The organism is Telluria sp. GW821-FHT07G12 (genome assembly GCF_059418525.1).
Genome location: NZ_JBWKQA010000005.1, coordinates 341,902 through 397,614, shown reverse-complemented (window position 1 = coordinate 397,614; position 55,713 = coordinate 341,902). Strand labels below are relative to the sequence as shown.

The window sequence follows — 55,713 nt, the reverse complement described above, 5'->3', positions numbered from 1 at the left end:
CGTGCAGCGGACGGAACTCGGACGTCGGGTCCCACCAGCGGTGGGCCAGTTCGCTGAACTTCTGGATTTCCAAGGGGTCGGCGTTAGCCGTCATCGGTGCTTGCATAGTCATAGGTCGCGAAGTAATAGTTCCGCATGATAGCGGAAATGCTGCAGCGCGCAGGTTGGGGTACAGAAAAAAATGGATCCCCGCTTTCGCGGGGACGACGTAGGGGCATAAAAAAACCCCGCCGAAGCGGGGTTCATGTGGCGCTCAGACCAGCTTACTGCTGCTGGGTGCTGCGGGTGCCGACCACTTCGATTTCCACGCGGCGGTTCTTGGCGCGGCCGGCGGCGGTCTTGTTGTCGGCCACAGGCTGCTTCTCGCCCTTGCCTTCGGTGTAGATGCGGTTCGATTCCACGCCCTTGCTCTGCAGATAGGCCTTGACGGCTTCAGCGCGGCGGACCGACAGCTTCTGGTTGTAGGCATCGGTGCCGATCGAGTCGGTGTGGCCGACGGCGATGATGACTTCCAGGTTGATGTCCTTCAGCTTCGAGGTCAGGTCATCCAGCGATGCCTTGCCGGCCGGCTTCAGCACAGCCTTGTCGAAGTCGAAGAAGGCGTCAGCCGAGTAGCTCACTTTTTCCGAGGTCGGGACCGGAGCCGGTGCCGGGGCAGGAGCCGGGGCAGGAGCCGGTGCTTCAACCGGAGCCGGCGGCGGCGGCGGAGCGACGCACTTGCCGTTTTCCAGTTTCTCAGGCGGGACGCACAGCGGCGCGTCGCAGCCCGGGACCGCGTCGGCCGGGGTCCAGTAGCCGGTACGCCAGCACAGGCCGAAAGGATTGCGCGCGATCACGCCGCGGGCATCCTGCACGTAGGCGCTGTAGGGCGTCGGCGCCATGATGTCGGTCGTCAGCGGCGCATACGGAGGTGCGCTCTGCGCGAAAGCGCTGCTGGCGGCCGAGGCTGCGAGCATGAGGAATGCCAGTTTTTTCATATTTTTTCTTCCTTTCGGTAAATTCTTTCCCGCTGCGAAACAGTGCGAAGCAGGTCTTTAAGCGAGCACATGGCAGAAGCATAACATTCCGCACAGACGTGCCTGTTTCGCATTGTGAAACATGCAATTAACTTCTCGGCCATTTTGCCACATACGCCACATCCGCACGACCGCAGCCAGCTCAATTGCGGCGCATGGGATTTGTCGCGTTGTTTCTGCGCAACAACGTGTTGTGAACAGTTCGCAAGATTGACGAATGTTTATGACAAGCATGTGTCAACTTGGCAATTGTGCACACTCTTGCCGTGCTGATCTTGCTTTCAAAATCGGGTGCTGATATATGGCGCGCGTGGTAAAATCATGAGCTTAGGAATTCAAATTTACCGCTGAAAAAAGCCGACCCGCCAATGGATCAATTCGCAAAAGAAACAATTCCAATTTCGCTGGAAGAAGAGATGCGCAAGAGCTACCTCGATTACGCCATGAGCGTGATCGTGGGCCGCGCTCTGCCGGATGCGCGTGACGGTCTCAAGCCGGTGCATCGCCGTGTGCTGTTCGCGATGCACGAGATGAACAACGTGTGGAACCGCCCTTACCTGAAGTGCGCCCGCGTGGTTGGCGAGACCATGGGTAAATTCCACCCGCACGGCGACGCCTCGATCTACGATACCCTGGTACGTATGGCGCAGGATTTCTCGCTGCGCTACACCCTGGTCGACGGCCAGGGTAACTTCGGTTCGATCGACGGCGACAGCGCCGCGGCAATGCGTTACACCGAGTGCCGCCTGGACAAGATCTCCCAGGAGCTGCTGGCCGACATCGACAAGGACACCGTCGACTTCCAGCCGAACTACGACGGCAAGGAAAAGGAACCGACGGTCCTGCCAACCCGCATCCCGAACCTGCTGGTGAACGGCTCATCGGGCATTGCGGTCGGCATGGCGACCAACATTCCGCCGCACAACCTGTCCGAAGTCATCAACGGCGCGCTGCACGTGCTGCGCAATCCGGACTGCACCATCGACGAACTGATCGAGCTGATCCCGGCGCCGGACTTCCCGACCGCCGGGATCATCTATGGCGTATCGGGCGTGCGTGACGGTTACCGCACCGGCCGCGGCCGCGTGGTGATGCGCGCCAAGACCCACTTCGAGGAATACGGCAAGGACGGCGGCCGCATCGCGATCATCGTCGACGAGCTGCCGTACCAGGTAAATAAGAAGTCGCTGCTCGAGCGTATTGCCGAGAACGTGCGCGACAAGAAGCTGGAAGGCATTTCCGACATCCGCGACGAGTCCGACAAGTCGGGCATGCGCGTGGTGATCGAGCTGAAGCGCGGCGAAGTGCCGGAAGTGGTGCTGAACAACCTGTACAAGCAGACCCAGCTGCAGGACACCTTCGGCATGAACATGGTGGCGCTGGTCAACGGCCAGCCGAAGCTGCTGAACCTCAAGCAGATGCTCGAGAGCTTCCTGTCGCACCGCCGCGAAGTGGTTACCCGCCGCACCGTGTTCGAACTGCGCAAGGCGCGCGAGCGCGGCCACATGCTGGAAGGCCTGGCCGTCGCGCTGGCGAACATCGACGAGTTCATCGCCATCATCAAGGCCGCGCCGACCCCGCCGGTCGCGAAGGTCGAGCTGATGCAGCGTACCTGGGATTCGTCCCTGGTGCGCGAGATGCTGAACCGTACCGAAACCGGCGCCGCCGGCGGTATCGAAGCCTTCCGTCCTGAGCACCTGCCGAAGCACTACGGCATGCAGGCGGACGGCATGTACCGCCTGTCCGACGAGCAGACCCAGGAAATCCTGCAGATGCGCCTGCAGCGCCTGACCGGTCTCGAGCAGGACAAGATCGTCAACGAGTACAAGGAAGTGATGGCCCACATCGCCGACCTGCTCGACATCCTGGCCAAGCCGGAACGCGTCACCTCGATCATCGTCGACGAGATGGGCCAGATCAAGGCCGACTACACCGAGAACGGCAAGGACGTGCGCCGCTCGGCCATCGAGCACAACGCCAGCGACCTCGAAACCGAAGACCTGATCACCCCGCAGGACATGGTGGTGACCCTGTCGCACACCGGCTACATGAAGTCGCAGCCGATCTCGGAATACCGCGCCCAGAAGCGCGGCGGCCGCGGCAAGCAGGCGATGGCGACCAAGGACGAGGACTGGATCGACCAGCTGTTCATCGCCAACACCCACGACTACATGCTGTGCTTCAGCAACCGCGGCCGGATGTACTGGCTGAAGGTGTGGGAAGTGCCGCAGGGCTCGCGCAACTCGCGCGGCAAGCCGATCGTCAACATGTTCCCGCTGCAGGACGGCGAGAAGATCACGGTGATCCTGCCGCTGTCGGGCGAAAACTCGAGCTTCCCGGAAGACCATTACGTCTTCATGTCGACCAGCCTGGGTACCGTCAAGAAGACCCCGCTGCGCGACTTCAGCAACCCACGCAAGGCCGGCATCATCGCGGTCGACCTGGACGAGGGCGACTTCCTGATCGGCGCCGCGCTCACCGACGGCAAGCACGACGTGATGCTGTTCTCGGACGCCGGCAAGGCTGTGCGCTTCGACGAGAACGACGTGCGCCCGATGGGCCGTACCGCGCGCGGCGTGCGCGGCATGAACCTGGAAGAGGGCCAGAACGTGATCGCGCTGCTGGTGGCCGAGAACGAGCAGCAGTCGGTCCTGACGGCCACCGAGAACGGCTTCGGCAAGCGTACCCCGATCACGGAGTACACCCGCCACGGCCGCGGCACCAAGGGCATGATCGCGATCCAGACCTCCGAGCGTAACGGCAAGGTGGTGGCGGCGACCCTGGTCGACGCCAGCGACGAGATCATGCTGATCACGACCGGCGGCGTGCTGATCCGTACCCGCGTGTCCGAGATCCGCGAGATGGGCCGCGCGACCCAGGGCGTGACCCTGATCGCAGTGGAAGACGGCACCAAGCTGTCCGGCCTGCAGCGCGTGGTCGAGAGCGACGTCGACGAAGTGGAATTGGAGCCGGCGCCGGAATAATTTTCCGCGGCTCTGCTCGAAACGGCCCCTGCAGCGATGCACGGGCCGTTTTTATTTGGCCGCCCATGCTGCAATGCGGCGAAAAATCGGCCGGGCTGAGGATTTTTTGCAAGTTTCGTGCGAAAATCAGGGTCTCCGTCATCGATGCCATGACGTCAACAGGCTCGCCAAGCAGCCGTCCATCAAAGGGGTCATCATGAAAAAAGCCTTCGCCGCTATTGCTTCCGCCATCGTCCTGTGCAGCGCGCCCGCGTTCAGCCAGGCTGCGGCGCCCGTGGCTTCCGCCGATCCGGCCGTCGTCAAGGCGACCGAGCAGATGTTTGCGGCAATGAAGGTGCGCGAGATGATGACCAACATGATGGCGCAGATGGAGCGACAGATGCCGGCCCAGGCGCGCATGGCGGCCAGTGCTGCGATCAGCAATAATCCGAACCTGACGCCGCAGCAGAAGGAAGAGCAGCTGAAGAAAGCCGACGAGGCGTCCCGCGCCGCTGCCGCGCAGGCGCATGCCGTGTTCTCCGATCCGACCCTGGTCGACGACATGATGGCGGAGATGGTGCCGCTGTATGCCGAAACCTATACGCTGGACGAGATCCGCCAGCTGACGGCCTTCTACGCGTCGCCGCTGGGCCAGAAGATGCAGGCCAAGATGCCTGAGCTGATGAATCGCAGCCTGCAGATCAGCCAGCGCGTGATGATGCCGCGCATTCAGAAGGCGATGGCGCAAGCCCAGCAAGCCGCAGCCGGCAAGTGAGGCCAGAGGCACGATGACCCAGGTATTCAATTTCTCCGCCGGCCCGGCGGTCCTCCCGAAGGAAGTCCTGCAACAGGCCGCGAGCGAAATGCTCGACTGGCACGGCAGCGGCATGTCGGTGATGGAGGTGAGCCACCGCGGCCCCGAATTCATTTCGATCTACCAGCAGGCCGAAGCCGACCTGCGCGAACTGCTGAACGTTCCTTCGAACTACAAGATCCTGTTCATGCAGGGCGGGGGACTGGGCCAGAACTCCCTGATTCCGCTGAACCTGGCGGACCGCAAGGCCCAGCCGGCGACGATCGACTTCGTGCAGACCGGTTCCTGGTCCAGCAAGTCGATCAAGGAAGCGGCGCGTTATGCGAAGGTGAACGTGGCGGCGTCCGGCGCGGCGAGCGGCTTCACCACCGTGCCGCCGCAGGAGACGTGGGAGCTGAGCGGGAACGCCGCCTACCTGCACGTCTGCACCAACGAGACCATCGATGGCGTCGAGTTCAATTTCGTGCCGACCGTGCAGGGTGACACCCCGCTGGTGGCCGACATGTCCTCGCACATCCTGTCGCGCACCGTCGACGTCTCGAAGTACGGCGTGATCTTCGCCGGCGCCCAGAAGAACATCGGCCCGGCCGGCCTGACCCTGGTGATCGTGCGCGAAGACCTGCTGGACAACGCATTGCCGATCTGCCCGGGTGTCTTCAACTGGCGCGCAGTGGCGGAGGCCGACTCCATGCTGAACACCCCGCCGACCTACGCGATCTACATCGCCGGCCTGGTGTTCGCCCACCTGAAGCAGCTGGGCGGCGTGGCGGCGATGGAGCGGCGCAACATCGAAAAAGCGCGCCTGCTGTACGAGGCGCTGGATGCCGACGATTTCTACCGGAACCGCGTGGCGCCCGACTGCCGTTCGCGCATGAACATACCGTTCTACCTGCGCGACGAATCCCTGAACGACCAATTCCTGGCCGGCGCCAAGGCGCGCGGGCTGCTGCAACTGAAGGGCCACAAGTCCGTCGGCGGTATGCGGGCATCGATCTACAACGCGATGCCGATCGAGGGCGTGCAAGCCCTGGTCGATTATTTGAACGAGTTTGCGGGGCGTTGATTCGCTCATACCTCGTCGTTCCCGCGAAGGCGGGAACCCATGCTGAGCTTTCGAAGTCGCACACTCGGCATGGATTCCCGCTTTCGCGGGAATGACGGCAGCAAACCACAATCACGAGCAGACAATGACAGACAAACTACAACCCCTGCGCGAACAGATCGACGCGATCGACGCGCAAATCCTCGACCTCCTCAGCCGCCGCGGCAAGGTGGCGCAGGAAGTCGGCCACGTGAAGGCCGAGACCAATGCCCCTGTGTTCCGTCCCGAGCGCGAAGCCCAGGTCCTGCGCAAGGTCGCGGACAACAATCCCGGCCCGCTGAAGGACCAGGACATCCAGACCATCTTCCGCGAGATCATGTCGTCCTGCCGCGCGCTCGAAAAGCGCGTCACGGTTGCCTATCTCGGCCCCACCGGCACCTTCAGCGAGCAGGCCGTGTTCCAGCATTTCGGCAGCGCCGTCGAAGGCTTGCCCTGCGTGTCGATCGACGAGGTGTTCCGCGCCACCGAGGCCGGCACCGCCGACTACGGCGTGGTCCCGGTCGAGAACTCGTCGGAAGGCGCGATCAACCGCACCCTCGACCTGATGCTCGCCACCACCGCCATCATCAGCGGCGAAGTCTCGATCCCGGTCCACCACAGCCTCATGACCCGCACCGGCAGCATGGATGGCGTGACGGTCGTGTGCGCGCATTCGCAGGCGCTGGCGCAGTGCCAGGCCTGGCTGAACCTGCACCACCCGAACGTCGAGCGCCGCGCCGTCGCCTCGAATGCTGAAGCGGCCGTGCTGGCCAGCCAGGACCCGACCGTCGCTGCGATCGCCAGCGAGATGGCGGGCGAGCAGTACAAGCTCGGCGTCGTGCAGGCCCACATCCAGGACGATCCGCACAACCGCACCCGCTTCGCCGTCATCGGCCGCCAGGCCGCCGGCCCGTCCGGCACGGACCGCACCTCGCTGGTGCTGGCGGTGCCGAACACCGCGGGCGCCGTCTACAAGCTGCTGGCGCCGCTGGCCACGCATGGCGTGTCGATGACGCGCTTCGAATCGCGCCCGGCCCGCATCGGCACCTGGGAGTACTACTTCTACGTCGACGTCGAAGGCCATCAGCAGGATGCTGCGGTCAAGCGCGCGCTCGACGAGCTGAAGGCCAACGCCGCCTTCTTCAAGGTCTTGGGTAGTTACCCGGTCGGCCTGTAATCCATTCTTCAATTAGTCATCGAGAGTCCCCATGTCGCAATTCGGTCCAGAATACGTCCGCGCCATCGCCCCCTACCAGGCAGGCAAACCCATCTCCGAAGTCGCCCGCGAATTCGGCCTGGATGAGGCCAGCATCGTCAAGCTGGCGTCCAACGAGAACCCCTTCGGTGTGCCCGAATCGGCAAAACAGGCGATGGCCCAGGCTGCCGCGGAGCTGGGCCGCTACCCGGACGCCAACGGCTTCGAGCTGAAGGCCGCGCTGGCCAAGCGCTACGACGTGCCGGCCGACTGGATCACCCTCGGCAACGGCTCCAACGACATCCTCGAGATCGCCGCCCATGCCTTCGTGCAGAAGGGCCAGGCCGTGGTCTATGCGCAGTATTCCTTCGCCGTGTACGCGCTGGCCGCGCAGGGCGTGGGCGCGCGCGGCATCGTGGTGCCGGCCAAGGATTACGGACATGACCTCGATGCGATGGCGGCCGCCATCGACGCGGACACGAAGCTGGTCTTCATCGCCAATCCGAACAACCCGACCGGCACCTTCATCGCGGCCGCCGAGATCGAAGCCTTCCTGGCCAAGGTGCCGGCCAACGTCGTGGTCGTGCTGGACGAGGCCTACAACGAATACCTGGAGCAGAAGGACCAGTTCGAGTCGACCCAGTGGGTCCGCAAGTTCCCCAACCTGATCGTCTCGCGCACCTTCTCGAAAGCTTATGGCCTGGCCGGCCTGCGCGTCGGCTTCGCGATCGCCCAGCCGGCGGTGACGGACCTGATGAACCGCATCCGCCAGCCTTTCAACGTCAATTCGCTGGCCCAGGCTGCCGCCATCGCCGCGCTGAACGACAAGGACTTCCTGCAGAAGGGCTTTGAGAACAACCGCGCCGGCTACCGGCAGCTGACGGCCGCTTTTGAAGAGCTCAAGCTGGAGTACGTGCCCTCGCACGGCAACTTCGTGCTGGTGAAGGTCGGCGACGACGATGGCGCCGGCGCGCGCGTGAACATGGCCTTGCTGAAGCAGGGCGTGATCGTGCGCCCGGTCGGCGCTTACGGCCTGCCGCAGTGGCTGCGCATTTCGATCGGCCTGCCGGAAGAGAATGCACGCCTGATCGAAGCACTGCGCGAGGCGCTCAAGCAGGCGCTGAGCTGAATGTTCAATAAAGTCGTCATCGTCGGCGTCGGCTTGATCGGCGGCTCGTTCGCGCTGGGTCTGAAGGCGGCCGGCGCGGTCGGCACCGTCGTCGGGCTCGAACGCTCGGGTGAGGCCCTCGCGCGGGCGCTCCAGCTTGGCATCGTCGACCAGGCCTACACGACGCCGGAGCACGCGCTGCGCGGCGCGGACCTGGTCATGATCGCAGCGCCGGTCGCGCAGACGCCGGCCATCCTGCAGGGGCTGCTGCCCTGGCTGGAGCCGGACACCATCGTCACCGACGCCGGCAGCACCAAGTCGGACGTGGTCGCCAATGCGCGCCGCGTGATGGGGGAGCGCATCTTTCAATTCGTGCCGGGCCACCCGATCGCGGGTCGTGAGTCGAACGGTCCGGATGCCGCCATCCCCGATCTCTACCGCGGCAAGAAGGCCGTGCTGACGCCGCTGCCGGAAAATCCGCAAGCCAGCGTCGACCGGGTCGCGGCGGCCTGGCGCGCATGCGGCGCCATCATCCACGTCCTCGCGCCGGGCGAGCACGACAAGGTGTTCGCCGCCGTCAGCCATTTGCCGCACCTGCTGGCCTACGCGCTGGTGGATGACATCGCCAACAAGGCGCATGCCGATCTGCTTTTCCAGTATGCCGCGAGCGGCTTCCGCGACTTCACCCGCATCGCCGGCTCATCGCCCGAAATGTGGCGCGACATCAGCCTCGCCAACCGCGACGCGCTGCTCGGTGAGCTGGATGCCTATCTGGCACAATTACATGGCCTGCGCGCGTGCCTCGCGAACGCCGACGGCCCCGGGCTCGAGGCCGTCTACGGCAACGCCCAGCGTGCGCGGCGCGCCTGGATCGATGCGATCGAGGCCGCCGAAAAACCGCCTGCCCAGGAATCAGGAACAGAATGAGTCAAGCTAAACACTACCCCGAACACCTCGATCTCGAGCCCGTGATGCACGTCGAAGGCACGGTGCGCCTGCCTGGCTCGAAGAGCATCTCCAACCGCACGCTGCTGCTGGCGGCGCTCAGCGAGGGCACGACCACCATCCACGACCTGCTGGCCTCGGACGACACCCTGGTCATGCTCAGCGCCCTGCAAAAGCTGGGCATCCAGTGGGAGCAGATCGACGAGCGCACCCACGTCGTGCACGGCGCCGGCGGCGTTCTGCCGATGCATGAGGCGGATCTCTTCATGGGCAACGCCGGCACCGCGATCCGTCCGTTGACCGCGGCCCTGGCCGTGATCGGCGGCGACTACACGCTGCATGGCGTGCAGCGCATGCACGAGCGCCCGATCGGCGACCTGGTCGACGCCCTGAACGCGGTCGGCGCCCAGATCGAATACACCGGCAATGAAGGCTACCCGCCGCTGCGCATCCGCCGCGGCCACATCGTCGCCAACCGCATGTCGGTGCGCGGCAATGTGTCGAGCCAGTTCCTGACCGCGCTGCTGATGGCCGCGCCGCTGATGGCAAAAGGCCACCCGGTGACCATCGAGGTCGAGGGCGAGCTGATCTCGAAGCCGTACATCGAGATCACCCTGAACCTGATGCGCCGCTTCGGCGTGACGGTCGAGCAGGACGGCTGGAGCAGCTTCACGGTGCAGCCGGGGCAGAAGTACCAGTCGCCGGGCAGCATCCACGTGGAAGGCGACGCCTCGTCGGCCTCCTACTTCCTGGCGGCCGGCGCGATTGCCGGCGGACCGGTGCGGGTCGAGGGCGTGGGCCGCGACAGCATCCAGGGCGACGTGCGCTTTGCCGACGCGCTGGAGCAGATGGGCGTGACGATCGTGAAAGGCGACACCTGGATCGAGGCGCGTTCGAACGGCGTGCTGAAGGCCATCGACGCCGACTTCAACCACATTCCGGACGCCGCCATGACCATCGCCGTGGCCGCGTTGTATGCCGACGGCACCTCCACCTTGCGCAATATCGCCAGCTGGCGCGTGAAGGAAACCGACCGCCTGGCGGCCATGGCCACCGAGCTGCGCAAGGTCGGCGCCATCGTGGAGGAGGGCGCGGACTACCTGCGCGTGACGCCGCCGGCCGCGCTGCAGCCGGCCACCATCGACACCTACGACGACCACCGGATGGCGATGTGCTTCTCGCTGGCCTCGCTGGACGGCAAGGCGCGCCGCGGCAACGCCATGCGCATCAATGACCCGAAGTGCGTGGCCAAGACCTTCCCGGATTACTTCGAAACGTTTGCCGGGATCGCCAAAACCGATCTATTCTGACGGTTTCAATGTAGGGCGGGGTAATGCGCAGCATTACGAGCGTGCCCACGCGTGAGGTTCGCATCATGCCGACATCCGCGTGGGCACGGTGTGCCCACCCTACGTATTGGTAAACAAACAATATACGCATGCCACAATCTAATATCCCCGTCATCACCATCGACGGCCCGACCGCGTCCGGCAAGGGCACGGTGGCCCACCGCGTGGCTGACCACCTCGGCTTCCACCTGCTCGATTCCGGCGCCCTGTACCGCCTGACCGCGCTGTCGGCGCTGCGCCGCGGCACCGATTTGAAGGATGAGCACGCCATGGCCAAGGTGGCCGAGCACCTGCCGGCCCGCTTCAACGGCGGCCACATCTACCTGGGCACGGAAGACGTCAGCAATGCCATCCGCGCCGAGGACGTCGGCAACACGGCCTCGAAAATCGCCGCCTTGCCGGCGGTGCGCCAGGCCCTGTTCGGCCTGCAGCTGGGCTTTCGCGAAACCCCGGGCCTGGTGGCCGACGGGCGCGACATGGGCACCGTGATCTTTCCTGGCGCGAAGTGCAAGGTGTTCCTGACAGCAAGTGTTGAGGCACGTGCGCAACGCCGGTATAAGCAATTGATTGACAAAGGGTTTTCTGCTAATATGGACGATCTGCTGGCGGATTTGCAGTCCCGCGATGCGCGCGATACTCAGCGCGCCGTGGCGCCGCTGGTGCCGGCAGAGGGTGCGCATATCCTCGATACCTCGGACATGACCGTTGACGAAGCGGTCGCCAAAGTGCTCGATTGGTACGCGCACAGCTAGTGGTGCCTGGGGCTTGCCCCGGGTGTGTTTCAACCTGACCCAGTTCAGAAGGCATATCGCCGTTCTGCTGGCTAACCTTTCAAAAACTCATGGCTACTGCAGCAAATCAAGATACCGGTATGGAAAGCTTCGCAGCACTCTTCGAAGAGTCGCTGTCGCGTCAAGACATGCGTTCGGGCGAAGTCATCTCGGCCGAAGTCGTGCGTCTGGATCACAACTTCGTGATCGTCAACGCAGGCCTGAAGTCGGAAGCTTTCATCCCGGTCGAAGAATTCAAGAATGACCAGGGCGAACTGGAAGTCCAGATTGGCGACTTCGTTTCCGTGGCCATCGAATCGCTGGAAAACGGTTTCGGCGATACCATCCTGTCGCGCGACAAGGCCAAGCGCCTGGCATCGTGGCTGGCTCTGGAAAAAGCAATGGAGTCGGGCGAGATCGTCACCGGCACCGTGAACGGCAAAGTCAAGGGCGGCCTGACCGTTCTGACCAACGGCATCCGCGCCTTCCTGCCGGGTTCGCTGGTCGACACCCGTCCGGTCAAGGACACCACCCCGTTCGAAGGCAAGACCCTCGAATTCAAGGTTATCAAGCTGGACCGCAAGCGTAACAACGTCGTGCTGTCGCGTCGCGCCGTCATCGAAGCATCGATGGGCGAAGAGCGCGCGAAGCTGATGGAAACGCTGAAAGAAGGCACCGTGGTCACCGGCGTCGTCAAGAACATCACCGACTACGGTGCGTTCGTCGACCTGGGCGGCATCGACGGCCTGCTGCACATCACCGACCTGGCATGGCGTCGTGTGCGTCACCCGTCGGAAGTCCTGACCGTCGGCCAGGAAATCACCGCCAAGGTCCTGAAGTACGATCAGGAAAAGAACCGCGTTTCGCTGGGCGTGAAGCAGCTGGGCGACGATCCGTGGACCGGTCTGTCGCGTCGTTACCCGCAAGGCACCCGTCTGTTCGGTAAAGTCACCAACCTGACCGACTACGGCGCGTTCGTGGAAGTCGAGCAGGGCATCGAAGGCCTGGTGCACGTCTCCGAAATGGACTGGACCAACAAGAACGTGGCTCCGAACAAGGTTGTCCAGCTGGGCGACGAAGTCGAAGTCATGGTCCTGGAAATCGACGAAGAGCGTCGCCGTATCTCGCTGGGCATGAAGCAGTGCAAGGCGAATCCGTGGGACGACTTCGGCATGACCCACAAGAAGGGCGACAAGGTCAAGGGTTCGATCAAGTCGATCACCGACTTCGGCGTGTTCATCGGCCTGCCGGGCAACATCGACGGCCTGGTGCACCTGTCGGACCTGTCCTGGACCGAAGCCGGCGAAGAAGCCGTGCGCAAGTTCAAGAAGGGCGACGAGCTGGAAGCCGTTGTTCTGGCAATCGACGTCGAGCGCGAGCGTGTCTCGCTGGGCGTGAAGCAGCTGGAAGGCGACCCGTTCAACAACTACGCTTCGCTGAACGACAAGGGTACCCTGGTCACCGGCACCGTGAAGTCGGTTGAGCCGAAAGGCGCCGTGATCGCGCTGAACGAAGAAGTCGAAGGCTACCTGCGCGCTTCGGAAATCTCGCGTGACCGCGTGGAAGACGCCGGCACCCACCTGAAAGTGGGCGACAAGGTCGAAGCCCTGGTCATCAACGTCGACCGCAAGGCTCGCAGCATCCAGCTGTCGATCAAGGCGAAAGACAATGCCGACACCCAGGAAGCCATGCAGAAGCTGGCTTCGGACAACAGCGCTGCTTCCGGCACCACCTCGCTGGGCGCACTGCTGAAGGCCAAGTTCGACAACAAAGGCTAATAACCTGGAATAGCGCAGATGACCAAGTCCGAGCTGATCAACCGCCTGGCTGAGCGTTACTCTCAGCTGGTGGCAAAAGATGCGGAATACGCTGTCAAGACCATCCTCGATGCGATGACCAACGCCCTGGCGACCGGCCAGCGCATCGAGATCCGGGGTTTCGGCAGCTTCGCGCTGAACAGCCGGCCGCCCCGCATCGGACGCAATCCGAAGTCCGGCGACAAGGTGATGGTGCCCGAAAAGCGGGTGCCCCACTTCAAGCCGGGCAAGCAGTTGCGCGAGCGGGTCGACGCGATGGTCGGGCAACCGATCATCGAAGACTGAGTCGTCTGCCGTCCGGCAGGCAGAAACGGCGTCTCTTCGGAGATGCCGTTTTTTTTCGCCGTTTTGAAAACTCGATCCAAATATGCGACACTTCGCCTTTGACGTGTTTCCTGACAGGACCTAATGAGATGAAGATTGTTTCCACCATCCTCGGATGCATCCTGTTCGTCCTCTTTTTCGGCTTCGCTCTCAAGAACACCGATCCGGTGGACCTGCATTTCTTCCTGGGCTACGAATTGCGTGGCCCCCTGGTGCTGATGCTGCTGGCCTTCTTTATCGCCGGCGCCTTCCTCGGCATTCTCGCGGTCACGCCGACCGTGTTCCGTCACCGCCGCGAAAGCTCCCAGCACAAGAACACCATCCAGGCCCTGCAGAGCGCCGCCGGCACCGCCGCCAGCGCCCCGCAACCCGACAGCGTCACGCCGCGCTGAACTGTCCTCATAACAGAACAAGAATCACATGGAATTTGAAATCTGGTGGCTGCTCGGCATCCCCGTCTTTTTTGCCCTCGGCTGGATCGCCGCCCGCGTCGACATCAAGCAGCTGGTTTCCGAATCGCGCAGCCTGCCGCGCGGTTACTTCAAGGGCCTGAACTTCCTCCTCAACGAGCAGCCGGACAAGGCGATCGACGCCTTCATCGAAATCGTCAAGCTCGATCCGGAAACGGCCGAGATGCACTTCGCGCTGGGTAACCTGTTCCGCCGCCGCGGCGAGACCGAGCGCGCCATCCGCGTCCACCAGAACCTGCTGTCGCGTCCCGACCTGCCGATCGAGCAGCAGGTGCACGCCCAGTACGAACTCGGCATGGACTACCTGAAAGCCGGCCTGCTCGACCGCGCCGAGGAAACCTTCAACCTGCTGGTCGACACCCAGTACGGCGTACAGGCCCGGCGTGCGCTGCTCGAGATCTTCCAGCGCGAAAAGGAATGGCGCCGCGCGATCGCCGCCGCGGAAGGCCTGCAGGAATCCGGCGCCGGTGCCCAGCACAAGGAAATCGCCCAGTTCTATTGCGAGCTGGCCCAGGACGCGCTGGTCCACATGCAGCCCGCCGACGCCATGCAGCTGCTCGATAAAGCCCTGCAGGCCGACCGCAAGAGCGTGCGCGCGACCATGCTGTACGGCGACGCCCAGACCGCCCAGGGCGACATCGAAGGCGCGCTGAAGACCTGGCGCCGCGTCGAGCAGCAGAGCGTGCCGCACGTGGCCCTGGTGGCCGCCCGCCTCATGGATGGCTACAGAAAGGTCGGCCGGCCGCAGGAAGGCGTCAACCTGCTGCGCTCCTACCTGGCGGAAGCGTCGTCCATTGATCTGATCGAGGTGGTGTTCAAGGCCGTCATCGAACTGAACGGCGTGGAAGCTGCCAAACAACTGGTGGTCGAAGAATTGCGCCGCAATCCGACTTTGCTGGGCCTGGACAAACTGCTCGAAGCGCGGCTCATGGATGCGCCGGCAAACGTCTGGGAAGAACTCTCGATGGTGAAGAACCTCGTCCACGGCTATACGCAGAAGCTGGCGCGCTACCAGTGCAGCCACTGCGGTTTCAAGGCCCGCCAGTACTACTGGCAATGCCCGGGTTGCAGCAAGTGGGAAACCTACCCGCCGCGCCGCACCGAAGAATTGAATGTGATGAACTAAGGTCCTGAAAAGATGAAAATTACGATTATCGGCACCGGCTACGTCGGTCTCGTCACCGGCGCCTGCCTGGCGGAACTCGGCAACGATGTGTTCTGCCTCGACGTCGACCAGCGCAAGATCGACATGCTGAACGACGGCGGCATCCCCATCCACGAACCAGGCCTGGAGGAAGTTGTCGCGCGCAACCGCGCCGCCGGCCGCCTGCACTTCTCGACCGACGTCGCCGCCAGCGTGGCCCACGGCCAGCTGCAGTTCATCGCCGTCGGCACCCCGCCGGATGAAGACGGATCGGCCGACCTGCAGTACGTGCTGGCCGCGGCCCGCAACATCGGCCGCTACATGGACGGCTTCAAGGTCATCGTCGACAAGTCGACCGTGCCGGTGGGCACCGCCGACCGCGTCTCGGCAGCGATCAAGGAAGAGCTGAGCGCGCGCGGCGTGCAGACCGAATTCACCGTGGTCTCGAATCCGGAATTCCTGAAAGAGGGCGCCGCCGTCGAGGACTTCATGCGCCCGGACCGCATCGTCATCGGCCACGACAGCTCGGCCAACGGCCAGCGCGCGCGCGAGCTCATGAAGCTGCTGTACGCCCCGTTCAACCGCAACCACGAGCGCACCTACTGGATGGACGTGCGCTCGGCCGAGTTCACGAAGTACGCGGCGAACGCCATGCTGGCGACCCGCATCTCCTTCATGAACGAACTGGCCAACCTGGCCGACAAAGTGGGCGCCGACATCGAAGCGGTGCGCCACGGCATCGGTTCCGACCCGCGCATCGGCCACAGCTTCCTGTACGCCGGCGCCGGCTACGGCGGCTCCTGCTTCCCGAAGGACGTGCAGGCGATCGAGCGCACCGCGCGCCAGTATGGCCAGGACCTCTTGATCCTGAGCGCGGTGGAAGCCGTCAACGAGCGCCAGAAGCATGTGCTGGGCCGCAAGGTCGTGGCGCGCTTCGGCGAAGACCTGTCCGGCCAGCGTTTCGCGGTCTGGGGCCTGGCCTTCAAGCCGAACACCGACGACATGCGCGAAGCGCCGTCGCGCGTGCTGCTGCAGGAACTGATCGCGCGCGGCGCCAGCGTCTCGGTGTACGACCCAGTGGCGATGGAAGAAGCGCGGCGCGTGCTGGCCCTGGATCTTGGCGAGGACAAGCTGTCCCGCATCGACTTCAAGGATGCGCCGATGGACGCGCTGGACGGCGCCGAGGCGCTGGTGATCGTCACCGAATGGAAGGCCTTCCGCAGCCCCGACTTCGAGCAGGTCAAGGCGCGCCTGAAGCAGCCGGTGATCATCGACGGCCGCAACCTGTACGAGCCGTCCCAGATGACCGACCTGGGCGTCGAATACCACGGGATCGGCCGCTCGGTCCTGACCAGCAAGTGAGGTAGATGATGGGCAAGGATATCACCAGCCGCCTGCTGCCGACCGACAGCTACCGCCAGGCCGAAGCGCCGGACCTGGATGCCGTCCGCCTGCTGGTGGTCGGCGACGTCATGCTTGACCGCTACTGGTTCGGCGACGTCTCGCGCATCTCGCCGGAAGCCCCGGTGCCGGTGGTGCGCATCGAGAAGCGCGAAGCCCGTCTGGGCGGCGCCGCCAACGTGGCGCGCAACGCTGCCGCCCTCGGCGCCCATTGCGGCCTGCTGGGCGTGGTCGGCAACGACGAGGCCGGCGACGAGGTCGAGCAGATCCTGCGCGAGTCCAGCATAGCCACCTACCTGAAGCGCGACGAGCAGATTTCCACCATCGTCAAGCTGCGCGTGATCGGGCGCCAGCAGCAGATGGTGCGCATCGACTTCGAGGAAGCGCCCAGCGAGACCACGCTGCGCGACAAGCTGACCCAGTTCAAGGCTGTCCTGCCGGACTACGACGTGATCATCTTCTCGGACTACAACAAGGGCAGCCTGGTGAACGTGGCCGAGATGATCCGCATGGCGCGCGAGGCCGGCAAGACCGTGATGGTCGACCCGAAAGGCGACGATTTCACGCCTTACCGCGGCGCCACCATGCTGACCCCGAACAAGTCGGAGCTGAAGCGCATCGTCGGCACCTGGAAGACCGAAGAGCAACTGACCCAGAAGGCCCAGAACCTGCGCGAAGAGCTCGGCCTGACCGCGCTGCTGCTGACCCGTTCGGAAGAGGGCATGAGCCTCTACACGGCCGAGGAAGTGCTGCACGTGCAAGCCGATGCGCGCGAGGTGTTCGACGTCTCCGGCGCCGGCGACACCGTGATCGCGACCATGGCCGCGATGCTGGGCGCAGGCGCATCGCTGGAGGAAGCGCTGGCCACCGCCAACCGCGCCGGCGGCATCGTGGTCGGCAAGCTGGGTACGGCCACCGTCACCCGCGACGAGCTGTTCGCGCATCGCCGCCGCACCGACGACTCCCAGCCATAATTGAGCTGTCACAAGCGCCGGCGTCAACGCCCGGCGTTCTGGTCCGTTAACCAAGCCGGGCGGCGCCTGCCGTCCGCTTTCCAACCAACGGAGAAAACCAGATGATCAAGAAATTGTTCCTTGCAATCGCCGCACTGTCTGCATCGATGAGCATGGCGTTCGCCCAGGTCGACGTCAACAAGGCCGATGCCGCGGCGCTGGACTCGGTAAAGGGCGTCGGCCCGAGCATGTCGAAGGCCATCATCGACGAACGCGCCAAGGGTGAATTCAAGGACTGGGCGGACTTCCAGAAGCGCGTGAAAGGCGTGGGCGAAAAGCGCGCCGCCAAGCTGTCGGAAGCCGGCCTGCAGGTGAACGGCAAGGCGAAGGACGGCGCGCCGATGGGCAAGGTGGATGACAAGGCTGCGGCCAAGCCGGCGGCCAAGGCGTCGAAGTCGGCTGCCAAGCCCGAAGCTGCCGGCAAAGCGGCCAGCTGATACGTAGGGTGGGCACCCCGTGCCCACGCACACGTTTGCATGATGCCGGCGTGCGCGTGGGCGCGGGGCGCCCACCCTACATTGCTTTCCAGCCCCGCTCAATACGCCGCTGTTGATCTCGGATTAGAATGGCGTTTTGAGATCGCAAGAAAGCAGAAGCAACCCATGGCATACAAGACCATCCAGGACACGATCGGCAACACCCCGCTGGTACAGCTGGTCCGCATTCCCGGCGCTGACGCCGCGGCCCGCAACAACGTCATTCTCGGCAAACTCGAAGGCAACAACCCGGCAGGTTCGGTCAAGGACCGCGCCGCCATTTCCATGCTGCGCGGCGCCGAAGAGCGCGGCCAGATCAAGCCGGGCGACACCCTGATCGAGGCCACCAGCGGCAACACCGGTATCGCACTGGCGATGGCGGCGGCGATCAAGGGCTACAAGATGCTCCTGATCATGCCGGACAACCTGTCGATCGAACGCCGCCAGAGCATGGCCGCCTACGGCGCCCAGATCATCCTGACCCCGAAGACGGGCGGCATGGAGTATGCGCGCGACCTCGCCGAATCGATGCAGAAGGACGGCAAGGGCATCATCCTCGACCAGTTCGCCAACCAGGACAACCCGCGCGCCCACTACGAGACCACCGGTCCCGAAATCTGGCGCGACACCGAAGGCCGCGTCACGCACTTCGTCAGCGCGATGGGCACCACCGGCACCATCATGGGTGTGTCGCACTACCTGAAGGAAAAGAACGAGGCGATCCGTATCATCGGCGCCCAGCCGGAAGAGGGTTCGTCGATCCCGGGCATCCGCAAATGGCCGGAAGCCTACCTGCCGAAGATCTTCGACAGGGCGCGTGTCGACCAGGTCGAGAACGTGACGCAGGCTGCTGCGGAACAGATGGCGCGCCGTCTGGCGGCCGAAGAGGGGATCTTCTGCGGTATTTCCGCGGCCGGCGCCTGCGAAATCGCGTTGCGCATTTCGCAGACCGTGGAGAATGCGACGATCGTGTTCGTCGTCTGCGACCGCGGCGATCGTTATCTGTCGACGGGTGTGTTCCCCGCCTGATTGTGCTGGATTAGGTCCTGATGCCCGGCGCGAGGTTTTGGCGCTGGGTGTCTCCCCTCACGAGGAAGAATTGCTGCTGCTGACGGTGCGGCGACTTCGTTAAGCCGCCGTCCGTAGTCGCGCCCACGGTTTATTCCGCGCCGGCGCCGGCGTTGCTGTCCTTGTCTTTCGGCTTGAACTGCTTGTCGCTGATACGGAATTTTGCGCGACGGTCGCCCATCAGATAGCGCAGGTCGCGGATCGACAGGTCGCTGACTTCGTGCATGCGGATCAGCAGCGAAGCGCCGACCGGCAGGCGGTGGTGGCGGATCTTGGAGATGACCGGCGGTGCGACTTCCAGGGCGCGCGACAGGGCCGCATCGTTCTTCAGGCGCAGGTTCTCGATCAGGGTGTCGAGCAGGCGGTTCGGGTTGTACTGCAGCAGTTCGTCGTTCTCCGAATCGCTGTTCATATCAATGCCGACTTGGTTCGTCATGATGTCACTATTCCTATTTTTGGGTTGAAGGAGCTCGCTGGCGGCTGTTATTTCCCAACAAGGTTACGAGAATTTCTACTAAATTATACAACTAATTTCTAATTTAGTACTTAAGAGCAATAAGGAACCGTTGCATCTGCTCAGTCCGTTGTCTTGCTGAAACAATAGCCGCAATGCAATTCTCTCATAAACTCACTGAAAAATTAATTGCTTTTTATTTAAACTTAAGTGTAAAGCAATTCTCGATGCGCTGCCGCACGTTTCCAAACAGCATAATGAAATGCCAAGAATAGTGGGGGTATGAGGATGAAAGGTCTGTTTCCTAGGAGAACTAACATGAGGAAACATGGATACTCCTAGGGAGTATCCTGTTGTCAGTACTGCATTAACTCAGCAGTAACAGGTGTTGTATCGTTACAAAGAGATACAAAGTTTCTGGCCAGTTAACAGTCAAATGCCGCGTGCCAGACGCACAGCCCGGCCCAGTTCGACCACCGACATGGCATAGAAATAACTCCGATTATATTTTGTGATAGCAAAGAAGTTAGCATTTGCCACCCAGTACTCGGTCGGGTCGGCGCCGTTCTGCAGGTCGATCAGGCCATAGTTGCGCTGTTCCGGCAGGGCGGTGCGGGTGACGACGCCAGCGCCTCGCAGCTCGGCCGCCCCGTAGCGCGCCTCCAGGCCGCCCAGCAGCGGTTCCCAGGCCAGGTTGGGCGCCACGTCGGCCGCAAACACCGAGGGGCCCGTCGCGCTGCGGTCCCAGCCATGGGCGACCAGGAAATTGGCCACGCTGCCGATCGCATCGGCGGGCGAGTTGCGCAGGTCAACGATGCTGTCGCCGTCGTAGTCGACCCCATACTTCAGGATATTGCTCGGCATGAACTGCGGCATGCCGACTGCGCCGGCAAACGAACCCAGCAGCGAGAACGGATCGATGCCTTCCTTGCGCGCCAGCAGCATGGTCTGTTCGAGCTCGCTGCGGAAGAACTGCATGCGGTCGTTGCGGTTCGGCGATTCCGGATAGGCGAAGGCGAGGGTGGCCAGCACGTCCATCACGCGGAAGCGCCCGGTATCGCGGCCGTAGATGGTCTCGATACCGATGATCCCGGCGATGATCTCGGCCGGGACGCCGTACTGCGCTTCGGCGCGCGCCAGCTGGTCCGCGTTTTCGTTCCAGAAGCGCACGCCGGCATTGATGCGGATCGGCTCGATGAAGCGCTCGCTGTAGGCTTGCCAGTTCTTCGGCTTGCCCGGCGGCGCCGGTTTTACGAGCTGGACTGCGGAATCGATGAAGCGCAGCTTGGCCACCACGGCTTCCACCCCGGCGCGCTCGAAGCCGTTGCGGTTCACCATGTCGTCTTCGAAGTCGCGCACCGCCTGCCACTCGCCGAAGTTGACCTGCTCGCCGTCGTAGTCGATGGCAGGGCGCTTCGGCGCAGGCGCGGCCTTGGCGGTCTTGCCCTTGGCTTTTGCGGCGGCTTTGCCGGCCTTGGCCGATTTGGCCGTTTTGGCAAGCTTGGCGCTGGTATGGTGGATCGAGGAAGCGGCGATGGCGTGGGACGCCTGCCCGGCGCCAAGGGCGAAGGCAAGCAACAGCGGAGCAAAGGATTTCATCGAACTCGGGACAGCAACTGTTTCAAGGTGGTCAGCAGGCCGGCGCCCTGGGGCTGGGACTGCGGTGGCGGTGCGTAGCGCCAGGCACTGTAGCGGCGCAGGAATTCGGCCGCGGCGGCCTTCGGTTCGGGGGCCAGGGCGGCGCCGGCGACACGCGCGGCATAGGCCGTCGGTCCTTCGTCCGGCGCACGCGGCAGGCCCAGTTGGCCGAGGCGGTGGCACAAGGCCGAGTATAGCTTATCGACCGGGTCTTCCCGTCTTTGCCGTGAGAATTTTCCGGCGATCAGCAACAGCACCCAGGCCAGTGCCAAGAGGGCGAGGCTGCGCCAGCCGAGCAGATTTTCCTGCAGTGTTTCCATCAATGCATGCTGGCGCTGCGCCGTGTAGTTCAGCACCCACTGGTTCCAGCCATTGTTGGCGGCGCCGATCGCATAGCGGACCTTTGCCAGAAAGGAATCGGGCGCCGGCTGCATCAGCCGCCCCAGGCCCTCGAAGCCGAAGGGGGCTGGGGCCGGCAAGGCCTGCGCCAGGCTGCGCTGCACGCGCTCGGGCGCCACCGCCGCGGTCGGGTCGATCCGGACCCAGCCCAGGCGCGGCAGCCAGACTTCGCTCCAGGCATGGGCGTCGGACTGGCGCACCGTGAAGTAGCCGTCGATCGGATTCAGTTCGCCGCCCTGGTAGCCGGTAACCACGCGCGCCGGAATGCCGGCCGCGCGCATCAGGAACACGAAGGCGCCGGCGTAGTGCTCGCAGAAGCCGGCGCGGGTCTGGTACAGGAATTCGTCGACCGCGTCGCCGCCCAATAGCGGCGGCTGCAGCGTGTACGAATAGCCGCCCGTGGAAAACTGGCGCAGCACTGCTTCGACCCGCCGCATCGGCGCCGGATAGTCCTGGCGCAGGCGCTCGCCGGCCGCGAGGGCGCGCGGGTTGCGGCCATAGGGCAGCAGCAGCCACTGGTAGGCGTTTTCCAGCGTCTCGCCGGCCTGCAGCTTGAATTCCAGGTAGGAGCTCAGCTCGTAGCGGATGCGCTCGCGCACCGGGGCCGGGGCCTGCAGTTCGAGTTCGCCGGTGACGGTCGCAAGCCCGTTGGGCAGCTGCGGCAGTTCGCGCGGGAGCTCGAGCGCGAACAGCCAGCGCGTATCGGACGGCTCCAGCGTGACCTGGTAGTGCAACGCTGCGCCGCGCACGGCGATCGATACCGGCTGCGGCGTCTTTCGGCCGAGCTGGGGGCGCGGCAGCAGGCGGGTCCAGGTGCGGCCGTCGTAGGCGCCCAGCACCGGCCCGCGCCAGTACAGCTGCGGCTGGGCCGGCGGCGGGCCGTCGAACTTCACGCGGAAGGCCGGGTCGTCCGACTGCGCCAGGTTCGAGAACTGGCCCGGGGCCATGGTATCGGACAGGCCGACGCGGGCGCTGTGCGCATCGTCGGGCAGGCCCCACAGCGGTCCGTCGACGCGCGGGAACAGGATGAAGCCGAGCGCCGCCAGCGGCGCCGCCAGCGCCAGGATCTTCGCGCCCATCAGCAGGCGGGTACGCAGGGGCGGCACGGCGCCGGTCAGCTGGAACGACAGCTGTGTCGTCAGCAGCGCCAGGATCGAGGCGATCATCAAGACAGCTGTGCCGATGCTCTGCGAGTAGAAGAAGTTCGTCAGCACCAGGAAGAAGCACAGGAACACCACCACGAACAGGTCGCGCCGCGCGTGCATCTCCAGCATCTTGAAGGCCACCAGCAGCACCAGCATCGCGACTCCGGCGTCGCGCCCGAGCACCGTGTGGTAGGTGTAAAGCACGCCGCCCATCGCGGCGATCGCCAGCGGCACCAGCAGCAGGTTGGCCGGCATGCGCCTGCCCAGCATCGTCAGGACGGCGCGCCAGACCAGCGTGCCGCCGCACACCAGCGTCACCCAGGGCGGCAGGTGGGCCGTGTGCGGCAGCAGCACCAGCACGGTGCTGGCGAGCAGCAGCAGGGTGTCCTGTTTGTCCCGCGACAGCGGCACCGGCAAGCGCAGGATTCTCATCGGTCCCCGCCCGCGATGCCGTACAGGGCCAGCGCTTCCAGGCAGGCCGCCTGGTGGGCCGGGCCGAGCGCCGCCGCCATGCTTTGCCGGCCCAGGCGCAGCGCATAGGGTAGGGAACGTAGCTCCGCCTCGAGCACCCAGCGCGTCAGGCGCGAGAGCCTGTCTTCGAGGTCCAGCCACGGGTCGAGGGCGTCGAGGTCGAGCACCAGTTCGTCGAGCGAGCCGCCTTCGAACTGCTTGCTCACCAGTTGGCCGCCCAGCGAGGGATCGAGGCGGGCGATGTGGCGCCAGGCCAGCTGGCGCAGCGGGTCGCCCGGCTGGTAGCTGCGCACGCCGGCGAAATCGTCGCTGCCGGCGCTGCCGAAGCCGTCCGGGCTAGGGTGGCCGCTGACCGGTAGCGGCGGCGCATCCTGTTCGGGGAAAGGGTAGACCAGCGCGCGGCTGTCCGGCTGCCAGTAGCTCCAGGCATTGAACAGGCCGAGCGGAAAACGGGTCGACAGGCGCACGCGCGGCGCCTTCATCCAGCCGCGCTGTTTGCTGGTGCTGGAGAGGACCACGGTGGTGCCGGAGCCGGCCGCCACGTCGACGGCATGGCGCGGATCGCTGGCGGTATCGAGGTCGATCCAGACCGCGAAGCGGGCCAGGCGCGTGCGGTTGGACAGCTGCAGCTCGAAGGGCGCTTCCTCGCCCGCGAACACGGCGCCCGCGCGGCCGGGGCGCAGGTGCAGGTGGGCCAGGTTGCGGTAGGTGTAGATCATGTCGACCAGCCCGCAGGCGGCGGCGACGAAGGTGAGGCCGAAGCCGAGGCCCAGGCTGTAGTTGATCGAGCCGACCAGCAGCGCCAGCAGCAGCGCGCCGAAGCCGAGGCCGGCGCGGGTGGGCAGGATGTAGACGCGGCGCTGGTTCAGTTCCACCTCGCCGCGGTCGCGCGCGGTGGTGCGCTCGCGCCAGGTGCTGCGCCGGCCGCGCAGCCAGGCGAAGATGCGGGCGCCGAGCGGAAGTCTTGCCACAGCCGCCGTCGTCATCTCAGAGCGGTACCGATTTCTGCAGCTGCAGCACCAGGTCGCGGCTGGCGCTGCCGCCCCCGTGCGTGGCCTTCAGCGGCCGCAGGCGGTGCGCGCAGACCGGCACCAGCAGGGTCTGGATATCTTCCGGGATCACGTGGTCGCGTCCCTCCAGCGCGGCCCAGGCGCGCGCCGCCTGCAGCAGGGCCAGCACGGCGCGCGGCGACAGACCTTCGGCGAACAGCTTGCCCGAGCGCGATTCCTGAGCCAGGGCCTGCAGATAATCGATCAGCGAGCCGGAGGCGTGGATCGCGCGCAGCGAGCGCTGGGCATCCATCAGCTCTTCCGGGCGCATGACCGGCTGCAGCGTCTTCAGCATGGCGCGCCTATCCTCGCCCATCAGCAGGGCGCGCTCGGCGCTGGCGTCGGGGTAGCCCAGCGAGAGGCATATCAGGAAGCGGTCGAGCTGGGATTCCGGCAGCGGGAAGGTGCCGACCTGGTGCGCCGGGTTCTGCGTGGCGATCACGAAGAAGGGTTCCGGAAGTAGCCGCGTGACGCCGTCGGCCGTCACCTGGCGCTCCTCCATCGCCTCCAGCAAGCCGGACTGGGTCTTGGGCGTGGCGCGGTTGATCTCGTCGGCCAGCAGCACCTGGGTGAAGATCGGGCCGGGGTGGAATACGAAGCCGTTCTTTTCGCGCTCGTACACCGAGATGCCGGCGACGTCCGCCGGCAGCAGGTCGCTGGTGAACTGCACGCGGTTGAACTGCAGGCCGAGGGTCAGGGCGAGGGCATGCGCCAGCGTGGTCTTGCCGACCCCGGGCACGTCGTCGATCAGCAGGTGGCCGCCGGCCAGCAGGCAGGTGAGGGCAAGGCGGACCTGCTGGTCCTTGCCCACCACGATCTGGCCGACCTGGCGGGCGGCGGAGTGTAATTGTTTGAACATGGATGGCTTTTTCTCGTCGATCCCTTGTGCATGGTAGATTAACGCCATTGGCAATCTACCATGCGCAGCACATGAGCACAGCAATATACAGCCACCCGGACTGTTCCCTGCACGAGATGGGCGACTGGCACCCCGAAACACCGGCGCGCCTCCAGGCGATCGAGGACCAGCTGATCCTGGCGCGCCTGGACGGCCTGGTCGAGCGCCGCGGCGGTTCCCTGGCCGACGAGGCGGCGATCCTGCGCAACCACAGCCGGGGCGCGCTCGATCTGGTGCGCGAGAACCTGCCGGCCGCCGGCGAGCATTATCCGCTCGACGGCGACACCCTGCTGTGCAGGCACAGCTACCAGGCCGCCCTGCGCGCCGCCGGCCTGGCGCTGGCCGCCACCGACGACGTCATCGCCGGCACGGTCGACAACGCCTTCTGCGCGATCCGCCCGCCGGGCCACCATGCGCGTCCGGGCGAGCCGATGGGCTTCTGCCTGTTCAACAACGTCGCCATCGCCGCCCGCCACGCACTCGAGGTGCATGGGCTCGAGCGGGTCGCCATCGTCGACTTCGACGTCCACCACGGCAATGGCACCGACGAATCCTTCCGCGACGACCCGCGCGTGCTGATGGCTAGCTTTTTTCAGCATCCCTTCTATCCATACACCGAACCGGGCCCGGTGACGCCGACCAGCGTTAACATTCCGGTGCCGGCCTACAGCGGCGGCGAGGTGGTGCGCAAGCTGGTGCAGGAGCAGTGGCTGCCGGCTCTGCACGCCCACCGCCCGCAGATGATCTTCATTTCGGCCGGCTTCGACGCCCACAAGGAGGATGACCTGGGCGGCATGGCGCTGGTCGAGGCCGATTACGCCTGGATCACCCACCAACTGGTCGAGGTCGCGCGCCAGCATGCCAAAGGCCGCATCGTCAGCTGCCTGGAAGGCGGCTACAACCTATCAGCCCTGGGACGCAGCGTGGCGGTGCACGTCAAGGCATTGGCCGAGCTGGACTGAGAACCAAGGTAACGCAAGCATATCTAACCCTCCATAAAGACAAGCCTGGAGGGGAAGATGAAACTGCTGCGCACCTTCGTTGCGTTGTGCCTGCTCGCGGCCGCGGGAATGGCATCGGCAACCAATTACACCCTGTGGATCAACGGCCGCACCGGCGGCGGCGCCATCGGCAACTACAACAGCTGGAACTACTGGGGGCTCTCCACGGGGGAGGCCGGCGTCAACAAGAGGTCCGTCAACTGGGATGGCCGCAGCAGCATCGCCAGCCAGAGCATCCTGATCCGCAACGCGCTCGACTGCTTCTGCACCGGTAACAACTGGTGCTATATCGGGACCCACAGCGCGGGCGATCTGATGATCGGCTACACCCTGGCCAACTACGGCGGCTCGGCACGGCTGCGCAAGAACGCGGCGGCGAATGCATCCGGCGTATGCGGCAATGCCGGCGGTTCCCAGACAGGCTGGAACATCAAATGGGTACGCGCCGCGGCCGGCTCGGGTGGCGGCTCGGAATTGGCGGACATCGGCGCCTGGACCACCTCGGAACCGCTGGTGCAGGACGTGAAGACCAGCACCGCGCGCGCCATGTACAACCATAACGAGACACGCGGCATCTGGTTCTACATGTATGCCGGCGCCGCCGGCGGCTTCGGTTCGGCCTTCCTCCCGGGCCAGGACGACGGCGTCGAGGCCTACCACAGCGCGGGCGGGGTGTCCGGCAGTTCCGGCCGCTCCCTCTGCAATCCCGGTGACTGGTTCTGCAACGACCTCAGGCTGGGCACGGAGCCGAACCAGGGCGGCAGCACCAAGTGGGCTTACCATTCGGTCGCCTTCCGCGACGATAGCGAAACCTTCGGCCACTCTACCGAGAGCAACTGGAGCGGCATCGTGTCCCTCGTGCGGGTCGCGATGATCAACTACGCGCGCTGATTTGCCATTTCCGCCACACTCATCAAATTGGCTCGTGCGGTAATTGACTAGTACATATGTCCCATCTACATTCGACTCAGCTGTAGCACGGTCGTGCGGATTTTTTTTGCGTGCGCCCGTGCGTCGGCAAACACAATCAACGATAACGATACGAGTGGAGATACGATGAGACTACTGCGCTTGATGATCGCGCTGTGCCTGCTCGCGGTAAGCGGGCTGGCATCGGCAACCAATTACACTTTATGGATCAACGGCCGCACAGGAGGCGGCACGATCGGCGATTACAACAGCTTCACCTACTGGGGCCCGTCGTCGACCGCGGCCGGCGTCAACAAGAAGGCCGTCAATTGGGACGGCTACAACAGCATCTCCTCGCAAAGCGGCCACATCCGCGATGCACTCGACTGCTTCTGCACCGGTAACAACTGGTGCTACATCGCGACCCACAGCGCCGGCGACCTGATGATCGGCTATGTGCTCGCCAACTACGGTGGCTCGGCGCGCGTGAAGAAGAACGCCACGCCGAATTCGTCCGGCGTCTGCGGCAATTCGGACGGCACTTCGCAAACCGGCTGGAACATCAAGTGGGTGCGCGCCGCCTCGGGCGCCGGCGGCGGCTCCGAGCTGGCCGATTACGGCTCCTGGGCAGTGGGCGACCCGCTCACCCAGGACCTGAAGACGGCCACCGCACGCGCCATGTACAACCACAACACCACGCGCAATATCTGGTTCTACATGTACGCCGGCGCCAAGGGCACGGCCTATTCCGGCATCCTGCCGGGCCAGGACGACGAGGCAGTGGCTTACCACAGCTCCGGCGGCGTTTCGGGCAGCTCCGGAGGCTCCTACTGCAACCCCAGCGACTGGCTGTGCAACGACCTGACCCTCGGCACCGCCGCCAACGAAGGCGGCTCGACCAAGTGGAGCTATCACTCGGTATCCTTCCGGGATGACAGCGAAGCCTATAACCATTACGCGAACGGGAACTGGCAGGGCATCGTTTCCGTCGTCCGAAGTGCGATGGTGAGCAGTGCCCTCTAAGAAATCACCGCAACAGCCGCGCCGCCCGGTGCAGCCCAGGTCCGCCCCGCGGCCCTGGCTGCGCCGGCTGGCGCTGCCCATCTTTGCGCTGGCGATGCTGGCCGCCCTGGTCTGGAGCCTGCTGCCCCATCCCGGCCCGGCCCCTGCCGCCACCGCAGCCGCAGCCCCGGCGCCGCAAGGCCAGCCATTCTTTCATCCGGTAGGGGAGAGCAGCCTGCCGGCCGTCGACGAACGCGGCCAGCGCCGCCAGCAACTGGTCAGCAACTACCAGCTGGCCGACCACACCCTCTGCAGCTACCGCGAGGGCAGCCAGTACCCGGTCGGATCGCGCCCGATGGCGGAGAACGCCGACCAGAACTACCCGAACAATCCGGTCACCGACGTGCAGCCGATGCACCTGCAGGGAGGCGGCGTGGAGGGCAGCGTGCAGCTGCAGACTTCGCAGTCGCGGGTCTACATGGCGTCCAACGAGGCGGTCGCCTTCTCGCTGCGCGCCGTGAACGCCGCCGGCCAGGTGCAGCCGCTGGTCATTACCCGCGCCGTCTCGCAAGGCATCACTTACAAGGGCAGCCGCCAGACCCCGCAGGTGAGCGTACCCTTCCTGGACGATGGCAGCGGCGCCGACCCGGTCCCGAACGACGGCGCCTTCGCCGGCGTGCTGGCGCCCGCGCAAACCGGCCTGGCCGGCTTCAACGGCACCATCCGCACCCAGGTCAGCTACAACGTCAACGGCAAGAACGGCATGGTGGTGTTCGACGTGATCTACACGCCCGAGCTGCCGGCGGTCTGGGCCGGCCAGGTCCGCGAGGCGGTCGAGAACGGCTCGCTGGTCTTCATCCTGCCGATCGAGGTGCGCATGCCCGGGCGCTACGTCATCAGCGGCCGCGTCGACGATGCGCGCGGCAAGCCCTTCGCCCTGCTGACCTTCAACGACCTGCTCGGTCCCGGCCCGAACCTCGTCAAGCTGACCATGTTCGGCAAGCTGATGCGCGACCAGGAAGCGGCGCTGCCGCTCACCCTGCGCGACGTCGACGGCTACCTGCTGAAGGAAAACACCGACCCCGACCGCGCCCTGATGCCGCGCCTGGAAGGGAAGGTCTTCACCGGCAAGAACCATCCATTGAAGGGATTTTCCGATGCCGAATGGCAGAGCGAGGAGCGGACCCGCTACCTGACCGAATTCGGGAAAGATGTCACGCTGGCGAAGAACGAGCTGCAGGCCTTCGACCCCAACCAGCCGCTGCCGCCGAGCGAGTGCGCACCAAAGGAGGGAGCGCGTTAGAATAAGGACAATGACCGCATCCCTATTCACTTACGACAAGCCGCGCTTGCTCCAGGCGCTGGCGGCAATGAGCTCGCCGGCGCGGCTGGCTTGCGCCACCGCGGCCGCGACGCGGCTGATGCCGGTCTGCGAGCGTTTCGCGGTTGTGCAGGCAACCGGCAAGCAGGACAGGGCGCGCGAGATCGTCGCCGAGCTGTGGCAGTGCATCCTGGCGGACGACGCCGGCCAGCAGCCGTGGACGGCGCTGCTGGACGAGGTGATGGCCATGATCCCGGGCCAGGAGGTGGATGGCGGCCTGTTGACGATGATGGCCGAGGATGCGCTGGCCTCGCTGGCCTATGCGGTGCGGTGCCTGCTGGTCGACGAAGCCCAGGAAGCCGAGTGGGCGGTCGGGCGCGAGTACGACGCCACCGATCAGGCTGCCATCAAGCTGACAGGCGTGGTCCCGAATACCCCGAAAAAGGAAGCCCGGCTGCTGGCCCACCCCCTGATCCAGCGCACGCTCGGACGCCAGCATGACGACCTCGTTTTGCTGCGGCGCGGCGATTTTGCGGAGCTGCTGCGCCAGGCCGTGGCGAACCCGACCTTTACCGAACAGGAGCTTACAGGCTTTGCCAGCGTAAAATAGCGTCTTGTACGCACAATATTGAGAGTAAGCATGTCGATTCAATGGTTCCCGGGCCACATGGCCGCCGCCCGCAAGGCGGCTGCGGAGCAGATGGAAAACACGGACGTGGTCATCGAAGTCCTGGATGCGCGCCTGCCCGAGGCGAGCAGCAACCCGATGGTCGAAGAGCTGCGCAAGTTTCGCCAGCGCCCCTGCCTGAAGGTCCTGAACAAGACCGACCTGGCCGACCCCGCCGCCACCGCCGCCTGGGCCGCCTGGTACGACGCCCAGGACGGCGTCACGGCCTATCCGATGACGACCAAGAAGCCGTCCGACGTCGCCCGCATCCCCGATCTGTGCAAGGCGCTGGCGCCGCACCGTGGCGTGCCGACCAAGCCGCTGCGCATCATGATCATGGGTATCCCGAACGTCGGCAAGTCGACCCTGATGAACGCACTGCTGAAAAAGCGCGTAGCCAAGGTCGGCGACGAGCCGGCCGTCACCAAGGCTCAGCAGAAGATCTACCTGGACAAGTTCACGGTGCTGGTCGACACCCCCGGCATGCTGTGGCCGAAGATCGCCATGGAAAGCGACGGCCTGATGCTGGCCGCCAGCCACGCGGTCGGCACCAATGCCGTGATCGAGGAAGAAGTGGCCGAATTCCTGGGCGCGCTGCTGCTGCAGCGCTACCCGCAGCTGCTGACCGAGCGCTACGGCGTGAAGACCGAGGGCATGGACGGCTTCGGCGTGATCGAGGCCGTGGCTGCACGCCGCGGCTTCCGCGTGCGCGGCGGCGACTACGACTACGAAAAGGCGGCCCACGTGCTGCTGCAGGACTACCGCCAGGGCGCGCTGGGCCGCATCAGCCTGGAGACGCCGGCGACCCGTGCCGAGGCGCTGGAAAAGCACCGGATCGAGATGGAAGAGAAGGCGCGCATCGCTGCCGAAAAGGCGGCGAAAAAGGCCGAGGAAGCGGCGCGCGGCAAGCGCGGCACTTAAGGCTGATCGCAAGCCCAGGGACGGGCGCCCAGCGACTGCTTGAGCAGGTCGAGGAAGCGCATGGTCCTGGCCGAGCGCTGCCTTTGCTCCGACCCAAGCAGGGCGACGATGTCGGCGCCGGGCAAATCGTGGTCCGGGAGTATCCGCACCAGCGTCCCATGACGCAGTTCCTGCGCCACGTCCCACTCGGAGCGCAGCATGATGCCGTGCCCCTTGAGCGCCCACTGCTTGACGACCCGGCCATCGTTGCTCGTGAGCCGGGGCCGTATCCTGATCGACGCATCGCTGTCCGAGCCCGGCGCCCGCAAACGCCACATCGTCACGTCTTCCGCATTCTCCTGCAGCGAAATGCAGGCGTGATGGCGCAGGTCCGCGATGCTGGCCGGCTGGCCGCAGCGCGCCACATAATCCTTCGATGCGCACAGGAAGCGGCGGTTCTTCGCCAGGACCGTCTGCAGCATCGACGAATCCGGCAAGGCGCCGATATGAATCACGATGTCCCAGGCCTCCGGGGTCTGGCGATTCGGGCTGTCCGACAGCACCAGCTCCACCGACACGTTCTTGTGCTGCGCCTGGAATTGCGCGGCAAGCTCGGCGACGTACTCGTTGCCAAAGCCGAGCGGCGCCAGTATGCGCAGGCGCCCGACCAGCTCATTCTTGCGGTCGTGGAGGGACTCCTGCAGCTCATCCATTTCAGCCAGGATCAGGCGCGCCCGCTCGGCCAGCAGTTGCCCCTCGTCGGTCAGGCTGGTCGTCCTGCCTTGGCGGTTGAGCAGTTTCAGCTTCAGCTTGTCCTCGATCGCCTGCAATCGCTGGGTGATGGAGGAGGGCGTCACATTGAGCACCCTCGCGGTCTGGGCGAGCGAGGGCTGGCTGGCCAGGATGCAGAAGAATCGCAGGTCTTCGCTATTGATCATTAAGGCTGGGCTTAATTAATGAGTTAGAAACATTAATCATAATCCGTCTGATGGATTGCTAGAATGCATCGCATGCAAACTTATTGAACAGCCATGCCGATGCCTGGAAAACTGAACGTGCTTGTCTTCATGTTGTGCCTGCTGAGCGGCGCGCCGGCGCCCGCGCAAACGGCGTCCTCCGAACCGGTGTATTCCCCGCAAGCGCTGCAACAGGACTTGCGCTTCCTGCGCGAGGAGATCGACAGGATCCATCCCGAGCCCGGCCTGTTCTCGAGCCGCGAAACCTTGCGCAAGGCTTATGGCAGGGTCGAAGAGAGCCTGCGGCAGCCCTTGACGCGCGACCAGGCCTGGCAGGCGTTCGCGGCGCTCAATCCGGTATTCGCCGATGCCCACATGTTCGTGGTCGATCCCGCGTGGAAAGCGCGCACCGGGGCGCATCTGGCGGCGGGCGGCAGGCTCTTTCCCTACGAGGTGCAGGTCTCGACCGATGGCGAGATCTTCATTCGCGCTGAACTCGACGGCAGTCCCAGCGCCCTGGCCGGCACGCGCATCGAACAGATCGACGGCCTGCCGGCCTCGCAGGTCGCGCAGCGCTTGCTGGCGCTGATGGCGGGCGACACGCCGGCACTGCGGGCGAATCTGCTGTCCCGGCGCATGTGGTCCGAATACTGGCGGGTGTTCGGCGCACCGCGCGAGTTCGACCTGGTCGTCGCCAGGCCCGATGGACCGGCGCACATCCGCGTGGCAGGCAGCAGCAAGCTGCCTTCTTCGCTGGACATGGAGGGGCCGGCCGGCTTCGGGAAGACCTTCCAGTTTGAACTGCTGCCCGGGAACGCGGCGCTGCTGACCATCAACCAGTTTCTCTGGCCCGACCAACAGGCCTTCAAGGCCTTCACCAAAGACGCCTTCACCAGGATCCGCGATGCCAAGGTGAAGACGCTGATCATCGACATACGCGAAAACACCGGTGGCGACGACGACATGTGGAAAGCGGGCCTTTTGCCCTACATCGCCGACAAACCCTTCCGCAACGGCTCCAGCTATCTCAAGAAGGTCATCGCGGGGCGCGCAAGTGGCAGCGAAAAGGTCGGCGACGTCGTGCATGGATTCGGCGACACCTGGGTCGAGCCGGACCTGAACAATCCCCTGCATTTTTCGGGCAAGACCTATGTGCTGGTCGGGCGCGTCACCTACTCGTCCGCGGTCCTGTTCAGTAATGTCGTGCAGGACGTCGGCTTCGCCCAGCTGGCTGGCGCCGGCGGCTATGCGCGCAGCCGCCAGACCGGCGGCGTGCAGAACATCGTCTTGCCGAATACCCGTCTTGGGCTTACGATTCCCCGGTTCGTGCTCGACCGTCCCTCGGGCGAGCGCGAGCCCGCGCTGGTTCATCCGGATATCGTTTTGCCGGACAGTCCCTTTGACCGCATGGTGACCGTGAACGCCCTGCTCGAACACATTCGCCGGATACAGAAACCCTCTGCATGAACACTGACATCACTTCCCTTGCGGCGCTGCGCGCGCTGTACCCTGCGCCAGCGGGCCGCACCGTTCTCAAACAGCTGTCCGAACTCGACGGTCATTGCGAGCGCTTCATCGCGCTCTCGCCCTTCGTGGTGCTGGCGACCAGCGGTGCCGACGGCAGGGCGGATGCGTCGCCGCGCGGCGGCGCACCGGGCTTCGTGAAACTCGGGGATCCGTGCACTTTGCTAATCCCGGATGCGCCGGGTAACAACCGGCTCGACTCACTGGAAAACATCGTCAGCACCGGCCAGGCCGGCCTGCTCTTCATGATCCCGGGTATCAACGAGACCCTGCGCGTGAACGGCAAGGCCGTGCTGTCGCTCGACCCCGCCGATGTGGCAGTCTGCACGGACGAACGCCGGGCGCCGAAGCTGGTGATCAAGGTAAGCGTCGAGGAAGCCTATCTGCACTGTGCGAAAGCCTTCATGCGCTCGGGGCTGTGGAAGCCCGAGAGCCAGGTGGCGCGGGCTAGTCTGCCGAGCATGGGGCAGATGATGGCCGACCAGACCGGCATGGCCGGCCCGGTCGAAACGCAGGAAGAGATGGAGGGGCGTTACGCGGCGTCCTTGTAAGCCGCTTCCCCAAACCTGAAACTCGACACCGTCAAGGCCCCGAAAAAGCTGTCCTCGTGATACACGCAGGCCGCCGGCTCCTGCTCGGCCGCCCCCAACGCCACCCACAGCGGCACCAGGTGATCCTCGCGCGGATGCGCATGCCGTGCATAAGGCGCCTCGGCCCAGTTGAGCAGCGCCTGCTCGCGGTCCGCGGGCGAGAGTTCCAGCAGCACATGCTGCAGCCAGGTGTCGAAGGCATGCGAGGCGAGGGCGCCGCCGGGGCCGAACTGGCGCAGGTTGTGGAAGGACAGGCCGCTGCCGACGATCAGCACGCCCTCGTCGCGCAGCGGCGCCAGCGCGCGGCCGGCGGCCAGGTGCACGGCCGGGTCGTAGCCGTGGCGGATCGACAGCTGCACCACCGGCATGTCGGCTTCCGGGTAGACCGGGTAGAGCATCGAGAAGGTGCCGTGGTCGAAGCCGCGCTCGGCATCCAGGCTGGCCGGATGGCCGGCGGTGTTCAGCAGCTCGGCCACGCGCGCGGCCAGCTGCGGGTCGCCCGGCGCCGGGTACTGGATCTGGTAGGTGTGCGGAGGGAAGCCGCCGTAGTCGTAGATCATGCCGGGCGCCGGGTTGGCCGACACCTCGAACCGATCGGTCTCCCAGTGGCTGCTCACCACCAGCACCGCTTTCGGGCGGCTGCCGACCTGGCGCTTGATGTCGACCAGTGAGGCTTCGAGTTTGTCGTAGGCCCCGCCGTACTGAGCCTTCATCCAGGGCCAGGGGCCACCGCCGTGGGAGACGAAATAGGTGGGCAGGCGATTGGACATGGCGGCTCCTTGGTGAGACATTGAAAGAGCCATGGTAACGCAGCCGCCGTTCCCGCGCAGGCGGGAGCGACGGCAGTAACAATTACTGCGGACGCGCCCTCACCAGCGCCATCATCGCAAACAGGCGCGCGCTGCGCATCCAGCCCAGCACCAGCACCGCCAGCTGGGTCAGCAGGAAGGCGGCGGCGGTCCCGCCCGCGCCGATTGCCGGCACGTGCAGGCGCGCCAGCGCCAGCAAGGCGGCGAGCGCCAGGCCGACGCCGGTGACGATGACGTACACGCCCAGCAGCGTGAGCGGACGGCGCAGCATCAGGCGCACGCCGCCCCACCAGGCCACGATGGCCGAGCGGCGCCGGCGTTCGTTGGCGAGCAGGGCGCGGCCGGCGTCGATGGTCGCGTGCATCAGCACGAAGACCACCGCGGTGGCGAATAGCGCAAGGTGCGAAGCGCGCTCGGCATCGCTCTCCAGGATCGCGCTCTCGGCGCTCTTGCCGGCCACCTTGAAGGCGACGCCGGCGACGACGCCGACGATGACCAGCGGGATCGCGCTCCACACCAGCATGCGGAACATGCGCGCGTATTCCTGGGCGCCGCCGGCCAGCAGGTCGATGAAGCCGGGGCGTTTGGTGGCGCGCGCGGCGTGGATGCTCATCCCGGCCAGCAGCGGCGACAGCAGCAGGGTCAGCGCCAGCGCGACGATGCCGCCGCTGCCGATGGCGGCGCCGAAGCGCTCGCGCGCGCTGCCCACCAGGTCGGCGATGGCGAGCATGTCGAGTTTCTCCGCCAGCTGCGGCGCGTGCACCGAGTGGTCGAGGCTGGCGCTCAGCATCTGCCACACCGGCAGGCTGGCCACGAGGGTCGGCAGCAAGAGCAGCACGGCCCACCACAGCATCAGGCGCCACTGCAGCGCGGCGCGCATGGCGCCGAACAGGGGACGCAGGCCATGGCGGCGGCGCACGCCCGCGTTCTGCGGCGCCAGGGAAGGGGAGTCGAGGGTCTGGTCGGTGCTCATCATACGGTCGCGATCAGGGTGAGGAGGTATTCGATGAAGGCGGCGGCGTCCATGCCCCAGCGGCGTGAAGCGCTCGCATCGGCCTTGATGGTGCGGCTGTCGTCGAGCTTGTTGGCGTCGAGGTAGTGCTGGCGCTGCGGATCGAGTTCGGCCGAGACGGCCTTTGCCGGCTTGGTCCAGCTGAACTTGTGCCAGCTCTCGTTGGCGTCCCAGCGCACGTTCTCGACGCTGCCGTCGGCGAACTTCACGGTCAGCAGCTGCGGCACCGCGGCGCCGTAGCGGCGCACCAGCACTTCGGTGCGGAAGGGGTAGGGACCCATGTCTTCCTTGGCCTTCGGATTCGCCTTCTTCCAGGCTTCGCGCTCCTTCTCGACGCGCTTGTCGATGTCGTCCTGCTTGTCCTCGACCCAGTTGCTGCCTGCCTGGCGCGTGCCCGGCAGCGGCAGCACTTCGCGGCTGTTGATTTCCGCGACACGGTCGTCGACCTTGGTCACTGCGTACACCTGCTGGGCGAACACGGCTTCGACGGCGGCGCGCTGGCCGGTCACTTCGGCCAGGGTCTCGCGCAGGTCGGCGGTGCTCGGATGGCGGAACTTCCAGCGGCGGTAGTATTCCTTGAAGGCGCGCTCCATCGGCTCCTTGCCGACGCGCTCTTCGAGGTCGCGCATCAGGGTCGCGGTGCGGCTGTAGACCGGGCCGATGTCCTGCAGGCGGTCGTAGGCGTTCTGGCCCGGCGCGTCGGCCGGGTCGTTGCGCGGAGTGCCCATGCGCTCGGCGGCGAAGGCGTCGAAGCTTGGCGTGATGCCGATCCGGCGCATGAAGGGCGAAGCGGCGTGGATCTTCTGGCCGCGCTCGCGGATCATGCGCAGGTCCCAGTATTCATTCAGGCCTTCGTCCAGCACCGGTTCTTCGAACTCGTTGTTGGCCAGCAGGCCGTAGAAGTAGCCGTGGCCGAATTCGTGGATGGTGACGAAGTCCAGCAGATACTGCTGGCCCAGCTCGGGATCGATCTCGGCATAGCCTTCGGCGGTGAAGAAGGTCGGGTACTCCATGCCGCCGGCTTCCTCGGCGTTGTGGGGCGGGATCACGACCGTCAGCGTTTTATACGGATAGGGGCCGAGTGTGTTCGAGAAGTAGGTTAGCGAATCCTTGGCCGCCTTCATCGCGGGCGCCGCGCTGGCCGCGTACTCGGGCGGGTAGAGCACGGTGACGGTCACGTTCGGGCTGCCCGGTCCGGTCCAGGTCTCGACCATCGGCTTGGCCGAGCGCTTGTCGGCGGTCCAGGCGAAGTCGTGGACGTCGCCCTGCACGTAGCGGTGGGTGAGCATGCCGTTCTTCTCGACCGGGGCGCCCTGCGGCTCGCCGGTGGCGCCGACCGTGTATTCCTTCGGCGCCGAGATGCGCACGTCGTAGCTGCCGAAATCGGCGTAGAACTCGGAGTTCAGGTGCATCTCGTGCGCGTTCCAGCGCGGCGCCGTGGCCCCGCGTTCGCCCGGCAGTTCCAGCACGGCGATCTTCGGGAACCACTGGCCGACCAAGTGGAAGCTGCCGAAGTAGCCGGTGCGCGCCATCACCCGCGGCAGCTGGGTGTGGAAGTCGATGTCCAGCACGGTCGAGGCGCCAGGCGCCACGGCCGTCGGCAGGTCCAAGCGCACCACGGTATGGTCGGTGGCCGGGCCCTTGTCGGGATGGACGAAGGTCCAGGGCACGGTCGCCTCGCCCTGGGTCACGGTGCGCAGGGCGATGTGGCCCCATTCGCCTTCCTTGATTTCGACGCCGGAGCGGAAGGCGCCTTCGCGCTGGCGCTTCTCGGTGAAGAAGGTGCTGCCCGCGCCTTCGAAGGCATTCATGTACAGGTGCACGTAGACGCTTCTGACCGGCACGCTGCTGCGGTTGCGCCAGCTGAGTTTTTCGCGGCCCGTCACCGTGTGCTTGACCGGGTCGAGGGTGGCGTCGATGTCGTAGTGGACGACCCGGTCCGACAGCGTCGGCTCGAGTCCGGTGCGGACGCCGCCCCAGGCGTTCGGCGCGCTCGGTACCAGCACCGCGGCTGCGTTCGGCGCTGCCAGCGCGATGCCGTCCGTTGACGCCGCCGGCGCGGCGGCTGCGGCAGGCGCCGGTGCAGGCTTGTCCGGACCAGCCAGCAGGTCGGCGGTGACCGCCACCCCCGCCGCCAGCAGGACCGCGGCCGCGCCCGTGCGCAAGAATGTGGAACCCAATCTCATTCGAAGACCCCCAAAGTCTGGATGAAGTTTATTAAGTTGCTTTTGTGCTCACACTATATGCGAAAAAACCCCTCAATGACCGTCCGACGGCAGAGATGTTGCTTAATAGGTTTATAATTTCGGGGTTCTGGTGCCCGCATGCGTCGTCGTATGCATGCAGTTAAACGGGAAACACGGAGCGCAGGCGCCCCCGGCGCCGCGCCAACGTGTGCTGCCCCCGCAACGGTAAACAAGCGTCGCTCTTAACGGCGACTGGCTGCTTCAAACACCACTGCGCGCTGTGCGTAGGAAGGTGGAGCGGTCCGTCTTGCTAGCCCGGATACCGGCCAGACAGGGGGAAGCGGGCGCCATGCCGCGCTTCCATGACGAGCCGGCATGCGGGGACGCGCGCCGGCCTAACGACCGACCAAAGAAACATCGATGACTTCCAAGAATCAGCCCGCACTCGCGCTGGCCTGCGCCTTTGCCTTTTCCATTCCCTTTGCCGCCCACGCCGACGAGCCAGCATCGTCGACCGTCGTCATCACCGGTTCGCGCTTTCCCAGCGCCGACACGCTGGAGCCGATCGGCGCCACTGTCATCACCCGCGACGAGATCCGCCAGGCCGGCGTGAACGACGTCAACGGTGCGATCCGCAAGATCGGCGGCGTGTTCGGGCGCCAGAGCCTGGACTCTTCACCCGACTTCGCGCTCGACCTGCGCGGCTTCGGCACGAACGGCGCGCAGAACATGGTGATCCTGGTCGACGGCGTGCGCCTGAACGAGAACGAGCTGGCCAATTCGGTGCTGTCGACCATCCCCATCGACACCGTCGAGCGCATCGAGATCGTGCGCGGCGGCAGCAGCGTACTGTATGGCGAAGGCGCCACCGGCGGCGTGATCCAGATCGTCACGCGCAAGGATGCGCGCTACGCCCAATCGGGCACGCATGGCTCGGTATTCGCCGAAGCCGGCCAGTTCAAGGAGCGCGACCTGCGCGCTTCCCTGTCGCACGTGGCGGGCAATGTCAGCCTGGATGCCGCCGTGGCGCGCCAGGACAACGACAACTACCGCGCCAACAGCGCCTTCACGCAGAACAGCATCTCGGCCGGCGCGCAGCTGGCCTATGTGGGCGGCCGCGCCGGCGTGCGCGTGGAAAGCGCGCGCCAGGATACGCGCCTGCCAGGCTCGCTGACCCTGGCCCAGTTCCAGGCCAATCCGCGCCAGACCCAGACCCCGAAGGATTTCGGCACGCTCGATACCGACCGCGTCACCGCCTTTGCCGACTACCGCATCGGCGAAGTCGACCTGGCGGCCGAGCTGTCGCACCGCGAACGCGACGTCGACTCGAATTACTACTTCGGTTCAAGCGCCTCGGTAACCAAGTACAAAGGGCGCCAGAACCAGTTCTCGCCGCGCGCGCGCTGGCTGCATACGCTGGACGGCGGCATGCTGAACGAATTGGTGACCGGCGTCGACGTCAACGACTGGAAGCGCAAGACCACGTCCGACTACTCGCTGGCCGACGCCAGCCAGAAATCGAAGTCCTTCTACCTGCGCGACGAGCTGCGCTTCGATCCTGCCCACGACGGCCGCATCGCGCTGGGCGCGCGCCGCGAGATCTTCGAGAAGGACTACATCGACGCGATGGCCGGCGGCGTTGCCGACAATGGTTCGCAGGGCCAGAACGCCTGGGAGGCGCAGGGCAGCTACCGCGTGCTGCCGCAGCTGGAGCTGACGGCGCGGGCAGGGCAGAGCTACCGCGTGGCCAACGTCGACGAGAACAGCTTCCGCACCAGCCTGAGCCTGCTGAAGGTGCAGACCTCGCACGACCTGGAATTCGGCGCCAGCTGGGGCAACGAGGTGCAGAAGCTGACGGCGCGCGTGTTCCGCCACAAGCTGGACAACGAGATCTTCTACGACCCGACCGCCTTCGCCAACACCAACCTCGACCCGACCCGCCGCCAGGGCTTCGAAATCGACGCCGAGACCCAGCTGGCGGCCGGCTGGCGCGCCACCGCCCACCTGCAGCACGTGAACGCCAAGTTCACGGAAGGCCCGAACGCCGGCCGCGAGATGGTGCTGGTGCCGAAGAACGTGCTCACCGCCCGCCTGAGCTGGCTGCCGGGCAATGGCCATAGCGCGGACTTCGGCGCGCAATGGGTCGACCGCCAGCGTTACGGCAGCGACTTCGACAACCGCTGCGCCGCCACCATGCCGTCCTACGTGAGCTTCGATGCGCGCTACGCCGTCAAGCTGGGCCCGTGGGAAGTCGCGGTGAGCGGCCTGAACCTGGCCGACCGCCGCTACTACAGCTACGCCTACGGCTGCCAGTCGGGCATCTACCCGAGCGACGGCCGCCAGCTGAAACTCTCGGCGCGCTACGACTTCTGATCACGGCGGTGTAACAAGCGGTAAGCAATGCAAAAAATAAGCCGGGGCTAAGGATGGCGGGCGAAAAAGTGGTAATCTCGCGGTCGTTTGCACAATCAACTCGATAAGGATACTTATGCGTTCCCTGCGTTTCGCCCTGCTTGCCGCCAGCCTCGTTGCCTCGGCCGTGTCCACTGCGGCTTTTGCTTCGCCGACCGACCCGAAGAGCGGCGTCGAGTACGTGACGCTCGCTCAGCCGCAGCCGGTGCAGGCAGCCGGCAAGAAGGTCGAGGTGATCGAGTTCTTCATGTACCACTGCCCGCACTGCAACGCGCTGGAACCGCAGTTCGAACAGTGGGTCAAAAAGCAGGGCGACAACATCGTCCTGAAGCGCGTGCACTTGCCGTTCAGCGGCCCCAACGATCCGGAAGCCCACCTCTACCTGACGCTGGAAGCGATGGGCAAGGTCGACCAGATGCATGAAAAAGTGTTCAAGGCCATCCACCAGGACCGCATCCGCATGAAGGACGACGCCACAGTGATCGACTGGGCCTCGCGCAACGGTCTCGATCGCGCCGCGTTTACCAGCGCGTGGAATTCCTTCGGCGTGATGACCAAGCTGCGCGGCCTGTCGCGGATCGTCGATGCCTACAAGGTCGATGGCGCCCCGACCATCGTCATCGACGGCAAATACCAGACCTCGCCGGCGAAGGTCTACGAATCGGTCAAGGTGAGTAACGAACCCCAGCTGTTCGCGGCCACCCTGCAGGTGATGGACGCACTGGTCGCAAAGGCAGCCAAGACGAAATGAGCGATGCAGAAGGCAAGATTCTGAAGATCTACGACAGGTCCAAGCCGGAAGACGAGGACCTGCATGACGTCAAGTACTACCTGCACTGGCTGTGGGGCGTCGTCGCGGTCCTGGTCGGCATGGTGTTCTGGCTCTGCATCGCCCTCGTGAATGCCGAGAACCAGCGCTATGCCGTGCTGACCAACAAGTGCGCCGACCCCGTGTTCAAGGGCGAGATCGACCGCCTTTGCCTGCGCACCGTGCACTCGCGCGAGCACTGGTGGGAACACCTGTGGTACGGCGTGAGCCATTTGCGGCCGGAAATGCCGGAAAAGCCTCGTCGCTGATCTTCAGGAAACAAGAAACCCGCCCAACCAGGCGGGTTTTTTTTCGCTCCTAAGTTTCCTTTAAGGCAATCCTTTCCGGAAAGAATGTTAAGCTATGCATATCGTTCACGCTCAAAGGAATTGCACCATGCGTCTCCTGCGCCTTGCCGCCGCCTGCCTGCTTGCTACCGCCGTCTCCGGTTCCGCCTTCGCCTCGCCCGCGAACCCGCAGAATGGCGTCGATTACTTGACCCTCGCCCAGCCGCAGCCGGTGCAGACGACCGGCAAGAAGGTCGAGGTGATCGAGTTCTTCATGTACCACTGCCCGGTGTGCAATGGCCTGGAAGCCGGTTTCGAGGAATGGGTGAAAAAGCAGGGCGACCGCATCCAGGTGCGCCGCATCCACATGCCTTATAGCGGCGCGGCCGATCCGGAAGCCCACTTGTACCTGACCCTGGAAGCGCTCGGCCGCCTGGACGACATGCACGCCAAGGTCTTCAACGCCGTGCACCAGCAGCGCATCCGCCTGAACCAGGACGCCGCCATCATCGACTGGGTCTCGAAGAACGGCATCGACCGCGCGGCCTTCCTCGGTGCCTGGAATTCCTTCGGCGTGCAGGCCCGCCTGCGCGGCCTGGAGCGCATCATCGCCAGCTACAAGGTGGATTCGGTGCCGACCATCATCGTCGACGGCAAATACATGACCTCGCCTTCGATGGCCCACGAGAGTATCAAGACCAACAATCCGCAGGAGATGTTCCAGGCGACGCTGCAGATCGCCGACGCGCTGGTCGCGAAGGCGGCGGCATCCAAATAAGCCTAGGCGCTCAATACGCCGTCGGGCAGGGAAATGACAAACCGCGCGCCTCCCAGCGGCGAGCGTTCCACGCGTAAGGTTCCGCCATGCAGCTTGACAGCCTTGCGGGCGATCGACAGCCCGAGTCCGAAGCCGCCGGTGGCGCGGTCGCGGCTGCGGTCGAGCCGGTAGAAGGGTTCGAAGATGCGTTCCCGCTCCGATTCGGGAATGCCGGGGCCGTCGTCGTCGACCAGGATCTCGAGCAGGGCGCCATCGTGGCGGGCGCTCAGCGCCACCGTATGCGCCGCGTATTTCTGGGCATTGCGCAGCAGGTTGCCGACCGCGCGCGCCAGCAGGCGGCGGTCGCCGTCGACGCTGCCCAGCCTGCTGCCGAGCTCGACAAACAGGCTGGCGGGGCGCGGATGCAGGCCCTCGGCGCATTCGCGCAGCACCGGCTCGACCTCGAACAGCGCGCGCTGCGGCTCGGTCGCGTTGTCCAGCTTGCTCATCGAGAGCAGTTCGTTCACCAGCTCGTTCAGCTCCGCCAGGTCGCCATCCATTGCCGCGATGCGCTTGGACAGGGCAGGGTCGCCGGCCTGGTCTTCCAGCAGCTGCAGCGCGAACTGCAGCCGCGCGATGGGCGTGCGCAACTCGTGCGAGACCGAGTGCAGCAGATTTTTCTGGGATTCCAGCAGGCCCTGAATCCGTTCGGCCATCGCATTGATGCGCTCGGCCAGCGGGTAGGCCGCGTCGGACGGTTTCATCTGCGCGCGCGCCGACAGCTTGCCGGCGCCGAACTCGTCGGCCGTGCGTGCCAGCATCTGCAGGCCCTGCCAGTGCGAGCGCGACCACAGCGCGATCGGCACCAGCAGCGCCAGCGCCACCACCACGTAGCGCACCACTTCCTTCAGCAGGGCCTGGCCGAGGTCGATCGGCAGGCTGGAGGCGCGGATCGCTTCCTCGTTGCTGCCAATATAGCGTTCGCCGGCCAGGTCGACGCGCCGGAAGAAGGTCTTGCGGGCCGGATCGAGCACGATCTCGCCGCGCTCGAATGCGGCCAGGGTGGAGCGCGGCAGGTCGGCGCGGGCCTGGCCGAGCGGAACGAGGTCGAAATGGACCTTCGAGACTTCACGCACCTTGTTCAGGCGCCCCAGCCATTCGTCGGCGGGAGCCTGGTCCACATACTGTTCGAGCAGGAAGATCTGGGCCGAGGCCTGGCGCCGCGCGATGTCTTCGAGCGGATCGCCGAACAGGCGCGTAAAAATGAAATAGATGACGAAGCTTGCTGCCGTAATCGACAGCATGACCAGGATAAAGAAACGGAAGAACAGGCGGTTCACGCCGCCACGGGATTCGTCTTGCTCATGGGCGGAATTGTATAGGAGTAATAATTAAAAAAACCATATCTTACAAAGTTAAGACAAAAGCCTGACATGTCGAGGGGGATTCGCTTGCAAGCCATGCGTAGGATGGCTACTCATCAGGTTTTTCCGTTTGGCCCACCTGATGCGCGAGTGACGGTGGGCCTTTTTTTATTCCAGGCGAGCGCCAGCCACACGGCGACGCCCAACAAGACTTCATAAGAGAGGAAGCTGGAGATGGCGATGTTTGCACGTGCGATATTTTCACTGCCGCTCGCCGGCGCAATGCTGGTAGCCGGATTGGCCGGCTGCGGCGGTGGATCGGGCGCCCAGCCCGACCGCCAGGCAGGCCAGGTTACCCAGGGCGTGGCCGTGGGTGAACCGGCCCCGGCGCTGGTGATGACCGACTTCCAGAACCTGGCGCGCGAAGCGATCTGCACCGAAAACCGCAACCGCCTCTTCATCATCGACGGCAAGCAGGTCCTGTGGGACCACGCCGGCAACTGCGCCGACGCATCTTATGAACAGGTGCTGTTCGGCGCCAAGCCGGACCAGGCGCTGTGCTCGCACGGCGACACCATCGCCGGCCCGCGCACCACCTGCCAGGATGCGGCCTCGCGCAGCATGTTCGAGACCATCGTCCAGAACCTCGACAAGCCCGATCTCGGCCTGGGCAGCGCCCACAAGGTCGAACGCTTCAGCTTCCTGCCCAAGGCGGGCACCCAGATGCCGCTCGAACGCATCGCCAAGGACAGCTTTTCCGGCGTGACTGCGAAAAAGAACCTCGTCATCAAGGACGAAGCTGCATGGGCCAGCCTGTGGGCCGAGCACACCGCCGGCCGCAACCCGGCGCCCGCGCTGCCGAAGGTCGACTTCAGCAGCAAGACGCTGGTCGCCGCTTTCGCCGGCGAATCCGGCAGCGGCTGCCATACGATTGCGATCCCGCGCGTGGTCGCCGGCACCAACTCGATCAAGGTCGAGGTCGACGAGCGTGAGCTGCAGACCTTCGACGTCTGCCCGGCCGTGGTCACCCATGCGATGCAGGTCGTGGCGATCGAGCGCAGCGATTTCCCGGTCGAGTTCGTCCCCGCCGCCGGCACCGACGTCGCCTTCAAGACGATCAGCCAGACCAGCCAGTCCGGCGTGGAGGAAGCGCGCAACGTGGTGATCAAGGATGCCGAGGCCTGGAAGCTGCTGTGGGCTTACCATGCGCCCGAGCAGCCGGTGCCGGTGGTCGACTTCAACACCACGATGGTGGTCGGCGTCTTCATGGGCAGCACCAACCCCTGCTATTCGACCTCGATCGCCGGCGTGAGCCGCGTCGACGGCAAGATCGTCGTGCAAAAGATCGACAGGCATCCGCCGATCGGCGTGATGTGCGCGATGCTGGTGACCTACCCGGCGCACCTGGTCGCGATCGAGCGCAGCGAGCTGCCGGTCGAATTTGCGACAGAAGTCGTGCAGCAGAATTGACAGAGTTGGGAGGAGGGAAGACAAGCACGTAGAATATTGTTTTCCTGAATCTTTTTACTCGGCTATATGAACAAGCTTCTTTCCTTCGTCCTGAGCGCCGGCGCATTGGCCAGTGGCACGGTCATGGCCCAGACTCCGGCCACCAATCCGATGCCGGACGGCAGCCGCGACATGTATGCCGGCTTCGGCCTGCAGTCGGCCGCGCGCTACGAGGGATCGGGAAGCCGCAGGGTGTCCGCACTGCCGGTGCTCCAGGTCGAATGGAGCAACGGCGTCTTCGTTTCGGGGATGAGCGCAGGCATGCATCTGTCCAGTTCACCCACTCGCGAGTACGGCCCGCTGCTGGCGATCCAGCCGGGCCGCGACGAATCCGGCACCGGCCAGGGCGCCGACGGCATCGGCGCGACCCTGTCGCCCGGGATTGCCCCGGTGGCCCCGGGGGAGAAGTCCATCGTGCTGACCGGGCGCCTGGCTGGTATGGATGAGATCGGTGCGCGCCTGCAAGTCGGAGCCTTCTACAATACCTATCTGAATCCGCAGTGGCGCCTGACTTCCAGCCTGCTGGTCGGGGCGGGCAGGGACCACGACGGCGCGCGCCTGGACCTGGGCGTGCAGCGCCTGGCCCTGCTCGCCGGCGAGCGCCACCGCGTGTCGCTGTCGGCCGGCGTGGGCCTGGTCAACCGCCAGTACAACGAAAGCTATTTCGGCGTCACCGCGGAGGAAGCCTTGCGCAGCCGCTTCGGCGCTTACCAGCCGGGCGGCGGCTTGCAGGACGTGCATGCCGCCGTGCGCTGGAACTGGGTCCTGAGCCCATCCTGGATGCTGACCTCGAACCTGCAGGCCAAACGCCTGCTGGGCGATGCCGGCAAGAGCCCGCTTACCGAGCGGTCCACCAACGTGACGGTTTCGACCGCCATCGCTTATCGATTCTGACGATGCGTCCTGCCCGACAATTCATCGCATCCCTTGCCCTGCTGCTGGCGGCCGGTTCGGCCGCCGCGCAGGCGCACGACGGGGATGCCGTGAGTTACCGGGATGCGTACCGGGCCATGGTCGTGTTCGAGAAATACGGCGGCCCCAAGAACCTGCTGGTAAGCCAGCTGCAGGTGCTCCCCAGGGAGCGCGGCGCGCTGGCCGAGGGCCTGCAGCTGAGCCTGGCGGGCCGCTCGACCCAGGTCAACCTGCCGCTCGACCAGCTGGGACGCACCGTGTTCCCGCTGCAAAAGGCAGCCTACGACGAGAATGCCGCATTGATGCTGAACCGCAGGGGGCTCGGCTTCAGCCTGCGCCCCCAGGTGTCGATCGCGCTGCGGCCGGACGGCGTGTACGACGTCGCCGAGCTGCGCGCCGCCTGTGTCCAGGCGCTGGGCTTCGCGCGCTACGTCGACGCCTCCCAGCGCTCGCGCCAGTGCGCCGGCGTGCGCTTCGTGTTCCCGAAAAAGGCCGAGGGCGGGGCGCGCCTGCGCCGTCCGGACAGCCCGGAACAGGCGCTGCCGCTGGCGGTGGGCGAGCCGGACGATTTCCCGGTCGTGGTCTACCGCTTTGCCGCCGGCCCCGAGCGCGGCCAGGTGGCGACCTTCAATGCGCCGCTGGCGATTCTTCCGCTGTTCGAATAACAGCACCATGCGCTATTCTTGAGCGCATGACTAAAAAGACCATCCTCATCACCGGCGCCAGCCGCGGCATCGGCGCCGCCTGCGCGCTGCTGGCCGTGCAGCGCGGCTACCAAGTCTGCATCAACTACCGTTCCGGCCTCGATGCCGCCATGGAGCTCGTGCGCGCCATCGAAGACGCCGGCGGCAGCGCCTTCGCCGTGCAGGCCGACGTGTCCCGCGAAGACGAGGTCATGCGCATGTTCGCGGAGATCGACGCGCGCTGCGGCCGCCTCGACGCCCTGGTCAACAACGCCGGCATCCTGGCGCGCCAGATGCGGGTCGAGCAGATGGATGCGGCGCGCATCGAGCGCATCTTCGCCACCAACGTCACCGGCAGTTTCATCTGCGCACGCGAAGCGGTGCGGCGCATGTCGACGAAGCAGGGCGGCAGCGGCGGGGCGATCGTCAACGTCTCCTCGCGCGCCGCCGTGCTGGGCTCGAGCGGCGAGTACGTCGACTACGCGGCCTCGAAGGCGGCGCTGGACGTGCTGACGATCGGGCTGGCGAAGGAAGTGGCGAACGAAGGCATCCGTGTGAACGGCGTGCGGCCCGGCCTGATCGATACGGAGATGCACGCCAGCGGCGGCGAGCCGGGACGCGTCAACCGCCTGCAAGGCTCGGTGCCGATGGGGCGGGGCGGGCAAGCGGAGGAGGTGGCGCGCGCCGTCCTGTGGCTGTTGTCCGATGAAGCTTCCTATACGACGGGAAGCTTCATCGATTGTTCGGGCGGCAGATAATCAGTTCCAGGCCGAGGGCGAGAACAGGTAACCCTCGCCCCACACGGTCTTGATCTTTTCCGACAGGTTGTCGTCGAACTTCTTGCGCAGCTTGGAGATGCAGTTGTCGATGCTGCGGTCCAGGCCATCGAACTCGATGCCGCGCATCTTCTTGAGCAGCTCGTCGCGCGACAGCACGCGCCCGGCCGCCTCGGCCAGCACCAGCAGCAGCTTGTACTCGGTATTGCTGAGCACGCACGGCTGGCCGCGCCAGCTGACGCTGCGGTCGTTGGTCATGATGCGCAAGCCGCCGAATTCCAGCACCCGGGTATCCGGCGCCGCCTTGGCCTGGGTCCGGCGCAGCAGGGCGCGCAGGCGCGCCAGCAGCACGCGCGGCTGGACCGGCTTGTTGACGAAGTCGTCCGCGCCCTGTTCCAGGCCCGAGACTTCGTCGTAGGTGTCTTCGCGCGCCGTCAGGATCAGGATCGGCACCTCGGACTGCTCGCGGATCTGGCGGCAGACGACCATGCCGTCCATGCCGGGCAGCATCAGGTCGAGCACGACGATATCGGGCGCGCTCTGCTTGAAGTGTTCGAGCGCGGTGTCGCCCCGGGTGACGAGGTCCACCGAAAATTCATAACTGGACAGGTATTCCGTGACGAGCTCCGCCAGGCGGGGGTCGTCTTCGACCAACAGTACACGATACATGATGCTCTCCTTGATGCCGGCATTGTATAAGAGCAAGTCCTTGTAAAGCGTAATTGCCGTACAGACTGGACATTTTGATACAGTTTCACGACAAAAGACGACTTGTAAACAAAAAAATCCGCCGGAGCGGATTTCTTCTGGTTACAGAGCCATGAGTTCAGGGCATACGCTTGCGGCGCGCAAGGCTCAGTCCGGCCAGCGCCGCGCCGAACAGGGCCAGGCTTGCCGGTTCCGACACATCGCTCGGGGCGGAGGCCTCGAACTTGCCGATCGTGCCGACAAAGCGGTCAGGATAGTTGCCGAGCGAGAAATAGGTCCTGCCAAAGGCGGTCCCGTCGATCGTCGTCGGCAGGTCCAGGCTGGACAGCGCCTTCATCGTGGAATCGACCAGGTCGAACTCGAAGGCGCCGAAAGGCGAGGTGTTGGCGCGGAAGATCACTTCGTCGCCGCCCCACATCGAAAAATCGTTCACGATCATGGCATACAGACTCAGCGTTTCCGTATGGCCGCCGAACGTGACCGTGGTCGTTACCGACGGCGTGGTGTAGTACTGGTAGCCGGTGCCTTGCCAGGCGTTGCCGTTGGATTTGACCGCACCGGTGGTGTCGTAGGTAATGGTGCCGCTGATCTTGTCGCCGACGTTCACGCCCGTGCTGGCCTGGGTGGCGGTGGCGGCCCAGTCGAAGCTCAGCGGCGTCGCGTTGGCGGCGCTGGTGGCGACGAAGGCAGCGCTTGCCAGAGCGGCTGCGCGGAGGGTGTTGAAAACGGTCGATTTCATGGTTGCCTTAAATTAATATAAAGAAATATAAGGTGATATTAAGAAACATCTGTGCCAACAGGAAAATTGTGAGAGTAATCAAAGCCTTGAAACTTCGAGCGTCCACTCCAGGGTGCCGGGTGTAAAGAATCTCGACAGCGGATTTGTGACTGCCAGTCATAAATACTGGGGCTTGTCGCGAGCTGCCTGCGGCAGTTCGTGTACCGGCAGGCCTTGCGGGGCAGGGCGAGCTGACTACCGGCGTCCGGCGACGATGACGATTTCGATCCTGGCATCGCGTGGGATGCGCGCCACCTGGATCGTGGCGCGGGCCGGCGGATCCTTCTTGAAGTACTGGCCGTGGACCGCGTTCATGGCCGCGAACTCGTTCAGGTCCTGCATGTAGACGGTGCTCGAAAGGACGTCGTCATAGCTCAGGCCCTGCGAAGCCAGCCCCGCGCCGACGTAGTCGAGCACGTGCCAGTGCTATAACTTTTCGATCTGCCGGTCGATCGCCTTGCGCGCCCGCTCGTTGCGCTCACTGTAGCGGTCCGTCAGATAATCGGCGCGGCCGCGCAGCAGCAGCGTCATCTTGACCAGCTCCTCCATCACGTCGACGACGCGGTCGTAGTAGGCCGATGGCCGCATGCGGCCGGCCTCGTCGAACTCCTTGTAGGCCATCGGCACCGAGGACTGGTTCGGAATGGTGAACATGCGCATCCAGCGCCCCAGCAGGCGCAGGGTATTCACGACATTGAAGGACTGCGATCCGCCGCAGACCTGCATTACCGCCAGCGTGCGCCCCTGGCTCGGCCGGATCGCACCCATCTCCAGCGGAATCCAGTCGATCTGGTTTTTCATGACCGCGGTGACCGCGCCGTGGCGTTCCGGGCTGCACCACACCTGGCCTTCCGACCACAGGCACAGCTCGCGCAGCTCGACCACCTTCGGATGCGTCTCCGGCACGCTGCCCACCATCGGCAGTTCCATCGGATCGAAGATCTTCACCTCCGCGCCGAAGTGCTCCAGGATGCGCGCGGCTTCGAAGGTCAGGAAGCGGCTGAAGGAGCGTTCGCGCAGGGACCCGTACAGCATCAGGATGCGCGGCGGGTGGTCCATTTGGCCGGCCGGTTCGAGCTTGTCGAGGGTGGGCAGGTCCAGCAGCTCGGGCTTGATGTTGGGGAGGTCGGAGATCTTGTCCATGTCGGTTCCTTGGGCTCAGCTTAAACGGATGGCGAGCGCGCACAGGGTCGCCAGCAGGATCGGCAGCGTCAGCAGGATGCCGGTCCGGAAGTAGGCGCCCCAGGAGATGCGGATGCCCTTCGCCGACAGCACGTGCAGCCAGAGCAGGGTGGCGAGGCTGCCGATGGGCGTGATCTTCGGCCCGAGGTCGGCGCCGATGACGTTCGCGTACACCATCGCCTCGCGCACCACGCCCTCGGCGGCGCTGGCGTCGATGGCCAGTGCACCCACCAGCACGGTCGGCATATTATTCATGATCGACGACAGGATGGCGGTGATGAAGCCGGTGCCGAGCGCCGCGCCCCAGACGCCATGTTCGGCGCAGCGGTCGAGGAGAGCGGTCAGGTAATTGGTCAGTCCCGCATTGCGCAGGCCGTACACCACCAGGTACATCCCCAGCGAGAACACGACCACCTGCCACGGCGCCCCGCGCAGGACCTCGCGGGTCGAGATCCTGTGGCCGCGCGCCGCCACCGCGAGCAGCAACACGGCGCCTACCGCGGCCACGGCGCTGATCGGCACGCCGGCATCGTCCAGCCAGAAGAAGCCCGCCAGCAGCATCGCCAGCACCCACCAGCCGGTCAGGAAGGTGGCGCGGTCGTGGATCGCATCGGCCGGGCGCTTGAGCTGGGCCAGGTCGTAGTCGGCGGGGATGTCCTTGCGGAAGAAGCAGAGCAGCGCGGCCAGCGTCGCGGCCACCGACACCAGGTTCACCGGCGCCATCACCGCAGCGTAGCGGGCGAAGCCGACATCGAAGTAGTCGCTCGAGACGATGTTGACGAGATTCGATACCACCAGCGGCAGGCTGGCGGTATCGGCGATGAAGCCGGCCGCCATCACGAAGGCCAGCGTGGCGCGGGGCGAAAAGCGCAGCGCCGCCAGCATCGCGATGACGATGGGCGTGAGGATCAGCGCGGCGCCGTCGTTCGCGAACAGCGCGGCCACGGCGGCGCCCAGCAGCACCAGCATCGTGAACAGGCGCCGGCCATTGCCGCCGCCCCAGCGCGCCACGTGCATCGCGGCCCACTCGAAGAAGCCGGCCTTGTCGAGCAGCAGGCTGATGACGATCACGGCGACGAAGGCGCCGGTGGCATTCCAGACGATGTGCCAGACGGTCGGGATGTCGCTGACGTGGATGACGCCGGCGAGCAGGGCCACGGCCGCGCCGGCGGACGCGCTCCAGCCGATGCCCAGGCCGCGCGGCTGCCAGATGACGAGGGTGAGGGTGGCCAGGAAGATGAGGAAAGCGATGAGCACGAAAGTCCTTCAGGCGCCGATGCTGCCGATGCGGTCGAGTTCAGCCTTGAGCTTCGCGCGGTCGTCTTTCAGTTCGTCCAGCGGCAGCGCCAGGAAGGCTTCGATGCGGGCGCGCAGGATCGCATAGGCTTGTTCGAAGGCGGCGTCGATTTCTTCTTTGCTGCCTGTGACGTGGCTGGGATCTTCCACGCCCCAGTGCGTGCGCATAACCGAGCCCAGATAGGCCGGGCAGGTTTCGCCGGCGGCGCTGGCGCAGACGGTCACCACGATGTCCGGCGTCACCGGCAGCGCGTTCCAGGATTTGCTGTAGTAGCCCTCGGTCGGGATGCCTTTGGCGGCGAGCAGGGCGAGTGCGCCAACATTGAGCTTGCCGGTGGGCTGGCTGCCGGCGCTGATGGCGTGCCAGCCTGCGGGGGCCAGGTGGTTGAAGACGGCTTCGCTGATGAGGGAGCGGCAGGAGTTGCCGGTGCAGAGGAAGAGGACGTTCATGGGAGGGCTTCAGGGCTTGCAGGACGTGATGCAGGGCATGCCGCCGCAGCAGTTTTCGGTCAGGAAGCCGAGCAGGGCGTTCATGGTGTCGAACTGCGCGGCGTAGATGACGAAGCGGCCTTCCTGGCGCGGCACGATCAGGTTCGCGTGGGTGAGCTCCTTCAAGTGGAAGGAGAGCGAGGAGGGCGGGATATTCAGCGCCTCCGCGATCCTGCTGGCAGCGAGGCCCTCGGGGCCGGCCTGCACCAGCAAGCGGTAGGTCGCCAGGCGGGATTCCTGGGCGAGGGCGGCCAGGGCTGTTACTGCATCCTTGTTTTCCATACGCGCTTTCGTTCGATTCTATATTTCGAATATAGTCGAATTGTTAGCGCGACTACAAGGCCGTAAACGGACACAGCCCGCAAAAGCGGGCTGTGTGTCAGCGTGTTCCGAAGCGGATTACGCGAAGTTCTGGTTCACGAAGTCCCAGTTGACGATGTTCCACCACGACTCGACGAACTTCGGACGGGCGTTGCGGTAGTCGATGTAGTAGGCGTGCTCCCAGACGTCGACGGTCAGCAGGGCCTTGTTCTCGGTGGTCAACGGGGTGCCGGCGTTCGAGGTGTTGACGATGTCGACGCTGCCGTCGGTCTTCTTCACCAGCCAGGTCCAGCCCGAACCGAAGTTGCCCACGGCCGACTTCTGGAACTCTTCCTTGAACTTGTCGAACGAGCCCCACGTGGCGTTGATGGCGTCAGCCACCGGGCCGGTCGGCGCGCCGCCGCCGTTAGGCTTCATGCAGTTCCAGAAGAAGGTGTGGTTCCACACCTGGGCGGAGTTGTTGAAGATGCCGCCTTGCGATTTCTTGATGATCTCTTCCAGGGACAGGTTTTCGAACTCGGTGCCCTTGATCAGGTTGTTCAGGTTGGTGACGTAAGCCTGGTGGTGCTTGCCATAGTGGAATTCCAGCGTTTCAGCCGACATCGTCGGCTGGAGGGCATCCTTGGCGTACGGCAGCGGCGGCAGAGTATGTTCCATGTCTTATTCCTTGATTGGTTGGAAACGGGTCGTTCTTCTGAAACGGTCGCATATTCTAAACCGGATGCGACAAGGTTGCATGTTTGGCTTTGGTTTCGTTCAAGCCGCTACTCGAGCCACGGCTGCACGCTGGCCACGCCGACTTCTGCGCTGCCCTCGGCCAGCCGCACCACGATGGTGTCGCGTGGCTTGATCTGGCCCGGCGAGTGCAGCACCTTGCCCTTGGCATTGCTGACGATCGCATAGCCGCGCTCCAGCGTGCGCTGCGGGTTCAGCAGTTCCAGCTGGGCCGACAACGCGCCGAGCGCCTCGCGCCGCTGGCGCAGCTGGCTCGTCATGCTGGCCGCCAGCTGGCGCCTCTCCGACGACAGCAGGGCCCGCAGCGAGCGCACGTCCGGCAGGTGGCGGGCCCAGCGCTGCTGCAGCTGGGCCAGCAGCACGCCGTTGCGGTTGACCGGCGCGCGCACCGCATGCGTCAGACTGCTGGCCATGCCCAGTAGTTTCAGGCGCTGGTGGGCGATCCGGTCCGAAGGACTGATCATCCGGCGGCTAAGGCTGTCCAGGGTCTGGTTGGCCTCGGACAGGATGCGCTCCATGGCGCGGCGCAGGTCGTCGGCATCCGCTTCCAGCGAGCTCATCCAATCGTCGCGGGCCGTCGCGGCCAGCTCGGCGGCGGCGGTCGGGGTGGCGGCGCGCAGGTCGGCGGCAAAGTCGGCGATCGTGAAGTCGGTCTCGTGGCCGACCCCCGAGATCACCGGCATGGACGCCGCGTTGATGGCGCGCGCCACGACTTCCTCGTTGAAGCTCCACAAGTCCTCGATCGAGCCGCCGCCGCGGCAGACCAGCAGCACGTCGACCTCTTGCCGGCGCGAGGCGGTGGCGATGGCCTCGGCGATCTTCTCGGCCGCGCCCTGGCCCTGCACCGGAGCGGGGTAGAGCACCACGCGCACGTGCGGCGCGCGGCGCTTCAGCGCAATGAGAATGTCGCGCAGGGCCGCCGCCTGCAGGCTGGTGACGATGCCGATGGCGCGCGTGAACAGCGGCAGCGGGCGCTTGCGCTCCTGGTCGAACAGGCCCTCGTTGCCCAGCCTTTCCTTCAGGCGCATGAAGGCTTCGTACAGGGCGCCGACGCCGGCGCGGCGGATGGCCTCGACATTGATCTGGTAGTCGCCGCGCGCGCCGTACAGGGTGACCAGGGCGCGCACTTCGACCTTGTCGCCTTCGCGCGGCGTGAAGCCGGCGTACTGGGCGCGGCCGCGGAACATCACGGCCCGCACCTGGGCGGCATCGTCCTTCAGCGTGAAGTACCAGTGGCCGGAGGCCGCGCGCGTGAAGTTCGAGATTTCCCCACCTATCCACACCAGCGGAAAGGAGCGTTCCAGCAGGCGCGCCACTTGCTGGTTGAGTGCGGTAACGGTGAGAACGGGTGGGGCGGCGTAAGCCGGATCGGCGTCGGATGGGGGAAACATAGGCTTGGGCTAAAGTGAACTGTCCACAAAACGATGGCTGCATATTGTCGACGCCATATCTGCGGTACTACAACAAATAGTTTTTGTAAACGCTTGATTATTAATGCTTATTCTTGCTGCTCGATTTCGATGCAGAAACAAAATTTCCTTACGGATCAAAGACTTGTTGTGCCCGGGTGGCACTTGGCCACAATCTTATCCACAGAATCTGTGAGGAAGTGGATAAGTGCTCCAGGGTATCCACCGTGCGTAAAAATCAGGCATGCATGTGTTTTTTCAAAGCAATCAAGTACTTAGGCCGCTGTTCAGGGCCTTGCGCACATTGTTTTCCACAATTTATGTGCACACCTGGCCCATCCGGGCACTTGAACCGTGCACAAGTGCATAAGTCAGGCCCTGCCTAAAAATGCTGCAGCGGTAATTTTTCCTTTACTTTCAAAGACTTTGATCTTGATCAAGGCCCTTGCTCACAATCTTTTCCACAAAATTTGTGAAGAAGAGGAGGTAATGGGGACAAGTCCCTCGGCTAGTCGCGATCGAGTCCGGCGCTGGCCACGAATAGCAGGTGCGCAGCCCCTCTTCGATTTTCGTCAGGGATCGGACTATACCAGTGTGGCGCGTTCATTACCTGTCATGCAAGCGGGCGACTGGACAGGGTGTTTGCCTAAAATTTGGGCTGGCTTGTCTTTTCTCTTTGGATTCAAGGGCTTGAGATCTGACAAGCAGTCTTGCTCACATTGTTTTCCACAGTTTGTGTGCAAAGCCGGGCAGCAATGCGTGTAACCCCGGCTGCCTAAAAAACGGGCTCTAGAACTATTTTGTTTTAAATCAATACGTTATGGAGAATATGTGCGTTTGCGCACAATTTTGTCCACAAAAATTGTGAAGAAGCGGGCTGGGCCGCAGCAGCGTTCTCCGGCGCTTGAACTGCCAAAATTTTCATCGGGAAAATTTCCATCAATAAAATCAATAACTTACCTTGAGGAAAGCTCAATCCGCACAAATTTATCCACAGAAATTGTGGGCAAGTCCGCACCGCTGAACCTGTGTTTGTTGTGCTTGGGAAACCTACTGCGGTGCCTGCCAAGTTTTTACGCATGGAAAAATATCCTTTAAGAATCAAGTATCTTTCCTATCGTAAAGCCTCTTGCGCACACTTTTATCCACAGAAAGTGTGCAGAACTCTACTTGCCGCAAAGCTGGCAACACGTTACATTGCGCAATTCGTTTCCGCCTTGTTTTTTTACCCATCCAGGAGTTACTTTTGCTCGCCATTCTCCAAGCCGCCGGCTGGCCCATCTGGCTGTTGCTGATTGCCTCGATCATCGCACTGGCGCTGATCATCGAACGCCTGATCTACCTGCGCCGCGAGAAAATCCTGCCGCGCCAGCTGCTCGACGAAGTCATCCAGGTTTATCGC

Annotated in this window: 55 protein-coding genes and 1 riboswitch (2 of these 56 cut by a window edge); of the genes, 33 read left to right on the top strand and 22 right to left on the bottom strand. The window is 64.7% G+C overall.

Annotated elements, in window-relative coordinates; all coding sequences use genetic code 11:
• Together ubiG and ompA are read right to left on the bottom strand one after the other, a co-directional pair.
• On the bottom strand, window positions 1-94 hold the start of the coding sequence (gene ubiG, locus AC07PE_RS20405; RefSeq protein ID WP_230027659.1) for a bifunctional 2-polyprenyl-6-hydroxyphenol methylase/3-demethylubiquinol 3-O-methyltransferase UbiG. Its footprint begins 608 nt before the window's first position; 94 of the gene's 702 nt are visible here — the first part of the coding sequence; it begins with the start codon at window positions 92-94; the stop codon falls past the left edge of the window.
• A 169-nt stretch (window positions 95-263) separates the two neighbouring features.
• Window positions 264-977: an outer membrane protein OmpA gene (ompA, locus tag AC07PE_RS20400; RefSeq protein WP_498767827.1), complete on the bottom strand. Its 714-nt coding sequence runs from the start codon at window positions 975-977 to the stop codon at window positions 264-266.
• 407 nt (window positions 978-1,384) lie between these two features.
• Here ompA and gyrA point away from each other — a divergent pair, with 407 nt between their 5' ends.
• The 16 genes from gyrA to cysM all read left to right on the top strand — a co-directional run bounded on the left by gyrA (window position 1,385) and on the right by cysM (window position 18,915).
• Window positions 1,385-4,000: a DNA gyrase subunit A gene (gene gyrA / locus AC07PE_RS20395; RefSeq protein ID WP_498767825.1), complete on the top strand. Its 2,616-nt coding sequence runs from the start codon at window positions 1,385-1,387 to the stop codon at window positions 3,998-4,000.
• A gap of 196 nt (window positions 4,001-4,196) precedes the next feature.
• Window positions 4,197-4,754, top strand: a complete 558-nt coding sequence (locus AC07PE_RS20390; protein ID WP_498767823.1) for a DUF2059 domain-containing protein — start codon at window positions 4,197-4,199, stop codon at window positions 4,752-4,754.
• A 13-nt stretch (window positions 4,755-4,767) separates the two neighbouring features.
• Entirely contained in the window at window positions 4,768-5,856 is a 1,089-nt protein-coding gene (gene serC, locus AC07PE_RS20385; RefSeq protein ID WP_498767821.1) for a 3-phosphoserine/phosphohydroxythreonine transaminase, read from the top strand.
• Window positions 5,857-5,980: 124 nt separating this feature from the next.
• Entirely contained in the window at window positions 5,981-7,051 is a 1,071-nt protein-coding gene (pheA, locus tag AC07PE_RS20380) for a prephenate dehydratase (RefSeq protein WP_498767819.1), read from the top strand.
• A 31-nt stretch (window positions 7,052-7,082) separates the two neighbouring features.
• A complete protein-coding gene (hisC, locus tag AC07PE_RS20375; protein ID WP_498767817.1) occupies window positions 7,083-8,198 on the top strand; it encodes a histidinol-phosphate transaminase in 1,116 nt (371 codons plus the stop codon).
• Window positions 8,199-9,104 carry a prephenate dehydrogenase gene (locus AC07PE_RS20370; protein ID WP_498767815.1) on the top strand — a complete coding sequence of 302 codons (906 nt, stop codon included), beginning with the start codon at window positions 8,199-8,201 and terminating at the stop codon, window positions 9,102-9,104.
• Window positions 9,101-10,432, top strand: a complete 1,332-nt coding sequence (aroA, locus tag AC07PE_RS20365) for a 3-phosphoshikimate 1-carboxyvinyltransferase (RefSeq protein ID WP_498767813.1) — start codon at window positions 9,101-9,103, stop codon at window positions 10,430-10,432. Before AC07PE_RS20370 ends, aroA begins: the two co-directional genes overlap by 4 nt.
• A 128-nt stretch (window positions 10,433-10,560) precedes the next feature.
• Window positions 10,561-11,223: a (d)CMP kinase gene (gene cmk / locus AC07PE_RS20360; protein WP_498767811.1), complete on the top strand. Its 663-nt coding sequence runs from the start codon at window positions 10,561-10,563 to the stop codon at window positions 11,221-11,223.
• Between the two features lie 89 nt (window positions 11,224-11,312).
• Window positions 11,313-13,019: a 30S ribosomal protein S1 gene (rpsA, locus tag AC07PE_RS20355; protein ID WP_498767809.1), complete on the top strand. Its 1,707-nt coding sequence runs from the start codon at window positions 11,313-11,315 to the stop codon at window positions 13,017-13,019.
• A gap of 18 nt (window positions 13,020-13,037) precedes the next feature.
• Window positions 13,038-13,343, top strand: coding sequence for an integration host factor subunit beta (locus AC07PE_RS20350; RefSeq protein WP_008446215.1), 306 nt, complete (start codon window positions 13,038-13,040; stop codon window positions 13,341-13,343).
• Between the two features lie 128 nt (window positions 13,344-13,471).
• Complete coding sequence (locus AC07PE_RS20345; RefSeq protein ID WP_047823361.1) at window positions 13,472-13,774, top strand: LapA family protein; 303 nt, start codon at window positions 13,472-13,474, stop codon at window positions 13,772-13,774.
• Between the two features lie 28 nt (window positions 13,775-13,802).
• Window positions 13,803-14,978, top strand: coding sequence for a lipopolysaccharide assembly protein LapB (gene lapB, locus AC07PE_RS20340; RefSeq protein WP_498767803.1), 1,176 nt, complete (start codon window positions 13,803-13,805; stop codon window positions 14,976-14,978).
• A 12-nt stretch (window positions 14,979-14,990) separates the two neighbouring features.
• Entirely contained in the window at window positions 14,991-16,358 is a 1,368-nt protein-coding gene (locus AC07PE_RS20335; RefSeq protein WP_498767801.1) for a UDP-glucose dehydrogenase family protein, read from the top strand.
• 8 nt (window positions 16,359-16,366) lie between these two features.
• Window positions 16,367-17,371 (top strand): D-glycero-beta-D-manno-heptose-7-phosphate kinase, encoded by a 1,005-nt coding sequence (rfaE1, locus tag AC07PE_RS20330; protein WP_498767992.1) that lies wholly within the window; start codon window positions 16,367-16,369, stop codon window positions 17,369-17,371.
• A 101-nt stretch (window positions 17,372-17,472) separates the two neighbouring features.
• Entirely contained in the window at window positions 17,473-17,847 is a 375-nt protein-coding gene (locus AC07PE_RS20325) for a ComEA family DNA-binding protein (RefSeq protein WP_498767799.1), read from the top strand.
• Window positions 17,848-18,012: 165 nt separating this feature from the next.
• On the top strand, window positions 18,013-18,915 hold the full coding sequence (gene cysM / locus AC07PE_RS20320; RefSeq protein WP_498767797.1) for a cysteine synthase CysM: 903 nt from the start codon (window positions 18,013-18,015) through the stop codon (window positions 18,913-18,915).
• Between the two features lie 130 nt (window positions 18,916-19,045).
• On the opposite strand, the gene AC07PE_RS20315 is transcribed toward cysM, so the two are convergent.
• From AC07PE_RS20315 to AC07PE_RS20295, 5 genes are all read right to left on the bottom strand, one after another.
• Complete coding sequence (locus AC07PE_RS20315; protein WP_498767795.1) at window positions 19,046-19,390, bottom strand: hypothetical protein; 345 nt, start codon at window positions 19,388-19,390, stop codon at window positions 19,046-19,048.
• 450 nt (window positions 19,391-19,840) lie between these two features.
• Complete coding sequence (gene mltB / locus AC07PE_RS20310) at window positions 19,841-21,007, bottom strand: lytic murein transglycosylase B (RefSeq protein ID WP_498767793.1); 1,167 nt, start codon at window positions 21,005-21,007, stop codon at window positions 19,841-19,843.
• Window positions 21,004-23,022 (bottom strand): transglutaminase TgpA family protein, encoded by a 2,019-nt coding sequence (locus tag AC07PE_RS20305; protein WP_498767791.1) that lies wholly within the window; start codon window positions 23,020-23,022, stop codon window positions 21,004-21,006. Before AC07PE_RS20305 ends, mltB begins: the two co-directional genes overlap by 4 nt.
• Window positions 23,019-24,032, bottom strand: a complete 1,014-nt coding sequence (locus AC07PE_RS20300; RefSeq protein ID WP_498767789.1) for a DUF58 domain-containing protein — start codon at window positions 24,030-24,032, stop codon at window positions 23,019-23,021. Before AC07PE_RS20300 ends, AC07PE_RS20305 begins: the two co-directional genes overlap by 4 nt.
• 16 nt (window positions 24,033-24,048) lie before the next feature.
• Window positions 24,049-24,969 carry an AAA family ATPase gene (locus AC07PE_RS20295; protein ID WP_498767787.1) on the bottom strand — a complete coding sequence of 307 codons (921 nt, stop codon included), beginning with the start codon at window positions 24,967-24,969 and terminating at the stop codon, window positions 24,049-24,051.
• A 71-nt stretch (window positions 24,970-25,040) separates the two neighbouring features.
• Here AC07PE_RS20295 and AC07PE_RS20290 point away from each other — a divergent pair, with 71 nt between their 5' ends.
• From AC07PE_RS20290 to ylqF, 6 genes are all read left to right on the top strand, one after another.
• Window positions 25,041-25,970 (top strand): histone deacetylase family protein, encoded by a 930-nt coding sequence (locus AC07PE_RS20290; RefSeq protein WP_498767785.1) that lies wholly within the window; start codon window positions 25,041-25,043, stop codon window positions 25,968-25,970.
• Between the two features lie 57 nt (window positions 25,971-26,027).
• Window positions 26,028-26,900: a hypothetical protein gene (locus tag AC07PE_RS20285; protein WP_498767783.1), complete on the top strand. Its 873-nt coding sequence runs from the start codon at window positions 26,028-26,030 to the stop codon at window positions 26,898-26,900.
• A 165-nt stretch (window positions 26,901-27,065) separates the two neighbouring features.
• Window positions 27,066-27,941: a hypothetical protein gene (locus AC07PE_RS20280; protein WP_498767781.1), complete on the top strand. Its 876-nt coding sequence runs from the start codon at window positions 27,066-27,068 to the stop codon at window positions 27,939-27,941.
• A gap of 28 nt (window positions 27,942-27,969) precedes the next feature.
• Window positions 27,970-29,223 (top strand): choice-of-anchor X domain-containing protein, encoded by a 1,254-nt coding sequence (locus AC07PE_RS20275; RefSeq protein WP_498767779.1) that lies wholly within the window; start codon window positions 27,970-27,972, stop codon window positions 29,221-29,223.
• 10 nt (window positions 29,224-29,233) lie between these two features.
• A complete protein-coding gene (locus AC07PE_RS20270; protein ID WP_498767777.1) occupies window positions 29,234-29,851 on the top strand; it encodes a hypothetical protein in 618 nt (205 codons plus the stop codon).
• 30 nt (window positions 29,852-29,881) lie between these two features.
• On the top strand, window positions 29,882-30,829 hold the full coding sequence (gene ylqF / locus AC07PE_RS20265; protein ID WP_498767775.1) for a ribosome biogenesis GTPase YlqF: 948 nt from the start codon (window positions 29,882-29,884) through the stop codon (window positions 30,827-30,829).
• Here ylqF and AC07PE_RS20260 read toward each other — a convergent pair.
• Window positions 30,826-31,746 (bottom strand): LysR family transcriptional regulator, encoded by a 921-nt coding sequence (locus tag AC07PE_RS20260; protein ID WP_498767773.1) that lies wholly within the window; start codon window positions 31,744-31,746, stop codon window positions 30,826-30,828. The two genes, ylqF and AC07PE_RS20260, sit on opposite strands and share 4 nt — an antisense overlap.
• Before the next feature lie 93 nt (window positions 31,747-31,839).
• Between AC07PE_RS20260 and AC07PE_RS20255 the strand changes: the two genes are divergently transcribed.
• Together AC07PE_RS20255 and AC07PE_RS20250 are read left to right on the top strand one after the other, a co-directional pair.
• Entirely contained in the window at window positions 31,840-33,231 is a 1,392-nt protein-coding gene (locus AC07PE_RS20255; RefSeq protein WP_498767771.1) for a S41 family peptidase, read from the top strand.
• Window positions 33,228-33,839, top strand: coding sequence for a pyridoxamine 5'-phosphate oxidase family protein (locus AC07PE_RS20250; RefSeq protein WP_498767769.1), 612 nt, complete (start codon window positions 33,228-33,230; stop codon window positions 33,837-33,839). The genes AC07PE_RS20255 and AC07PE_RS20250 overlap by 4 nt, the downstream gene beginning before the upstream one ends.
• Here AC07PE_RS20250 and AC07PE_RS20245 read toward each other — a convergent pair.
• The 3 genes from AC07PE_RS20245 to AC07PE_RS20235 form a co-directional block, all read right to left on the bottom strand.
• A complete protein-coding gene (locus AC07PE_RS20245) occupies window positions 33,821-34,648 on the bottom strand; it encodes a DODA-type extradiol aromatic ring-opening family dioxygenase (RefSeq protein WP_498767767.1) in 828 nt (275 codons plus the stop codon). The two genes, AC07PE_RS20250 and AC07PE_RS20245, sit on opposite strands and share 19 nt — an antisense overlap.
• 82 nt (window positions 34,649-34,730) lie before the next feature.
• Window positions 34,731-35,663 carry a hypothetical protein gene (locus AC07PE_RS20240; RefSeq protein WP_498767765.1) on the bottom strand — a complete coding sequence of 311 codons (933 nt, stop codon included), beginning with the start codon at window positions 35,661-35,663 and terminating at the stop codon, window positions 34,731-34,733.
• The gene (locus tag AC07PE_RS20235; protein ID WP_498767763.1) at window positions 35,660-37,879 is read right to left on the bottom strand and encodes a M1 family metallopeptidase; all 2,220 of its coding nucleotides are present in this window, start codon (window positions 37,877-37,879) and stop codon (window positions 35,660-35,662) included. Before AC07PE_RS20235 ends, AC07PE_RS20240 begins: the two co-directional genes overlap by 4 nt.
• Window positions 37,880-37,996: 117 nt before the next feature.
• Window positions 37,997-38,230: riboswitch (cobalamin riboswitch) on the top strand.
• Between the two features lie 75 nt (window positions 38,231-38,305).
• Here AC07PE_RS20235 and AC07PE_RS20230 point away from each other — a divergent pair.
• The 4 genes from AC07PE_RS20230 (at window position 38,306) to AC07PE_RS20215 (ending at window position 42,170) form a co-directional block, all read left to right on the top strand.
• Complete coding sequence (locus AC07PE_RS20230) at window positions 38,306-40,258, top strand: TonB-dependent receptor (RefSeq protein ID WP_498767761.1); 1,953 nt, start codon at window positions 38,306-38,308, stop codon at window positions 40,256-40,258.
• A 115-nt stretch (window positions 40,259-40,373) separates the two neighbouring features.
• Window positions 40,374-41,048: a thiol:disulfide interchange protein DsbA/DsbL gene (locus tag AC07PE_RS20225; protein ID WP_498767759.1), complete on the top strand. Its 675-nt coding sequence runs from the start codon at window positions 40,374-40,376 to the stop codon at window positions 41,046-41,048.
• The gene (locus AC07PE_RS20220) at window positions 41,045-41,374 is read left to right on the top strand and encodes a hypothetical protein (protein ID WP_498767757.1); all 330 of its coding nucleotides are present in this window, start codon (window positions 41,045-41,047) and stop codon (window positions 41,372-41,374) included. Before AC07PE_RS20225 ends, AC07PE_RS20220 begins: the two co-directional genes overlap by 4 nt.
• Window positions 41,375-41,501: 127 nt before the next feature.
• Window positions 41,502-42,170, top strand: a complete 669-nt coding sequence (locus AC07PE_RS20215; RefSeq protein WP_498767755.1) for a thiol:disulfide interchange protein DsbA/DsbL — start codon at window positions 41,502-41,504, stop codon at window positions 42,168-42,170.
• Between the two features lie 2 nt (window positions 42,171-42,172).
• On the opposite strand, the gene AC07PE_RS20210 is transcribed toward AC07PE_RS20215, so the two are convergent.
• On the bottom strand, window positions 42,173-43,489 hold the full coding sequence (locus AC07PE_RS20210; protein ID WP_498767753.1) for an ATP-binding protein: 1,317 nt from the start codon (window positions 43,487-43,489) through the stop codon (window positions 42,173-42,175).
• Between the two features lie 258 nt (window positions 43,490-43,747).
• Between AC07PE_RS20210 and AC07PE_RS20205 the strand changes: the two genes are divergently transcribed.
• The 4 genes from AC07PE_RS20205 (at window position 43,748) to AC07PE_RS20190 (ending at window position 47,375) form a co-directional block, all read left to right on the top strand.
• Window positions 43,748-44,983 (top strand): hypothetical protein, encoded by a 1,236-nt coding sequence (locus AC07PE_RS20205; RefSeq protein WP_498767751.1) that lies wholly within the window; start codon window positions 43,748-43,750, stop codon window positions 44,981-44,983.
• 66 nt (window positions 44,984-45,049) lie between these two features.
• Entirely contained in the window at window positions 45,050-45,916 is an 867-nt protein-coding gene (locus tag AC07PE_RS20200) for a MipA/OmpV family protein (protein WP_498767749.1), read from the top strand.
• A 2-nt stretch (window positions 45,917-45,918) separates the two neighbouring features.
• Window positions 45,919-46,599 carry a hypothetical protein gene (locus AC07PE_RS20195; protein WP_498767747.1) on the top strand — a complete coding sequence of 227 codons (681 nt, stop codon included), beginning with the start codon at window positions 45,919-45,921 and terminating at the stop codon, window positions 46,597-46,599.
• Between the two features lie 26 nt (window positions 46,600-46,625).
• A complete protein-coding gene (locus AC07PE_RS20190) occupies window positions 46,626-47,375 on the top strand; it encodes an SDR family oxidoreductase (protein WP_498767745.1) in 750 nt (249 codons plus the stop codon).
• Here AC07PE_RS20190 and AC07PE_RS20185 read toward each other — a convergent pair whose 3' ends face one another.
• From AC07PE_RS20185 to AC07PE_RS20140, 10 genes are all read right to left on the bottom strand, one after another.
• Window positions 47,376-48,062: a response regulator gene (locus tag AC07PE_RS20185; RefSeq protein WP_498767743.1), complete on the bottom strand. Its 687-nt coding sequence runs from the start codon at window positions 48,060-48,062 to the stop codon at window positions 47,376-47,378. It abuts the gene before it with no gap.
• Between the two features lie 157 nt (window positions 48,063-48,219).
• Window positions 48,220-48,840, bottom strand: coding sequence for a PEP-CTERM sorting domain-containing protein (locus AC07PE_RS20180; protein WP_498767741.1), 621 nt, complete (start codon window positions 48,838-48,840; stop codon window positions 48,220-48,222).
• Window positions 48,841-49,074: 234 nt separating this feature from the next.
• Window positions 49,075-49,296, bottom strand: a complete 222-nt coding sequence (locus AC07PE_RS20175; RefSeq protein WP_498767739.1) for a Rid family hydrolase — start codon at window positions 49,294-49,296, stop codon at window positions 49,075-49,077.
• A gap of 9 nt (window positions 49,297-49,305) precedes the next feature.
• On the bottom strand, window positions 49,306-50,022 hold the full coding sequence (gene arsH, locus AC07PE_RS20170) for an arsenical resistance protein ArsH (protein WP_498767737.1): 717 nt from the start codon (window positions 50,020-50,022) through the stop codon (window positions 49,306-49,308).
• 15 nt (window positions 50,023-50,037) lie between these two features.
• Entirely contained in the window at window positions 50,038-51,318 is a 1,281-nt protein-coding gene (locus AC07PE_RS20165; protein WP_498767735.1) for an arsenic transporter, read from the bottom strand.
• Between the two features lie 9 nt (window positions 51,319-51,327).
• Window positions 51,328-51,807, bottom strand: a complete 480-nt coding sequence (locus AC07PE_RS20160; RefSeq protein ID WP_498767733.1) for an arsenate reductase ArsC — start codon at window positions 51,805-51,807, stop codon at window positions 51,328-51,330.
• A 9-nt stretch (window positions 51,808-51,816) separates the two neighbouring features.
• On the bottom strand, window positions 51,817-52,128 hold the full coding sequence (locus AC07PE_RS20155) for an ArsR/SmtB family transcription factor (protein ID WP_498767731.1): 312 nt from the start codon (window positions 52,126-52,128) through the stop codon (window positions 51,817-51,819).
• A 117-nt stretch (window positions 52,129-52,245) separates the two neighbouring features.
• Window positions 52,246-52,824 (bottom strand): superoxide dismutase, encoded by a 579-nt coding sequence (locus AC07PE_RS20150; protein ID WP_498767729.1) that lies wholly within the window; start codon window positions 52,822-52,824, stop codon window positions 52,246-52,248.
• A 107-nt stretch (window positions 52,825-52,931) separates the two neighbouring features.
• Window positions 52,932-54,293, bottom strand: a complete 1,362-nt coding sequence (gene xseA, locus AC07PE_RS20145; RefSeq protein WP_498767727.1) for an exodeoxyribonuclease VII large subunit — start codon at window positions 54,291-54,293, stop codon at window positions 52,932-52,934.
• An 823-nt stretch (window positions 54,294-55,116) separates the two neighbouring features.
• Window positions 55,117-55,392, bottom strand: coding sequence for a hypothetical protein (locus AC07PE_RS20140; RefSeq protein ID WP_498767725.1), 276 nt, complete (start codon window positions 55,390-55,392; stop codon window positions 55,117-55,119).
• Between the two features lie 165 nt (window positions 55,393-55,557).
• On the opposite strand from AC07PE_RS20140, the gene AC07PE_RS20135 reads away from it, so the two are divergent.
• A protein-coding gene (locus AC07PE_RS20135) for a MotA/TolQ/ExbB proton channel family protein (protein ID WP_036237285.1) crosses the window boundary here: on the top strand, window positions 55,558-55,713 show its 5' end (the start). It continues 450 nt past the right edge of the window; the window shows 156 of its 606 coding nt (coding positions 1-156); the start codon lies at window positions 55,558-55,560; the stop codon falls past the right edge of the window.

Bases quoted from the DNA above. Each gene is read 5' to 3' on its own strand.
- AC07PE_RS20230 (WP_498767761.1), top strand. From the start codon at position 38,306: ATGACTTCCAAGAATCAGCCCGCACTCGCGCTGGCCTGCGCCTTTGCC.
- AC07PE_RS20285 (WP_498767783.1), top strand. From the start codon at position 26,028: ATGAAACTGCTGCGCACCTTCGTTGCGTTGTGCCTGCTCGCGGCCGCG.
- ompA (WP_498767827.1), bottom strand. From the start codon at position 977: ATGAAAAAACTGGCATTCCTCATGCTCGCAGCCTCGGCCGCCAGCAGC.
- AC07PE_RS20185 (WP_498767743.1), bottom strand. From the start codon at position 48,062: ATGTATCGTGTACTGTTGGTCGAAGACGACCCCCGCCTGGCGGAGCTC.
- AC07PE_RS20245 (WP_498767767.1), bottom strand. From the start codon at position 34,648: ATGTCCAATCGCCTGCCCACCTATTTCGTCTCCCACGGCGGTGGCCCC.
- pheA (WP_498767819.1), top strand. From the start codon at position 5,981: ATGACAGACAAACTACAACCCCTGCGCGAACAGATCGACGCGATCGAC.
- AC07PE_RS20215 (WP_498767755.1), top strand. From the start codon at position 41,502: ATGCGTCTCCTGCGCCTTGCCGCCGCCTGCCTGCTTGCTACCGCCGTC.
- AC07PE_RS20140 (WP_498767725.1), bottom strand. From the start codon at position 55,392: ATGCGTAAAAACTTGGCAGGCACCGCAGTAGGTTTCCCAAGCACAACA.
- AC07PE_RS20205 (WP_498767751.1), top strand. From the start codon at position 43,748: ATGGCGATGTTTGCACGTGCGATATTTTCACTGCCGCTCGCCGGCGCA.
- hisC (WP_498767817.1), top strand. From the start codon at position 7,083: ATGTCGCAATTCGGTCCAGAATACGTCCGCGCCATCGCCCCCTACCAG.
- AC07PE_RS20295 (WP_498767787.1), bottom strand. From the start codon at position 24,969: ATGTTCAAACAATTACACTCCGCCGCCCGCCAGGTCGGCCAGATCGTG.
- AC07PE_RS20220 (WP_498767757.1), top strand. From the start codon at position 41,045: ATGAGCGATGCAGAAGGCAAGATTCTGAAGATCTACGACAGGTCCAAG.
- AC07PE_RS20305 (WP_498767791.1), bottom strand. From the start codon at position 23,022: ATGAGAATCCTGCGCTTGCCGGTGCCGCTGTCGCGGGACAAACAGGAC.
- ylqF (WP_498767775.1), top strand. From the start codon at position 29,882: ATGTCGATTCAATGGTTCCCGGGCCACATGGCCGCCGCCCGCAAGGCG.
- serC (WP_498767821.1), top strand. From the start codon at position 4,768: ATGACCCAGGTATTCAATTTCTCCGCCGGCCCGGCGGTCCTCCCGAAG.
- AC07PE_RS20280 (WP_498767781.1), top strand. From the start codon at position 27,066: ATGAGACTACTGCGCTTGATGATCGCGCTGTGCCTGCTCGCGGTAAGC.
- AC07PE_RS20290 (WP_498767785.1), top strand. From the start codon at position 25,041: ATGAGCACAGCAATATACAGCCACCCGGACTGTTCCCTGCACGAGATG.
- lapB (WP_498767803.1), top strand. From the start codon at position 13,803: ATGGAATTTGAAATCTGGTGGCTGCTCGGCATCCCCGTCTTTTTTGCC.
- AC07PE_RS20260 (WP_498767773.1), bottom strand. From the start codon at position 31,746: ATGATCAATAGCGAAGACCTGCGATTCTTCTGCATCCTGGCCAGCCAG.
- AC07PE_RS20225 (WP_498767759.1), top strand. From the start codon at position 40,374: ATGCGTTCCCTGCGTTTCGCCCTGCTTGCCGCCAGCCTCGTTGCCTCG.
- xseA (WP_498767727.1), bottom strand. From the start codon at position 54,293: ATGTTTCCCCCATCCGACGCCGATCCGGCTTACGCCGCCCCACCCGTT.
- cysM (WP_498767797.1), top strand. From the start codon at position 18,013: ATGGCATACAAGACCATCCAGGACACGATCGGCAACACCCCGCTGGTA.
- mltB (WP_498767793.1), bottom strand. From the start codon at position 21,007: ATGAAATCCTTTGCTCCGCTGTTGCTTGCCTTCGCCCTTGGCGCCGGG.
- AC07PE_RS20160 (WP_498767733.1), bottom strand. From the start codon at position 51,807: ATGAACGTCCTCTTCCTCTGCACCGGCAACTCCTGCCGCTCCCTCATC.
- gyrA (WP_498767825.1), top strand. From the start codon at position 1,385: ATGGATCAATTCGCAAAAGAAACAATTCCAATTTCGCTGGAAGAAGAG.
- AC07PE_RS20255 (WP_498767771.1), top strand. From the start codon at position 31,840: ATGCCGATGCCTGGAAAACTGAACGTGCTTGTCTTCATGTTGTGCCTG.
- AC07PE_RS20195 (WP_498767747.1), top strand. From the start codon at position 45,919: ATGCGTCCTGCCCGACAATTCATCGCATCCCTTGCCCTGCTGCTGGCG.
- rfaE1 (WP_498767992.1), top strand. From the start codon at position 16,367: ATGGGCAAGGATATCACCAGCCGCCTGCTGCCGACCGACAGCTACCGC.
- aroA (WP_498767813.1), top strand. From the start codon at position 9,101: ATGAGTCAAGCTAAACACTACCCCGAACACCTCGATCTCGAGCCCGTG.
- AC07PE_RS20150 (WP_498767729.1), bottom strand. From the start codon at position 52,824: ATGGAACATACTCTGCCGCCGCTGCCGTACGCCAAGGATGCCCTCCAG.
- AC07PE_RS20180 (WP_498767741.1), bottom strand. From the start codon at position 48,840: ATGAAATCGACCGTTTTCAACACCCTCCGCGCAGCCGCTCTGGCAAGC.
- AC07PE_RS20200 (WP_498767749.1), top strand. From the start codon at position 45,050: ATGAACAAGCTTCTTTCCTTCGTCCTGAGCGCCGGCGCATTGGCCAGT.
- rpsA (WP_498767809.1), top strand. From the start codon at position 11,313: ATGGCTACTGCAGCAAATCAAGATACCGGTATGGAAAGCTTCGCAGCA.
- AC07PE_RS20240 (WP_498767765.1), bottom strand. From the start codon at position 35,663: ATGATGAGCACCGACCAGACCCTCGACTCCCCTTCCCTGGCGCCGCAG.
- AC07PE_RS20325 (WP_498767799.1), top strand. From the start codon at position 17,473: ATGATCAAGAAATTGTTCCTTGCAATCGCCGCACTGTCTGCATCGATG.
- AC07PE_RS20155 (WP_498767731.1), bottom strand. From the start codon at position 52,128: ATGGAAAACAAGGATGCAGTAACAGCCCTGGCCGCCCTCGCCCAGGAA.
- AC07PE_RS20190 (WP_498767745.1), top strand. From the start codon at position 46,626: ATGACTAAAAAGACCATCCTCATCACCGGCGCCAGCCGCGGCATCGGC.
- arsH (WP_498767737.1), bottom strand. From the start codon at position 50,022: ATGGACAAGATCTCCGACCTCCCCAACATCAAGCCCGAGCTGCTGGAC.
- AC07PE_RS20370 (WP_498767815.1), top strand. From the start codon at position 8,199: ATGTTCAATAAAGTCGTCATCGTCGGCGTCGGCTTGATCGGCGGCTCG.
- AC07PE_RS20390 (WP_498767823.1), top strand. From the start codon at position 4,197: ATGAAAAAAGCCTTCGCCGCTATTGCTTCCGCCATCGTCCTGTGCAGC.
- AC07PE_RS20335 (WP_498767801.1), top strand. From the start codon at position 14,991: ATGAAAATTACGATTATCGGCACCGGCTACGTCGGTCTCGTCACCGGC.
- AC07PE_RS20270 (WP_498767777.1), top strand. From the start codon at position 29,234: ATGACCGCATCCCTATTCACTTACGACAAGCCGCGCTTGCTCCAGGCG.
- AC07PE_RS20315 (WP_498767795.1), bottom strand. From the start codon at position 19,390: ATGACGAACCAAGTCGGCATTGATATGAACAGCGATTCGGAGAACGAC.
- AC07PE_RS20345 (WP_047823361.1), top strand. From the start codon at position 13,472: ATGAAGATTGTTTCCACCATCCTCGGATGCATCCTGTTCGTCCTCTTT.
- AC07PE_RS20250 (WP_498767769.1), top strand. From the start codon at position 33,228: ATGAACACTGACATCACTTCCCTTGCGGCGCTGCGCGCGCTGTACCCT.
- cmk (WP_498767811.1), top strand. From the start codon at position 10,561: ATGCCACAATCTAATATCCCCGTCATCACCATCGACGGCCCGACCGCG.
- AC07PE_RS20350 (WP_008446215.1), top strand. From the start codon at position 13,038: ATGACCAAGTCCGAGCTGATCAACCGCCTGGCTGAGCGTTACTCTCAG.